Genomic DNA, 56,236 nt, shown 5'->3' on the forward strand with positions numbered 1-56,236 from the left:
CCTGACCGTCAGAGATCTCTTCGAAAACTGTTTTGTTGCCTTCCAGCTCACGTGACTGATTCACATAGGCCAGCTTGACCGTGCTGCCGATGACGATTTCACCGGAATCCGGCTGCTCTTCACCTGTAATCATGCGGAAGAGTGTGGATTTACCGGCACCGTTTGGACCAATAATACCGACAATGGCACCGGGCGGAATGGTCAGGCTGAGGTCTTCAAACAGCAGCTTGCCATCGTAGGACTTGGTCACATTATGCAGTTCGATGACCTTGTCACCCAGACGTGGCCCAGGTGGAATGTAGATTTCCTGGGTTTCGTTGCGCTGCTGAAACTCACGGGAATTCATCTCTTCAAACTGCTTCAGTCGTGCTTTGGATTTTGCCTGACGACCTTTGGCGCCCTGGCGAACCCACTCCAGCTCGGACTGAATGGCTTTACGATGTGATGCTTCCTGCTTGGCTTCCTGTTCCAGACGCTGTTCTTTCTGTTCCAGCCAGGAAGAGTAGTTGCCTTCGTAAGGAATGCCGCGACCACGGTCCAGTTCCAGAATCCAGCCTGCGGCATTGTCCAGGAAGTAACGGTCATGGGTAATCGCCACAACAGTACCAGGGTACTCTTGCAAAAAGCGTTCGATCCAGGCGATAGACTCGGCATCCAGATGGTTGGTCGGCTCATCCAGCAGCAGCATGTCCGGATTGTCGAGCAGCAGGCGGCAGAGGGCTACACGACGACGCTCACCGCCGGAGAGTACAGCAACAGAGGCATCCCAGGGTGGCAGGCGCAGCGCATCTGCAGCACGCTCCAGTGCATTGTCGAGGTTGTGGCCATCTTTGGCCTGGATCAGATTTTCCAGTTCAGCCTGCTTTTTGGCCAGTGCATCAAAATCTGCATCCGGATCAGCGTAAGCCGCATAGACGGCATCCAGTTCGGTCAGGGCGCCTTTGACATCGGCCACCGCTTCTTCGATGACTTCGCGAACCGTTTTGCTGTCATCCAGTTGAGGTTCCTGCGGCAGATAACCGACTTTGATACCCGGCATAGGACGGGCTTCACCGATATATTCCTGGTCCACGCCTGCCATGATTTTCAGCAGCGAGGATTTACCCGAACCATTCAGGCCGAGTACACCGATTTTGGCACCAGGGAAAAAGGAGAGGGAGATATCTTTCAGAATTTCACGCTTTGGCGGAACGATCTTGCCAACGCGGTTCATGCTGTAAACGTATTGAGCCATGCAATGCATCCGTTAAAAAATGACGGGAATGAATGTGCAAATTCTACCCGTCTGTGTCGTGGAATGCGAATCCTGCATGTGCACGCCGGGGTGGATTTCCCGGCGTGCGAAGTGATTACTCGCTCAGGCCGCCCATCTCTTCGATGATCGCCTGGTAGCTGGTCACTTTGTTGCGCAGGTCTTCGTGAACAGTTTCGCCATCCATAAACACGACCGGCATCAGAATGCGCTCTTCAGTGATTTCAATGAAGCGAGGATCCTGGGTTGCGGCTTCAAGCGCCTCTGCCAGTTTGGCAATGCGTTCTTCCGGGGTATTTTTTGGCACCATAACGACACGAATATCACCTGGGTCGATGTCATAACCCAGTTCACGCAGGGTTGGTGCATCCGGGAAGGCGACCAGGCGGTCGTCCGCCAGACTTGCCAGTACCGGCATTTCACCGGTTTCAGCATAACCTGAGTGTGTACCGCCGCTGTAAGCGAACTCGACATCACCAGACAGAATCAGCGGTGCCATACCTGCACCACCAGAGGTCGGTACAATACGCAGGTCGATGCCTTCCTGCTTGGCGATGTATTCAATCAGCATGCGGTCAAAGGCCAGCTGAGTCGCGTAGCTGGTGCCAGGGTTGGCCTTGGCATACTCGATCAGTTCCTGCCAGTTGCTGTAGGCGCGATTGGCACCTGTGACCAGGGCGGACTGTCCGAGTGTGACACCGGCAACGTATTTGAAGCTGTCAACATCATAGTTGGTGGGTGTTGCCAGTGGGCCAAAGGTAACGGACATGGAGGTGCCGAATACAAAGGTGTAGCCCTCATCGCGGTTGTTGGCCAGCTGTTGCAGAGCAACACCGCCACCTGCGCCCGGACGGTTGATGACATTCACGGGCTGACCCAGGTGCTCACTCATCACGTTGGCCAGTACGCGGCCTTGAATGTCGGTACTGCCGCCAGCACCCCAGCCGATGACCATGCTCAGTGGTTTGGATGGAAAGTTGTCCGCCATTGCGGATGTGCTGATCGCCAATGCGCCAGTCACCAATGCGGTTTTCAGAAAGCTCTGCAGTTTCATAGGTATCCCCCTAGTTATTGTATGTCAGACCAGGCCTTGGCTCAGTCAGCATTTGGAACGGTTTTCTTACGTTGTTTCAGGCCTGTCCAGGCGAAGCGCAACAGCAACAGCAGCGTAAGCACGACAAAAAAAGCGGCAATAGGCCGGTCGAGCAGAATGGCTGGGTCGCTACCAGACAGGATGATGGATTGACGCAGGTTCAACTCCAGCATGGGTGTGACAATAAATGCCACCAGGAAGGTGACAAATGAGTAGTCAAATTTTTTCAGGAAGTATCCCAGGATTGAAAATCCGAAGACCACCAGCAGACCGAAGGTGCCATAGCCTTGAACCTGAATACCGGCCAGGCAGAGGAAAATCACGATCGGAATGACAATGTGAGACGGGATATTCGTAATTCGGGCAAAAATACGCAGGCCATACCAGCCCACAGCCAGCATGATCAGACTGGCAACCAGCATGCCGGAAAAGATCGAAAACAGCATTTCCGGCTGTTCTCTCAGCATCAGCGGGCCGACGGTGATGCCGTGAATCATAAAGGCACCGACCAGCAGGGCGGCGGATACACTGCCGGGAATCCCCAGGCCAAACAGTGGAATATAGCTGGCGGGAATGACCGCATTATCAGCCGATTCCGAGGCCGCAATGCCGCGTGGGTCACCCTTGCCGAAGCGTTCGGGATCTTTCGCTGCGCGTTTGGCTGCACCGTATGACATGAATGAGCCGACCGACGGGCCGAGGCCCGGCAGTGCGCCAACAAAAGCACCGATCGCCGTCCCCCTGAAAATGGTCGGCAGGGTTTTGCGGAATTCAGGCCAGCTCAGGTCATCCTGCTGGTTATCACTCAGATTGATCGCTTTCTGTCCCCGGTTGCGGCGATATTCGTCCAACTGCACAAACATTTCAGACAGAGCCAGGGTGCCGATGACCAGAGGCAGAATCGGTACACCCTCCATCAATTCAATATAACCAAAGGTCAGGCGCATGGCGCCGGTTTCTGGGTCCATGCCGACGGTGCCGAGAATAATCCCCAGTCCGCCTGCAGCCATTCCCTTGAGGAAAGAGCCGCCCGCCATGCCGGCAATAAAGACCAGTGCAAAGACCAGAATGGCGGCCAGTTCATAAGGGCCAAATTTCAACGCGACCGCTGCAAACGGAATGGCCACGGCAATCAGTAACAGCGTTGCCAGCAGGTCACCGATCACTGAAGCCAGCAGTCCGATTTTTAACGCTGTGCGTGGGCGCCCATCCCGGGCCATGGGATAGCCATCCAGACAGGTGGCTGCCGATGAACTCTCACCCGGTGTGTTCAACAGGATGGCGGAAACAGCGCTGCCCGCAGCCGTGCCCTTTGACAGGCCAATCAGAAATGAAATCGCAGCATAGGGTGACATGTAAAATGTCAGAGGAATGGCAATGGCGATCGCAACGGCGCGATTCAGTCCGGGAATAACACCAACAACATATCCGAGCAGTACACCGCCCAGTATGACGGCAATCGATTCCCAGCCCAGAGCGGTGGAAAATGCATTGTACAAAGCACCAAATTCAGGCATTTACACCACTCCTATACGCATCAGATACACCGTCAAAATGTAGAGCCCTGCGGTAGGTGTCAGGGTGCATAACAGATAAACCAGCCAGCGGCGCTCGCCGAGAATGAATAACAGGCCGCCAATCAGTAGAGGTGCAATCCAGGTCAGGGGGAGGTATATAGCGAGGCAGATAAACAGAAGAACGTACAGGAAGGGCCAGGTTTGGTGCCAGATCCCGGAGAGATCGACACCTTGCAGGAGTGGCTCTCGTGATCGTACCTTCTGGGCAATCGAAACCATGACCAGTGTGACTGCACTGATTAACATAATCCAGGCGCCAATGGTGGCGACCAGCTGTGGTGGAAGGCCAAACGAAAAACCGCCGCCTCCGTGTGTGGGAATCACCCACACTAACAGTGCTGTGGCCAGGGCAGTCACTGCCAGCCCGGACCAGAAATTAATTCTCAGCATGAAAAAAACCTGTGTGATTATTATATGAAACAAGTGTATTGGTCTTTGGTCTTATGCATTAAATCAAAGTGACAAGGGGATGCCCATCCGGTTTATGCGACAATGTTACGCGCAATGCGCATCAGTTCTGATGCACTTTGTGCGTGAAGTCGTGAAGCTCCTGTCGGTTTTTGTCCTGGAAAGAGTTCGTATGAGGGGCTGTTTTGCAGATATTTTCACTTGGGCATGATCGCCTTTCATGTGCCTTCTGCCCGGGCTTTGTACTATAATGTGCTCCTTTTTTTCAGGTTATCCGGAAAACAGCGCCCGCTCCGGTCAACAAATAGAGGAAAGCCATGTTCAGCAAAACGATGACAATTGCCGGTTATGATCCGGAACTCTGGTCTGCGATGCAGTCTGAAGCCACGCGTCAGGAAGAGCATATTGAACTGATCGCATCTGAGAATTACACCAGCCCTCGCGTCATGCAGGCCCAGGGTTCTGAGCTGACCAACAAGTATGCTGAAGGCTATCCCGGCAAGCGCTACTACGGCGGTTGTGAGTATGTTGACGTTGTTGAAGATCTGGCGATAGAGCGTGCCAAGGCACTGTTTGGTGCTACCTATGCCAACGTACAGCCACACTCCGGTTCGCAGGCTAATGCCGCTGTCTTTATGGCGCTGTGCCAGCCGGGTGATACGGTTCTTGGTATGAGTCTGGCCCACGGTGGTCACCTGACGCATGGTTCGGCAGTTTCTTTCTCTGGCCGCATCTATAACGCTGTGCAGTATGGCTTGAACGAGCAGACTGGTGAAATTGATTACGACCAGGTTGAAACGCTGGCGCTGGAACACAAGCCGCGCATGATTATTGCCGGTTTCTCTGCCTATTCACGTATTGTTGACTGGCAGCGCTTCCGTGATATTGCAGACAAAGTGGGTGCTTACCTGTTTGTCGATATGGCTCATATCGCTGGCCTGGTTGCGGCTGGCGTTTATCCTTCACCCGTGCAGCTGGCGGATGTGGTCACCACGACAACCCATAAAACACTGGGTGGCCCGCGTGGCGGTCTGATCCTGTCTGCGCGCGCAGATGAAGAACTGCAGAAGAAACTGAACTTTGCCGTATTCCCTGAATCCCAGGGTGGGCCTTTGATGCACGTGATTGCCGCCAAGGCGGTCTGCTTCAAAGAAGCGATGGAGCCTGAATGGCAGGCTTACCAGGCGCAGGTTGTCAAGAATGCCCAGGCGATGGTGAAGGTGTTCCTGTCACGCGGTATTGATATCGTTTCCGGTGGAACCGAAGATCACCTGTTCCTTGTAGACCTGATCAAAAAGGATATCACCGGTAAGGATGCAGATGCGGCCTTGGGCCGTGCCAACATCACCGTGAACAAGAACTCTGTGCCGAATGATCCACGTTCGCCCTTTGTCACTTCCGGTCTGCGTATTGGTACGCCTGCGGTGACACGTCGCGGCTTCAAGGAAGCTGAAGTGGAGCAGCTGGCGGGCTGGATTTGTGATATTCTTGACGATATCCAGAATGAAGACACAATCCAGCAGGTCAAGGCTCAGGTGAAAGCCATCTGTGCACGTTTCCCTGTGTATAAGTCATAACTCACATGCGGCACCGATTCCGGTGCCGCGACAACGCTCTTTAGAACCGAGGCAGCCAATGCATTGTCCATTTTGTGGCGAACATGAAACCAAGGTTGTTGACTCCAGGCTCGTCGCTGAGGGTCAGCAGATACGTCGGCGTCGTGAATGTATTAGTTGCCATGAGCGTTTTACCACCTTCGAAGCCGCTGAGCTGTTAATGCCCAAAGTGGTGAAGAATGATGGTACCCGTCAACCTTTCGATGAAGACAAACTGCGTGCCGGTATCCAGCGAGCGCTGGAAAAGCGTCCGGTCAGCGTGGAAGAGTTTGAAGCCTGCCTGACCCGTATCAAACACCGCCTGCGTGCGACAGGTGAGCGCGAACTGCCATCCCGTGAAGTGGGTGAGGCGGTGATGCAGGAGCTGCATAAGCTGGATCAGGTTGCCTATGTCCGTTTTGCATCGGTGTATCGCAGTTTTCAGGATATTCACGAATTTCGTCAGGAAATTGACCGACTGGCTTCCCATAAGGTGCCGTCCGAGGCGTCTGAATGAGTTTCAGTGCTGACGACCATCGTTTTATGGCGCGTGCATTGCAATTGGCAGCACGAGGCCTGTACACCACTGACCCAAACCCGAGGGTCGGCTGTGTCCTGGTGCGTGATGGCGACATTGTGGGTGAAGCCTGGCATCAGCGTGCCGGTGAACCGCACGCCGAACCGCTGGCTTTGTGTCAGGCAGGTGCCCGCGCCCAGGGTGCCACAGCCTATGTGACACTGGAACCCTGCAGTCATTTCGGGCGCACGCCACCCTGTGCCGATGCGCTGATTGCAGCGGGTGTCAGCCGGGTAGTCGTTGCCATGCAGGATCCCAATCCACTGGTCGCAGGTCAGGGGCTGGAGCGTCTGCAGCAGGCAGGTATTGCTGTTGAGTGTGGTGTTCTGGAAGCCCAGGCAACTGCATTGAACCCTGGTTTTATCCAGCGTATGCGTGTTGGACGCCCCTTTGTGCGCCTCAAACTGGCGATGAGCCTGGATGGTCGCACAGCCATGCGCAGTGGTGAATCCCAATGGATTACCGGCAGTGCTGCGCGCGCAGATGTGCAGCGCTTACGGGCGCGCAGCTCCGCGATCATTACCGGAATCGATTCTGTGTGTCTGGATGATCCCCAGCTCACTGTACGTGATCCGGATCTGCTGTCTGAGGGTACAGCATTACAGCCTTTGCGGGTGGTGCTGGATTCACACCTGCGCCTTTCGCCTTCTGCGCGTGTGCTGCAGGTGCCTGGCAAGGTATTGCTGGTGACATCGGATCAGGTCGCACCTGCTCAGCTAGCCGAACTGGCATCAGGCAGTGTCGACTGGCTGGCATTGCCACTGGATGATCAGGGGCGCATACCGCTGGCGCCAGTACTGCAGCATCTGGCGCAGTCCTGCCAGTCTAATGAAGTCCTGGTGGAGACCGGTGCGACGCTGGCTGGCAGTTTTATGGCTCAGGGTCTGGTTGATGAGCTGGTTGTCTATATGGCCCCCACTCTGTTGGGCAGTGATGCACGTCCCTTGCTGGAGCTGCCGCTGACGCAGATGGCACAGCAGCAACGCCTGCAACTCACAGATGTGCGCCATTTTGGCGATGATTTGCGTTTGACATACAAGCCGCTAACGGAGTGTTGAGATGTTTACAGGTATTATTGAGGCGGTCGGAGAAGTCGCGGATATTCGCATGAAAGATGGCGATATGCAGCTGACTTTGCGTACCGGCAAGCTCGATCTGAGTGATGTAAAACTGGGCGACAGTATTGCGGTCAATGGCGTCTGTCTGACCGCTGTGGTATTGCCGGGTGACGGCTTTGTTGCGGATGTGTCACGCGAAACACTGGCGCATACCCGTTTTGAAAACCTCAAAGTGGGTGAACCGGTGAATCTGGAAAAAGCCCTGATGCCGACCAGTCGTCTGGGTGGACATCTGGTCAGCGGCCATGTCGATGGTCTGGGTGAAGTGGTTGAGCGTCATGATGATGCCCGGTCAATCCGTTTTACCCTCAAGGCGCCTGCCGAGCTGAGCCGCTATATTGCCCATAAGGGTTCGATTACAGTGGATGGTGTCAGCTTGACGGTGAATGCCGTCCAGGGCGATCATTTTGAATTGAATATAGTGCCTCACACAGCCCAGGAAACCATTATGGACCACTATCAAAGTGGTCGTCAGGTGCACCTGGAAGTGGATCTGATTGCCCGTTATCTGGAGCGATTGCTTCAGGGGGGCGCTGCCGGACATTCGAGTAGCGCTGAATCTACAGGTATCAGCCTGGAAAAACTGGCAGAATACGGCTTTACCCGCCGCCGATAAGTATCCGGAGAGTACACCATGGAGCTGAACAGCCCCGAAGAACTGATTGAAGATATACGCCAAGGTAAAATGGTCATCCTGATGGATGACGAGGATCGTGAAAACGAAGGTGACCTGGTGATTGCGGCAGAGAAGGTACGCCCTGAAGATATCAACTTCATGGCGACCCACGCTCGCGGACTCATCTGCCTGACGCTGACGCGGGAGCGCTGTGAGCAGCTTAATCTGCCGTTGATGGTGAGAAGCAATGGCGCGCAGTTCTCGACCAACTTTACCCTGTCGATAGAAGCGGCCACCGGCGTGACGACCGGTATTTCTGCTGCCGACCGTGCGCATACTGTTCAGATGGCGGTGAAGCCGGATGCACGGCCCGAAGATATCGTGCAGCCAGGACATATTTTCCCGCTGATGGCACAGCCGGGTGGCGTACTCAGCCGTGCCGGACACACTGAAGCGGGTTGTGATCTGCCACGACTGGCAGGGCTGACGCCTGCGTCGGTGATTGTCGAAGTGATGAACGATGATGGCAGCATGGCGCGTCGTCCGGATCTGGAAAAGTTTGCGGCTCGCCATGGCCTGAAGATCGGCACCATTGCCGACCTGATTCACTACCGTACCCTGAACGAGCACACAATTGTGCGTGAAAGTGAAGGGGAGCTGCCTACAGAATATGGCACTTTCCGCTATATTACCTATCGGGACGAGATTAAGAACTGTACCCATCTGGCGATGGTGAAAGGTGATATTCAGGCTGATATCGCCACGCTGGTGCGGGTACATATCCGTTCAGAGGTGTTGCGTGATGTTGTTGGCGCAGTCACCAGTGAAGAGAAAAAATGGACCATGCGACGCGCATTGCGCCGGGTGGCTGAAGAAGAAAACGGGGTGGTGCTGTTGCTCGACAGCGGTCACCGTATTGATCTGGGCGATGCCGTCGATCAGATGCTGAATGGCAGTCTGGCACGCTCCAAGGTCAACGTCAGTGCATCAGGTGCCTATTTGACCGTCGGTACAGGTTCGCAAATTCTGCGAGATCTGGGCGTAGGTAAAATGCGCCTGATGAGTGCACCGATGAAATTTAATGCGATTTCCGGATTTGATCTGGAGATTGAAGAATACATTCCCTACCAGGACGAATAACGGAAATCTTATCTATGTCAGTTAAAACCTATGAAGGCGACTTTGTCAGCGCCGATGGAAAGTATGCAATTGTGGTAGGCCGCTTCAACGCCTTTGTTGTGGAAAGTCTGCTGGAAGGTGCGCTGGACACGCTGAAACGTCACGGTGTCAGTGAAGAAAATATTCGTATCATCCGTGTTCCGGGTGCATTCGAGATTCCGCTGGCGGTGAAGAAAGTGGCTGGACAGAAGCAGGATGACGCCATCATTGCACTGGGTGCCGTGATTCGTGGCGGTACACCGCATTTTGAATATGTATCGGCTGAAAGCTCCAAGGGCATCGCACAGGTGATGATGGACTATGATCTGCCTGTAGCCAACGGCATTCTCACAGTCAACAGCATCGAGCAGGCTGTCGAGCGCTCCGGTACCAAAGCGGGCAACAAGGGTGCTGAAGCAGCCCTGTCAGCGTTGGAAATGGTCAGCCTGATGCGTCGCCTTGAGGCCTGATGGAATGAGTGAGTCATCCGGTTCCGATAAAAAACGTAAACTGTCCCGCACTGAAATGCGTCGCAACGCACGTAACTACACGTTACAGGCGTTGTATCAGTGGCAGATGGCCTCTCAGCCTGTGAATGAAATTGAAGCGCAGTTTCGCGTCAACAATGATATGTCCGATACCGATGTAGCCTTGTTTGGTGAGTTGCTGCGGGGTGTCACGGCACGTGCCAAAACGCTGGATCAGGCCTACTCGCTGTTTCTGGATCGCTCGGTAGACGATCTTGATCCGGTTGAGCTGGCGGTCCTGCGTATCGGCGCCTATGAGCTGATCGAACGGCTGGAAGTACCGTATCGCGTGGCGATCAATGAGAGTGTCGAACTGGCCAAAACCTTTGGTGCGACAGAAAGCCACCGTTATGTAAACGGCGTGCTGGACAAGCTGGCACAGAAAGTGCGCGCTGCGGAAGTGATGGCCCGACGTGAGCGCTGATGGGCGAGTTTGAACTGATCCGGCGTTACTTTGCGCGCAAGCAACCGACTTCCAGCAGTGTACTGCTGGGAATAGGGGATGATGCCGCACTGCTGCAACTGCCAGCTGATGAACAGCTGGTAGTATCAGTTGATACGCTGGTATCGGGCGTTCACTTCCTGCCGGATGCGCCCGCCGAACGCGTGGCGCAACGGGCACTGGGTGCTGCTGTCAGTGATCTGGCTGCGATGGGTGCCCGGCCACTCTGGTATACCCTGGCGCTGACCTTGCCGGAAGTGTCTGAGGGCTGGCTGGAGCGTTTTGCGTCTGCTCTGGCACAGCGTTCAGCTGAACTGGGTATTATTCTGGTGGGCGGTGATACCACCCGTGGGCCTTTGTCGCTGTCTTTGACTGTGCATGGGGCTGTCCGGCCAGGTCATGCACTGCGTCGCAGTGGTGCCCGTGCCGGTGACCTGATTCTGGTCAGCGGCACGCTGGGAGACAGCCGGGCCGGTCTGGAGAGTCTACTGCATCCGCAGACCGCTGAACGTGCCAGTCTGGACTGGCTGCGTGAGCGTTTTTACCGACCGGAACCGCGCTTGCAACTGGCAGAGCGTCTGGCATCACTGGCGCATAGTGCCGTAGATATTTCGGATGGCCTGCTGGCTGACCTTGGACATATTCTGCAAGCCAGTCAGTGCGGTGCCGAACTGGAAGTGACGGCCTTGCCACTGTCGCAGGCACTGTTGGACTTTACACCGGATGTCGAGACACGTGAACACTGGGCGCTGACCGGGGGAGAGGACTTTGAACTCTGTTTGACTCTTCCTGAGCAGCACTGGGAAGCCGCGCGTCAGATTGCGACCGCGCTGGATGTTCCCTTGACCCCGGTCGGACGCATTCTGAGCGCGCCCACACTCTGTCTGCTGCGTGAAGGGCAGCCCATCACCTTGCCTTCCATTGCTTCAGGTTATGATCATTTCAGGAGTCAGCATGGCCGATAAAACACCTGCATCAGTCTGGTATAACCCGGTTCACTTTGCCGCGTTTGGCTTTGGCAGTGGCGCCGCACCTGTTGCCCCGGGTACCTTCGGGACACTGGCCGCCTTGCCTCTGTGGCTGTTTATTTTTGCTCCTTTATCGACCGATGCCTATCTGTTGACGCTGCTGGTGAGCTTTATTATCGGCGTCTGGCTGTGTCATCAGACTTCGGAAGATATCGGCGTACATGATCATGGCGGGATCGTCTGGGATGAGTTTGTCGGACTCTGGATCGCGCTGTTTGCGGTGCCGATGCACTGGTTCTGGATACTGCTGGGTTTTGCCTTGTTCCGTCTGTTTGATATCTGGAAACCCTGGCCGATAGGCTGGGCCGACCGTCGTGTAAGTGGCGGGCTGGGCATTATGCTGGATGATGTGATTGCCGGTGTTTATGCATTGGTGGTACTCCAGTGTTTACTTTTTATCTTTAATTAACGGGTACTGATCTTGTCTGTTGAGTATGTTGCGCAATCCAGGCTGCCTACCCCTTGGGGTGTGTTTACCATGGTCGGTTTCGAAGATACCGTCACAGGTAAAGAGCATGTTGCATTGGTGTGTGGAGATGTCAGCGGTGATGCACCGGTGCTGGCGCGGATGCATTCTGAGTGTCTGACAGGCGACTCACTGTTCAGTCTGCGCTGTGATTGTGGCTTTCAGCTACAGGAAGCCTTGCGTCGTATTTCTGAAGAAGGACGCGGCGTGCTGCTGTATCTGCGTCAGGAAGGGCGTGGTATCGGTTTGCTGAACAAGATCAAGGCATACCATCTTCAGGACCAGGGTGCCGATACGGTTGAAGCCAATGAACAGCTCGGGTTTGCAGCCGATATGCGGGATTACAGCCTGTGTCTGCCGATGCTCAAGCATCTGGGTATCCAGTCGGTCAGACTGATGACCAATAACCCGCGCAAAGTCAAAGCACTGGAGGCGGCGGGCGTGACTGTCGCTGAGCGTGTGCCGCTTCAGGTCGGTAAAAACCGGCATAATGAAGGCTACCTGCAAACCAAAATGGGCAAGCTGGGCCACATGATGCAGGATGAGCATTTCCGCGATCAGGAGTGATCGCGGATCCAGCGATGTATTGAGGCTTCGATGCTCTGGCTGTCCAGACCGCAGCTTTGCAGTTGTTGTTCACGGCTGGCGTGATCTATCCACACATCGGGGATGCCCAGTGTCAGCAGAGGGTTGCTGAATCCCTCAGCATGTAGCCATTCACCGACAGCAGAGCCTGCGCCTCCCTGAATCGCATGATCTTCCAGTGTCACGATCAATCGATGCTGTTTTACCAGACCTGTGAGTAACCCTGTGTCCAGTGGCTTGACGCTGCGCATGTCCACCAGTGACAGGTTCAGGCGTTCGGCAACTTGCCAGGCCTGATCCAGTAATGGGCCGAAGTTCAGTAGCAGGTGCTCACCACCCTGGCGCAACAGATGTGCGGCAGGCAAGGCGGGTGGCTGATTCAAATCCGGTAAGTCCTTCGCCTCACTGCCTCGCGGATAGCGGACAGCCACAATACCGGGTGTCTGATGCGCATAATCGAGCATGCGGGTCAGCTCGGTATGGCTGGAGGGTGTCAGAATCTGTACATCGGGCAGGCAACGCAGAAAAGCGATATCAAAGCATCCGGCATGGGTCGCGCCATCTTCACCTACCAGACCCGCACGATCAATGGCCAGCACCAGATCCAGTTGCTGAATGGCCAAATCATGAATCAACTGATCATAGCCGCGTTGCAAAAAAGTGGAATAGATCGCAACGACCGGCTGCATGCCACCAGCTGCCAGGCCTGCGGCCAGGGTGAGTGCGTGTTGCTCGGCAATGGCAACATCAAAGTAGCGATCAGGATACTGCTCCGAGAAAGCGATCAGATCAGAGCCTTCGCGCATCGCTGGAGTGATCGCGCAGAGGCGCGGATCAGTGGCAGCACGTGATACCAGCCACTCACCAAATACATTACAGAATTTTTGCCGTTTCAGACTGGGCGTGTTTTGCTGCGGCTCCATCTTGGTGATGGCATGAAAGCCGACCGGATCGGCTTCTGCCGGTGCATAGCCCTTTCCCTTGCAGGTAATGACATGCAGAAATTGTGGCCCCGGCTGCTGTAACACCTGGGTCAGGGTTTGCAGCAGGTGTGGTAAATCATGGCCATCGACCGGACCGGTATAGTTAAATGCCAGGGATTCGAACAGGGCTGCCGTGGTGTCACCGCTGAGACGGTTGCGCAGCTTGTTGGCCAGATAGGTGGCCAGCCCGCCTTCATTGCGCGAAATGGACATGTCATTGTCGTTCAGGATCACCAGCAGATCAGCACCGGTATGTGCCGCATGGTTGAGTGCTTCAAAGGCCATACCGGCTGTCATGGCACCATCGCCAATCACGGCTACACTGCGACGCGATTCACCTTGCAGCCGTGCCGCCAGTGCCAGCCCCAGCGCGGCACTGATCGAGGTGCTGGAGTGTCCGGTACCAAAAACATCCCAGGGGCTTTCATCCCGTTTCGGGAAGGGCGCCAGGCCGTGTTGTTGGCGCATGGTCAGCATGCGGGCCTTGCGTCCGGTAAGAATCTTGTGTGGATAACACTGGTGGCCAACATCCCAGATCAAATGATCGGTGGGGGTGTCGAGGCAATAATGCAGGGCAAGAGTCAGTTCAACCACACCCAGCCCGGCACCAAAATGTCCTCCGGTTTGTCCGACAGTGTAGAGCAGCCAGTGACGCAGCTCTTCTGCCAGTACAGGCAGTTGCTCGGGAGACAGACGACGCAGATCGGCAGGCGATTCAATTCTGTCCAGCAGTGGCGTGATGGGCGGGTGTTGCGGCAGTGAGTCCAGCATCAGTATTGGCGTCGCACAATATATTCAGCCAGAGCCAGCAGGTCATCCGCTTCGGTGCCGAAGGGCTGTAGCTCTGCGCGGGCCTGTTGCAACAACTGATCCAGCAGTGTCTTGCAGGCTTCCAGTCCCAGCAATGAGGGGTAGGTGGGCTTATTGCGAGCCTGGTCAGAACCACTGGGTTTACCCAGCGTGCCAGTGTCGGCTTCAATATCCAGCAGATCATCCTTGACCTGGAAAGCCAGTCCGATCAGGTCACCGAAGCGTTGCAAGGCTGCCAGTCGTTCGCCTTGTAACTGTCCGGCTGCTTGCGCGCCCATCACCAGGGCGCAGGTGATCAGGGCACCGGTTTTCAGTGCATGCATCTGTTGTAACTCTTCCAGCGAGAGTGCCTGACCGACATGGCTCAGGTCAAAGGCTTGCCCCAGTACCATACCACGCTCACCGGCGGCCCGGCTCAGCGCATGTACCATGGCCAGCTGTTGTGGCGCTGCGTAGTGCTCACTGGGGCGGCTGAGCTGCTCGAATGCGGCGGTCAGCAGGGCATCGCCCGCCAGAATCGCGGTGGCTTCATCAAAGGCGATATGACAGGTGGGTTTGCCACGGCGCAGCTCATCATTATCCATCGCTGGCAGGTCATCATGAACCAGAGAGTAGCTGTGCAGCATTTCTATGGCGACAGCCGGAGCATCAGCCTGTGGCAGCGAACCGCCGCAAAAACGACAGGCAAGGTAAACCAGTAGCGGACGAATGCGTTTGCCACCGTTCAGTAGGCTGTAAAGCATGGCTTCCTGAAGCGCAGGGTAGAGGCTGTCCTGAGTGCTCAGGCTCTGCTGCAGTAACTGCTGGACCCGTTCGGAATACTGCTGGAGTTGCTGTTCGAGTTTCAAGCGTCTGCCTCGGGGTCATTGAAAGGAGTGGCCAGAATCTCACCCTTTTCTTCGGTAAGCAATTTCACTTTCTGCTCGGCCTGCTCCAGTATCTGTTGGCACTGCCGGGTCAGGCGTATGCCTTCTTCGAAGGCCTGCAAAGAGGCTTCTATGCTGAGTGATCCGCTTTCCATTTCGCTGACCAGAGTTTCCAGACGCGCCATCGACGCCTCAAAGCTGGGGGTATGTTCAGTGTCTGACATGCGACTCACCTTCATTGAAAATAACGCTGCAACTTACCCAACCTGCCGGACCGGGTCAATCCGGCGCAACAGGAAATGCTTAAATAGCAGGTGAACAGTTGTATAAATCTGGTATTATCTGCATTAAATGCAGTGGTATAAAGCCTTATCCTGTCTGTTTCAGAGGTCTGTTCGTGGATATAGCAACAATAGTCGGTATTATCGGTGCCTTTGCAATCATCATCATGGCAATGGTACTGGGTGGAGATCTCGGAATCTTCGTGAACCCTCCCTCCTTGTTGATTGTAATCGGCGGCAGTATTTTTGTCGTGTTAATCAAGTTTACCCTGGGCCAATTCCTGGCTGCCGGAAAAGTGGCAGCCAAGGCCTTCATGTACAAATCGGTCAACCCGGAAGACATCATTTCAGAAACAGTTGAAATGGCCGATGCGGCGCGTAAGGGCGGTTTGCTGTCGCTTGAAGACAAACAGGTCTCCAGCGACTTTATGCAACGCGGTATCCAGTTGTTGGTGGATGGCCATGACCCGGAAGTGGTCAGGCAGCTACTCAACAAAGAAGCACGTTTGACCTATGACCGTCATGATTTTGGTGCCCGTATTTTTGCCGCTCTGGGTGATGTGGGTCCGGCGATGGGGATGATTGGTACGCTGATCGGTCTGGTGGCGATGCTGTCCAATATGGATGATCCCAAGGCGATAGGCCCTGCCATGGCGGTAGCGCTGCTGACAACCCTCTATGGTGCGATGATGGCAAACATGTTTGCCATTCCTGTTGCCGATAAGCTTAACCTGCGTCGTGATGAAGAATCGCTGAATAATGCCCTGATCATTGATGGTCTGCTGGCCATTCAGGCAGGCCAGAACCCGCGTGTGATTGACCAGATGCTGCGTAACTATTTGCCGGAGAAAAAGCGCTTTGCCAAGGCCGCGGGGGCTGAAGGCTAGTTATTATGAGTGCCGAAGAAGAGTGCAACTGTAAACCCTGCAAAAAAGGGCTGCCCGCCTTGCTGGCGACCTTTGGTGACTTGATGTCACTGCTGATGTGTTTCTTTGTACTGCTGCTGTCTTTCTCCGAAATGGATGTGCTTCGCTTCAAGCAGCTCGCCGGTTCCATGCGTGAAGCCTTTGGTGTGCAGGCGCAGATCAAGGTCGAAGACATTCCCAAAGGTACCTCCATTATTGCTCAGGAGTTCAGTCCCGGACGCCCGGAGCCCACGCCGCTGAATGAAGTGCGGCAGATGACCACGACCGTTGAACTGCATACCCTCGATGTGCGCTCCCAGGAAGGTGAGGCGATCGTGCATGATCGTGAATCAGCCGTCGACCAGCATCAACAGCAGCAGCGTGAGGAGCAGGCACGTCAGGATGCGATCCAGTTTTCCATGGCGCTGTCCGCCGAGATAGGCGAGGGTGCTGTGGAAGTGGAAACGGAAGGTACCAAGGTAATTATCCGTCTGAGAGAACAGGGTTCTTTTGCACCGGGTTCCGCTTATGTTGAAGATGACTACATTCCGGTGCTGGCTAAAATTCGTGATCTGCTGATTACCATCCCGGGATCTGTTGCCATTGAAGGTCATACCGATTCTGTCCCTTATAGTGGTACCCGGTTTGCCTCCAATTGGGATCTCTCGGCAGCGCGTGCACTGGCGGTAGCCCATGAGCTGTTCGCGGATCGGCGTGTTAATGAAAACCGTTTTACCATCTCTGGTTTCGCGTCTTCACGTGCCCGTGTACCGAATGACTCCGAGGCCAATCGTGCCCGTAACCGTCGCGTAGAAATTATTCTGGAGCGTGGTCAGGATGAGCAGGCCATGCCGATACAGGCTCGCCCTGAAGGGGATACCGAAGGGCAGCGACTGACCCCGCGGGACATCTTCTGATCCACTGCGCTGACGGTGACCTGATCAAGCCAGTCTGACGTATCACGCTGAAAAGGAGATTCAAGTGAAGCACAATTCCTCGCGCCCGGTTCCTGCCGGGCGTTTTTCCCGTATGGCGCATTTAGGCGGTCTGGCGACACGCATTGCCTCCGGTATGGTCGCGGAAGGCGTACGTCAGGTGGCGAGTGGCAAACGTCCCGCTGCCCGTGAATTACTGATGACGCCCGGTAATGTCCGTCGTGTGGCTGAAAAGCTGGCACACCTGCGTGGTGCGGCGATGAAAATGGGACAGTTGCTCTCCATGGATGCCGGGGATCTGATGCCGCCTGAGCTGGCTGAATTGCTGGCGGTATTACGTGCCGGAGCCACGCCCATGCCGATACTGCAGTTGGCGGGGGTGCTGGAAGCGTCTTTGGGTGAGGATTGGCAGCAAAATTTTCAGCAGTTTGGTTTTACCCCGATTGCGGCGGCGTCAATTGGTCAGGTACATCGTGCCGTGGACCCGCAAGGGCGTGAGCTGGCGCTCAAGATCCAGTATCCGGGGGTTGCCCAGAGTATCGATGCCGATGTGGATAACGTGATAACACTGTTGAAGTTGTCACGCTTGCTACCGGAAGGTGTGATTGCCGATACGCTGGTGGAAGAAGCCAAACAGCAGTTGCATGCTGAAGCGGATTACCAGTTGGAAGCGGCACATCTGCAGATGTATCGGCAGGCCTTGGCAGACGATCCTGGTTTTCGGGTGCCGGAGTGCTATCCACAACTGAGCAGCCGTACCCTGCTGGCAATGAGCTATGAATCGGGTGTCCCGATTGATAGTTTGCAGCACCAGCCGCTACAGGAGCGTAATCGCTGTGCAGCATTGTTGCTGTCGCTGCTGTTTCGTGAGCTGTTTGAGTTTGGCTGGGTCCAGACAGATCCGAATTTTGCCAATTTTCTCTACGATCCGGAAACAGCCCAACTGGTGCTGCTGGATTTCGGTGCCACGCGAGCCTATCGTCCTGAGCTGGTGGAAGCTTACCGGGCATTGTTCCGGGCCGGCTTGCAGCAGGATCAGGACGGCCTGCTTCAGGCAGCAACCCGGATAGGTTATTTCCACCAGCAGATTACCCCTTCACAGCAAGCGGCGGTGTTGCACTTGTTCGAGCTGGCAATGGAGCCCTTGCGCTCCGATCACTATGACTTCGGGGCTACTGACCTGGCACGACGCTTACGTGATCAGGGGATGGCATTGAGTATGCAGGAAGGATACTGGCACTCACCACCGGTGGATGCGCTGTTTTTGCATCGTAAGCTGGCTGGTTTGTATTTGTTGTTTGCGCGCCTTAAAGTTTCTTTAGCATGTCGTGATATACTTGAGCCTTGGTTAAAAACAAGCTAATCAAGGAATTGCAGCATGTATACGCAACAGATATCACCGGCGTTTTACGATACAGACGGATTGGGTCACATTAATAACACCCGTGTTCCCCAGTGGTTTGAAGGCGCACGAAACGAGTTGTTCCGCATTTTCACGCCCGATCTGGATATGAAAAAGTGGCAGCTTATTCTGGCACGGATTGAGGTGGATTTTGTCGGTGAACTGTTTTACGGCAGTGACATCGAAATTCGTACAACGGTCAGCCGTATTGGTAACAGTTCATTCAGCGTGCATCAGGAGGCCTGGCAGAATGGCACCCTGGGTGCCAAGGGCGAGGCGACCATGGTGCGCTATGATTTTGCTGCGGCCAAAACTCTGCCCCTGACGGATGAGCAGCGTGCCCAACTACAGGCACATCATTCCTGAGCGGCCTTGATCCGCTCTTCAAGTCGATTGCGGATATACGCGACATGCAGCCTGAGGTTGTAGAACTCTTCCATGTACGACAGTGGAACGACTGTATCAGCAACCTCATTCTCGAACTTCCGCACCAGCTCCAGATCACTTTGCAACAGTGACAATGGCAAGTCCATTTTTGCCAGATCATCATCAATAACCCGCAAGCGTTTGTACCAGCGATAGATACGTCGGCGTATCCGCCAGCGGAAAGCCGGTGGTGCCATGCGTATTAGCGGAATCAGTATTGCCAGCAGCGGGATGATCAGAATTGCCATGCGGTCAATCAGTGAAGCCAGCCAGAAAGGCAGGTGGCGATGCAGAATATTGGGACCGCGTTCGTAGAAGTAACGGGCATCGGAAGCAATTGGCAGATCGGTATAGAGCAGGGATGGAAACTCTGTGCGTTCTGCGACCAGGCTGATGCGCTGCTGATCCACCTTGGCGGCTTCAATCAGTAACTGAACGATGGACTGATGTACGCCCTGGCGGATGGCGATATAGGTAGCCGGTGCAATCAGTTGAATATCACGAGCCGGAAGGTTCTGCTGCAGATCCACGACCCCCTCATAGAGCGTCACCTGGGTCAGGAACGGGAAGCGCCGTGATAGAGCGGATGCGCGGGAAAAGTTCATCACTTGCAGCTCTGGGTCAGCCAGCAAACGCATCATTAAGGGGGCATCCGGGGCCATGACAAATGCGGCCACATCCAACTCACCCGACAGAAGTGCCTCGGCTGCCTGCTGTCCGCCCATCGCGTGCAAGTAGCGCTCTTCAGCATCCGGCTCCAACAGACCGGCAGCTTCCAGCAGGGTAAGCACTAACTGACGTGTGCCGCTGCCTTCCTGGCCGATGGCAATGCGTAAGCCATCCAACTGATCCAGTCTGGAGATCTCCTGGGTATCCGTCAGATTGACCCGTTCCGGGCGATAAAAGACAAACAGAGGCTCCAGTGCGATACTTACCACTGCCTCCAGTGGCGGAGCCTCCCCTTCAGGAAGGGTGCCACTCTGGACCAGTGCCGCATCGACATCGCCATTCAGCAGACGTTGCCAGTTTTCCACAGAGCCGGCGGTATTCAGCAGCTCCAGTTCGAAGCCACTGGCGGCAAAGGATTCTGCATAACGCTCACCTGTTTCGGCATAAGCACCGCCACTGCCACCTGTTGCCATCGTAAAGCGACTGGGAGGTGCGGGTTCAACAAACTGCCAGGCGATATAAAAAAATACCGCGCCGAGCAGGATAAACGGGATCAATACGCGAATGGAGTCACTGATCAGGGTGAGGAACAGTCGTAGATTTCTGGGCATGCCTGTGCTTTCCTTGTGATGCTTAGATGCACTTTAGCATGCTCAGAATCCTGTGCAATTTTCAACGCAGTAACAAGACGGGTATCCGGCTGTGCTGCAGCAGCTTGGTAGTGGTACTGCCAACCAGGAACTGGCGAATACGGGAGTGCCCATAGGCGCCCATCACCAGCAGATCGATGCCGAGTTCTGCAACACATTGGTTGATAACCTTGTCGACATCACCGGCGCGCAATACCGGGGTGACGCTGAAACCGGCTTTCTCCAGTGTGCCGGCGGCTTCTTTCAACTGCTCATGCAGGTTGTTGGTGTCCGGGCCTACGGTCAGCAATGTGCAGGGAATACCTTGTAGCAGCGGGCTGCTGGCAACCATTTGGATCGCTTTTTTGGCGGTTTCACTGCCATCGTAGGCGATCATGAACCGCTCAGGAACCTTGAAGTCTCCAACCGTGATCAGCATCGGACGGTGCAGGGTGCGGATCACACTTTCAAGATGTGATCCGATTTGTGCGGTTGAATGCTCCTGGCTGCCCTCACGACCCATCACCAGCAGGCGAATGTCCTGCTCCAGCTCAGTGATATTTTCAATCAGGTCACCATGCAGCTGCAGCGTTTCCGCTTCGGCAATGCCATCTTCGGCAGCTCGCTTCCGGGCTTCCTTAAGCATCACCCGGCCCTGCTCCTTGAGCAGTTTGGCGCGTTGTTCATCCAGTTGCGACAGCTCATCCAGCAGATGCTCACGCGTACCCAGACCAATATTTCCGCTCAGGTTGGACTTGGCCGGTTGATCAGATTTCTCCAGTACATGCAGCAGCAGTAGCGGGGCTTGCAACTGCTGACTGCTCCAGGCCGCAAAGTCACAAACGGTCTCGGCGGTGTGGTTGAAGGTATCGATACAGGCGATCACTTTATTCATGTTCTGTTCCTTATCAGTGACCCATGAGTTTTTCGACCGCGTCCGGCTTGTCATGCACACCAAAACGGTCAACGATGGTCGCGCTGGCTTCATTGAGGCCGACGATTTCGACTTCGATGCCTTCGCGGCGGAACTTGATGACGACCTTATCCAGTGCAGCCACGCCGGTAATGTCCCAGAAGTGTGCACGGCTTAGATCGATGATCACCTTATCAAGATCTTCCTTGAAGTTAAAGGAGTCGATGAACTGATCAGATGAGCTGAAGAATACCTGGCCGACCACCTGATATTCACGGCAATTTTCGGCTTTCAGTTCGGAGCCGATGAACAGGAATTTACCCACCTTGTTGGCAAAGAACAGCGCAGCCAGCAAGACGCCGACAAAGACACCGTAGGCAAGGTTGTGGGTGGCAACCACCACGACTACCGTCGCGACCATAACGATATTGGTCGACAAGGGATGTTGCTTGAGATTGCGGATTGAGTCCCAACTGAAGGTACCGATGGACACCATGATCATGACGGCAACCAGCGCAGCCATGGGAATCATGCCTAACCAGTCGCTGAGAAAAACCACCATCAGAAGAAGAAAAACACCGGCAGCGAGAGAAGATAGACGACCACGTCCGCCGGATTTGATGTTGATGATAGACTGCCCGATCATCGCACAACCAGCCATACCACCCATCAGGCCCGCACCAATATTGGCAATGCCCTGGCCCTTGCACTCACGGTTTTTATCGCTTTTGGTGTCGGTCAGATCATCGACAATGGTGGCGGTCATCAGCGATTCCAGCAGACCCACTACGGCCAGTGCTGCTGAGTAGGGCAGAATAATCCACAGGGTTTCCAGGTTCAGCGGTACATCCGGCCAGAGGAATACTGGCAGCGTGTCGGGCAGATCACCCATATCACTGACCGTCCGGATATCCAGGTCCAGCCAGAGCGCGATGCCTGTCAGTACCAGAATGCAGACCAGCGGTGAAGGAATGGTTTTGTTGACATAGGGAAACAGGTAAATAATCGCCAGACCACCGGCTGTCATGGCATAGACGTGCCAGGTGACATCCGTTAATTCGGGCAGCTGAGCCATAAAAATCAGTATGGCTAGCGCGTTCACAAAGCCGGTGACTACCGAGCGTGAGACAAAGCGCATCAGGCTGCCGAGTTTGATATAACCGGCAATAATCTGGAACACCCCTGTCAGCAGGGTGGCGGCCAATAGATACTCCAGACCATGTTCACGCACCAGCGTGACCATCAGTAATGCCATGGCACCGGTGGCGGCCGAAATCATGCCGGGGCGACCACCGACAATCGCGATAATAACCGCAATACAGAAAGAAGCGTAGAGCCCGACGCGCGGGTCGACACCGGCAATAATGGAAAAGGCGATGGCTTCCGGTATCAGTGCCAGTGCCACGACCAGACCTGCCAGCAGGTCGCCACGTACGTTACCAAACCAGTCTTGGCGGGTAGAAGAGAGCAGCATAGAAAAATCCGTTATTAAAATCAGTTAAGTCAATATTGATTCGGGATCGAATCACGAACAAAAGAGAGTGATCAAGTGACAAGCAAATGCCATGCCGTTCATTTTACTACAGTCGAAAGAGCTGGCTGAACCAGTCAGTATCGGTGAGTAATTGTCGGTTGGCGGCTGTGCGCTAGGGTGGCGTCATGATCAAAAGAGGATTCCAAAAATTGGATGAATAATTGAAGGTCGGCAATGATACAGTGTGGCTGAAGATAAGTAAAATACGCCTGAACAGATCCAGATCACTGTAATTTGCCGCTGAACAGGCTAAAATGCGCGTTTTTTAACGACAGGTTGTTAAGCAGAACCATGAGCGAGCAGCATCTCAACGCCGATCCTTTTCAGTCGATTCGCCCCTACCGGGATAATGAGGTGGCCGAGGTTTTGAACCGCATGGTACGCGACAACGAGCTGGTGGACGCCATTGCCCACTATCAGTTTCCGCGTTTGCCGCGTTCTATCCTGCGCTGGTTGCGTCCGATTGTACGTATTGGTCTGGCGGCCAAGGTTGGTGAAATTGAGAATATCACCAGTTTTCAGAAACTGGTGGCCAATTACATGACCAAGATGATCAACCGTTCAACACGCAAGCTCAGTTGCAGCGGTATTGATCGTTTGGACCCACAGGAAGCCTACCTGTTTGTTTCCAACCACCGGGATATCGCCATGGACCCGGCCTTTGTTAACTGGGCTCTCTACCAGTACGGCATGAATACGGTTCGCATAGCTATTGGTGATAATCTGCTGCGCAAGCCCTATATTTCGGATCTGATGCGTCTGAACAAGAGCTTTATCGTGAAGCGCTCGATTAAGGCACCCCGCGAGATGATGGCCGCCATGACGCTGCTGTCCGAATATATCGATCACAGTATCAGCACCGGGCATTCAGTCTGGATTGCTCAGCGCGAAGGGCGCTCCAAGGACGGTAATGACCGTACCGATCCGACCCTGCTGAAAATGTTCTACATGTCCCACCGCAAGCAGCGTAGCTTTGCCGAAATGGTGGAGCGCCTGAATATCGTACCGGTATCCATCTCCTATGAACTGGACCCCTGTGATGTGATGAAAGCACGTGAGCTGGCCTCTGTGGCATCGCAGGGTAAATACCAGAAGGGTGAGTTTGAAGATATCGACAGTATTGTGCGTGGCATTACCGGTGAAAAGGGTCATGTACATGTCGATTTTGGCGAACCGATCCGTGGACAGTTTGATACACCGGAAGCCTTGGCGGCTGAAATCGACCGACAGATACTGGGTGGCTATTACCTGCATCCGACACATCTGGCTGCAGCGGGTCGAGCCGATTCTGCCGAAGCGCAGGCCCTGTTAGAGCCGCGTTTGGCGCAGCTGGAGCCGGATGCTCAAGCTTACCTGAAGAACATGTATGCCAACCCGGTATTCAATCGTGAACGTATCGAGCAGCAGGCACAGTCGTCACAGGAGGCGCGGGATGCTTAAACTGCGCGCCTTGTTATTTGCTGCCGGGTTTTACCCGGTCACCATGATCTATGCGATCCCCTGTCTGTTGCTGGGACCTTTGCTGCCGTTTCGGGCCCGCTTCCGCTTCCTGACGGCAATCAACTATTTTTACATCGGCTGGTTGCGGGTGACCTGTGGCGTTAAAACCCAGGTGGAAGGATTGCATCATCTGCCCAAGGATCAGCCCTATGTAGCGCTGGCCAATCATCAGAGCGAGTGGGAAACCCTCTATTTTCAACTGGTGTTCCGGCCGCAGTCGGTGGTGTTGAAGCGCGAATTGCTCAAAATTCCATTATTTGGCTGGGCATTGGCCTTGCTGAACCCGATTGCACTGGACCGTTCCCAGCGTCGCGAAGCGCTCAAGCAGTTGTTGCGTCAAGGCAGTGAGCGTCTGGAGCAGGGCATTCCGGTACTGATTTTTCCACAGGGTACACGTGTGGCCGTGGGCAAACCGGGGCGTTTCAACAAGGGCGGTGCCATGTTGGCCGTGAAGCAGGGTGTGCCGATTGTACCGGTGGTGCACAATGCCGGGCACTGCTGGCCAGGTAAGTCCTTCGTCAAATACCCGGGTACGGTGACACTGGTGATTGGCGAGCCGATTCAGACGGCCGGTCGCTCAGTCGATGAAGTGCATCAGGAAGTGGAAGCCTGGATGCTGGATCAGATGGCGCGTATTGGTGCCTGATCCTGGCGCTGAAAAAAGGACAGGAAGGCGCGTTCCTGTTGTTGTGCCTCAGCCAGGCTGAGGCGACGAAACTGAATCACTTCACCTGGGCGTCCTTGTGCCAGGCGATCCAGACTCCGCAGTGTGACAAAACCGGGCTGTGGATAACCACCAATGCTTTGGCGCTCATTCAGCAGAATGATCGGCTGGCCACTGGGGGGGAGTTGTACTGTTCCGGCGGCAACGCCTGAGGACACCAGCGGATAGCGTTCGACCTGCAAGGGCTGTCCGTCCAGCAGTGCGGCCATGCGGTTGGAGCGACTGGACAGTGTCCAGCGTTGAGCCAGCAGGGTTTCAATCAGTTGTTCCGGCAGCGGTGAGGCAGGGTTGTCACAAAAATCCAGTATCAGTGGTGCCTGATAGTCCGGCCGAAATGCGGCAGGTACGCTGCAGGGTCGCCCCTGATCCGTATCCCGGGTGCAGGCATAACTGAGTTGATCACCCGCTTTCAGTGGGCTGCCCAGACCATCCTGCCCACCCAGCTGTTCCCGGACGATTGCAGAACGGCTGTTACCCAGCCCCACAGGCGTTTTCCAGCCGCCCCGGACGCAGAGGTAACCACGCAGTCCCTGAGCGGCATAACCGGTTTCCAGCAGATCTCCAGCCTTGATTGTCAGGGTTTCCCAAGTGGCAACAGGTTGGCCATTTAAACGCGCATTGAGATCAGCGCCGGTCAATGCAATTTGCGTGGCCTGACTAAAGCACCCCTTGAAGCCTCCGATAGTGATTTCAATGGCGGCCTCGCCCCAGTGATTGCCCAGCAGACGATTGCCCCAGGCCCAGGCATGACGATCCATCACGCCGCCCTGAGTCAGGCCCAGATGGGCTACATGCTGGCGTCCGCCATCTTCGACCAGGCTGAGCATGCCGCCTTCCAGAACCTCGAGAACACGATGCAGAGAGTTCATAGCGTGCCACCGAGTGACAGATAGGTGTCACGGTCGACCGCGTGAAAACGTACCGCCTGACCTGGTTGCAACAGCGCTGGCGGGTCGGCGTCGACATTAAACAGCTTCATCGGGGTGCGGCCGAGCAAGTGCCAGCCTCCGGGGGACTCAATCGGGTAGATGGCGGTCTGGTTGTCGGCGATGGCGACGCTGCCTGCCGGCACCCGAGATCGTGGTGTTTCCCGGCGCGCGCTAATCAGCCGCGAATCCAGTTCACCCATATAGGCAAATCCGGGGGCAAATCCCAGTGCATAGACACGGTATTCCCGGCTGCTGTGCAGGTGTATCAACTGTTCCACTGAACACTGGCAGCGTTCCGCCAGTGCCGTGAGGTCTGGGCCGGTGGTGTGTGGATCATAAAAGACCGGAATATGAATCACTTCCGACCGGGTTTCCGGGGCGCTTTCCGGCTGATGGTTGAGCAATGGCGTTAAACGTGCCAGCAAGCTGTCGTAATCTTCCAGACGCAGATCATATTCCAGCAGCAGCGTGGTATAGGCGGGTGTAATGTTCAGCAGCGAATCGCCCAGGCAGGCGCGCAGGCGTTGACCTAGCTGGTGGATGCAGGCGCTGAGTGCCGGATCCATGCGCTCGCCGAATCGCAGTAGTATCGCATTGACGCCTGCAGGTTCGGCTGACCAGTGCATATCAGGACCTCAGTGCCTGATATATCGCTTGCAGGGTGAGCACCGATTCCGGGTTGTCGCCGTGCACGCAGAGGGTATCGGCTTGCAGCGAGAGCATGCCTTGCGGTGTCTGGACCTGCCGGGTGTGTGCCAGAGATCGGGCCTGTGCCAGAATCTGTTCAGGCTGGTGATACACTGCACCTGATTGCTGGCGAGACATCAGCTGGCCATCGGCGGTGTAGGCACGATCAGCAAAGGCTTCAAAGATCAGTGGCAGATCAAACTGTTGTGCCATCTGTTGCGCTGGCTGGTTATCCGGACGGCTTAGCAGCATCAGTGCCAGTGGTGTGTCGCTGTGTTGATTCAGAGCCGATACTGCGGCCATTACCTGCTCCAGCAGGGCAGGGTTTGCCATCATGTCATTGTACAGCGCACCATGGGGTTTAACGTAATCAACCTGTCCGCCTTCTGCGCGACAGATCGCCTGGAGCGCGCCCACCTGGTACTGGATCAATGCACGGCATTCAGCATCGGAAACACTCAGGCTGCGACGGCCAAAGCCAAGCAGATCAGGGTAGGCAGGGTGAGCACCGATACTGACATCAAATTGCAGAGCCAGCTGAACGGTTTTTTGCATGGTGAGGGGGTCTGAAGCGTGAAAGCCACAGGCGATGTTTGCCTGGTCAACCCAGGGCATAACCTCGGCGTCTCGTCCCATCGACCAGACGCCGAAGCTTTCACCTACGTCCGCATTCAGCAGCATAGGTGACAGCTGCTCAGCCGTTGTACTTCTGCAGCACCAGCGTGGCGTTGGTGCCACCAAAGCCGAAGCTGTTGGACATGACGCGCTGCAGGTCAACGTTGTCCTGACGCTCGATGGCAATCGGGAGGCCGACCGCTTCCGGGTCCAGCTCTTCGATATTGGCCGATGCGCAGATGAAGTTATTTTGTTGCATCAGCATGCAGTAAATGGCTTCCTGAACCCCGGTGGCACCCAGTGAGTGGCCTGCCAAAGATTTGGTGGAGCTCACGGTAGGCATTTTGTCACCGAAGAGTTCACGCATCGCCTTCAGCTCCTGAATGTCGCCAGCAGGAGTCGAGGTGCCGTGAGAGTTGATATAGTCCACTGGACCCTCAACTGTCGCCAGGGCTTGCTGCATGCAGCGAACCGCGCCTTCACCAGACGGTGCAACCATGTCATAGCCGTCTGATGTGGCACCATAGCCAACCAGTTCAGCATAGATTTTGGCGCCACGCGCTTTGGCATGTTCCAGCTCTTCCAGAACCAGCATACCGCCGCCACCGGAGATGACAAAGCCGTCGCGATTGGCGTCATAGGCACGTGAAGCTTTCTCGGGCGTGTCGTTGTATTTGCTCGACAGGGCGCCCATGGCATCAAACATGACGCTCAGCGACCAGTGCAGCTCTTCACCACCACCGGCAAAAATAACGTCCTGTTTGCCCAGTTGAATCAGCTCCATAGCGTTGCCGATACAGTGTGCGCTGGTGGCACAGGCAGAAGTAATGGAGTAGTTCACACCCTTGATCTTGAAGGGCGTGGCCAGACAGGCTGATACGGTAGAACCCATCGTGCGTGTAACACGGTAAGGTCCGACACGACGGACACCTTTATCACGCAGAATATCGGCACTTTCGACGATATCGGCAGAAGATGCGCCACCTGAACCGGCAATCAGACCGGTACGTACATTGGAAACCTGCTCTTCAGTCAGGCCGGAGTCTTCGATGGCCTGTTTCATGGACAGGTAGGCGTAAGCCGATGCGTTGCCCATGAAGCGACGCAGCTTGCGGTCGATCAGGCTGTCCAGATCAACATCTACTTGACCGGCAACCTGGCTGCGGAAGCCCATTTCCTGGTATTCCGGCTGAAAACGTATGCCAGAGCGGCCCTGCTTCAGGGAATCGAGAACTGTTTCTTTGTCATTTCCCAGGCAGGAAATGATGCCCATTCCGGTAACCACAACGCGTCGCATGTGCTGACTCTCTCTGCTTTGACGTAACTTAACTGGTTCTTATAATCGTCTGACCCTGACAGGGCTCAGAAGTTGTCTGTTGAAGTAAACAGACCTACCCGCAAATCCTTGGCAGTGTAGATTTCACGACCATCGACTGACATGCTGGCGTCGGCAATACCCATAACCAGCTTGCGCTCGATGACACGCTTCAGTTGTATATGATAGGTCACTTTCTTTGCAGTCGGCAGTACCTGACCAAAGAACTTCACTTCACCGGCACCCAGTGCGCGCCCACGGCCCTTGTTGCCTTTCCAGCCGAGGAAGAAACCAACCATCTGCCACATGGCATCCAGACCCAGACAGCCAGGCATGACCGGATCTGTCGGGAAGTGGCAATCAAAGAACCACAGCTCGGGATGGATATCCAGTTCTGCAATGATCTCGCCCTTGCCGAACTCACCACCATCTTCGGTGATGCTGATGATTCGGTCCATCATCAGCATGTTGCCAACGGGCAGGCGGGCATTACCGGGGCCGAACATTTCGCCGTAGCCGCATTTCAGGAGGTCTTCGCGTTCAAAAGAGGAGGGCTTAGTCATGAAGTTCTGTCTGTCCAAAAACGTTAAAATCAAATGAATGCTGGTGATTATACCGTCTGAGTGTAGCAGAGGCACGACCTGTTGCTGATTATTTGCACAGTCACTGCCTGGCTGCTGCTCATCCGGCCTCAGCGTTTGCGTGCTACGGCAAGCCCGGCCAGCTCCACCAGCGTGGTTTTAAAGGAGGTGTCAGGCAGAACTGCAATCGCCGCGATGGCCAGATCGACCTGCTGTTGTGCTGCCTGTTGGGCATACTCTATGGCGCCGGTGCGCTGTACGATATCCAGTACTGGCTGCAAGTCTTCCAGCCCGCCCTGACGAATGGCCTGACGGATGATCTGACGCTCTTCATCGGTACCGCATTGTATGGCACGAATCAGCGGCAGGGTTGCTTTACCTTCTGCCAGATCGTCACCCACATTCTTGCCCATCTCGTCAGCGGTAGACAGGTAGTCCATCACATCATCGATGATCTGAAAGGCAATACCGATGTGGCGGCCATAGCGGCGCAGCGCTTCACGATCCTCGGCAGAGGCATCAGCCAGAATGGCACCGCATTCAGTCGCTGCTTCGAACAGCATGGCGGTTTTACCCAGGATGACCTGCATATAGCTGTCTTCGGTGGTATCCGGGTTGCGCTGATTCAGTAGCTGCAGTACTTCACCTTCTGCAATGACCGTGGTGGCATTGGAGATCACCTGCATGATTTCCATGCGGCCAATTTCCACCATGATCTGGAACGAGCGTGAATAGAGAAAGTCGCCCACCAGTACACTGGGGGCATTGCCCCATTTGGCATTGGCGGTTGCATTACCACGGCGCAGTTCGGAGTTGTCGACGACATCGTCGTGGAGTAAGGTCGCGGTGTGAATAAATTCGATGACAGCAGCCAGACGAATGTGCAGCTCCCCTTCATAGCCGCAGGCATTGGCGCTGAGCAACGCCAGTAATGGCCGCAGGCGCTTGCCGCCGCTTTCGACAATATAGTGGCCCATTTTCTCAACCAGTGGCACATTGGAACCGAGGTTGTTGAGAATAAAATCGGTCACGGCGTCGAACTGAGGTTCGATGAGTGGGTTAAGCTGATGTGGCTGCATGTATTCGGATGGCTGGAAAATTAATGTTGGCTGAATGCTAGGGAGTGCGCTCCCCGATGTCAAGAAACACGATAGTTTGACGGGTTAAGGAGACTGTGTATGAAACGCTGTGGATGGTGTAGTGATGACCCGCTGTATATTGCCTACCATGATCAGGAGTGGGGTGTGCCGGTGTATGATGATCGGCATTTGTTCGAGATGCTGATCCTGGAAGGTGCGCAGGCAGGTTTGAGCTGGATCACCATCCTGCGTAAGCGTGAGGCCTATCGTGAGGCTTTTCATCAGTTTGATGTCGAGCGGGTGGCGGCTTATACGGATGCGGATGTCGAACGTTTGCTGGCAAATCCCGGTATTGTGCGTAACCGGCTGAAAATCGAAGCGGCAATACGTAATGCGCGAGGTGTGCTGGCTATTCAGGCTGAAGAAAGCTCGTTGAGTGATTATCTGTGGCAGTTTGTGGGTGGTCAGCCAATACACAATCATTGGCCAGATCTTAAATCCATACCTGCGCAGACGCCTGAATCGATCAATCTGAGTCGGGCATTGAAAAAGCGTGGCTTCAACTTTGTTGGTCCGACGATTTGCTATGCTTTCATGCAGGCGGTCGGAATGGTCAATGATCATGAGCAAAGCTGCTTTCGCTACAAGCAGTGAAATTGCACTATTGTCAGGTCGGGTCGGTGGTGTCGCTGCTGTGTGACCGTCTGCCGCCATGGAAGGCGGCAGTCGAGCGGTCATGGATGACGAAAAGCGTGTCACACAGCAGCGACACCACTGACCCTCTACAGTAAGTGCCAATTGGGTAGTGTGCTTTCTGAAGGGTGATTGTCCTTGATTTACCCGCGATAGTACTTGAATGCGCAGTGAGTGCTCTGTATAATTGCGCGCCCTGAGCTTGTCTAAATCACGCTCCCTGTTATAGGGTTTACTTGCGATCAAGTCTAACTTGAATGCAGCCCTTAGAAGCAGGTTTCGTTTCAGTAGCCGGACAAGCGTAACCTGGAGAAAATTATGTTCGCAGTAATTGTAAGTGGCGGTAAGCAATACCGTGTGCAGGAAGGTCAGACCCTGAAGCTGGAAAAACTGGCTGTTGAGCAGGGCGGCAAAGTGGAATTTGATCGTGTATTGCTGGTTAGCAATGGCGATAACGTCACTGTGGGTGCGCCGGTTGTTGAAGGTGCCAAAGTGTCTGCTGAAGTGGTTAGCCATGGTCGCGGAGACAAGGTTACTATCATCAAGTTCCGTCGTCGTAAGCACCACATGAAGCGTCAGGGCCACCGTCAGTGGTTCACTGAAGTCAAGATTACCGGTATCAGTGCGTAAGCACGCTGCCGAAAAACGCATAGGAGAGATATAATGGCTCATAAGAAGGCAGGCGGTTCAACGCGTAACGGCCGCGACTCACAGTCCAAGCGACTGGGTGTAAAGCGTTTCGGTGGTCAGGCTGTGATCGCTGGTAACATTCTGGTTCGTCAGCGCGGTACCAAGTTCCACGCAGGTGAGAACGTTGGTCTGGGTAAGGACCACACTCTGTTTGCAACAGCAGACGGCGTAGTCAAGTTTGTAGTGAAAGGCCCGCAAAAGCGTCAGTACGTTACAGTCGTACCAGCGTAAGCAGCTTCTCCACGCATTCGAAAAAGCTCCGCCTGGCGGGGCTTTTTTTATGTACAGGGATGTATTGGCAGAAAGCTGCTCCTGCACTTTCTGCATACGCGCCATCCTTGGCGCAATATGCCGCGAACGCATGGATGCACAGGGGCGGCGATGATTTGAAAATTTGAAAGGCGCTGCCTTTCGGGAGAGAAAAGATGAAATTTGTCGATGAAGCAACCATTACCGTAGAAGCGGGAAAAGGCGGAAACGGCTGTATGAGCTTTCGACGGGAAAAATTCATCCCGAAAGGTGGCCCTGATGGTGGTGATGGTGGTGATGGTGGTTCGGTCTGGGTTGAGGCAGATGAAAGTCTGAACACGCTGATCGACTACCGTTTCACCCGTCACTACAAAGCTCAGAATGGTGAAGGTGGACGTGGCGGTAACTGCACGGGTGCCAAAGGTGAAGAGTTGGTACTCAAGGTGCCGGTGGGTACCACGATTGTGGATATCGACACCGATGAGGTGCTGGCTGACCTGACAGAAATCGGACAACGCGAGAAGATCGCTCAGGGCGGTTTTCACGGTCTTGGAAATACGCGCTACAAAAGCAGTGTTAACCGTGCGCCGCGTCAGACCACTAAAGGTTCTCCGGGTGAGCTGCGTAACCTGCGTCTGGAGCTGAAAGTGCTCGCAGATGTGGGTCTGCTGGGCTTGCCGAATGCCGGAAAATCGACCTTTATCCGTTCCGTGTCTGCGGCAACGCCGAAGGTGGCGGATTATCCCTTTACGACACTGGTGCCGAATCTGGGTGTTGTGCGTACTGATGCGCACCGCAGCTTTGTTATCGCGGATATTCCCGGCATCATCGAAGGCGCTGCAGAAGGTGCAGGTCTGGGGATTCGCTTCCTCAAGCATCTGGCGCGCAACCGGGTGCTGCTGCATATCGTCGATATGGCGCCCTGGGATGACACCACGCCTGCCGAGGCTGCAGTGACGGCGGTGCGCGAGCTGACGCGTTTCAGTCAGACGCTGGCGCAACAGCCGCGCTGGCTGGTGCTGAACAAGCTGGATCTGTTGCCGGAAGACGAGCAGGACGCCGCCTGTCAGGCTGTGCTGGATGCGCTGGAGTGGCAGGGTCCGGTCTATCGTATTTCGGCGCTGAACAAATCCGGTCTGAAACCGCTGATTCATGAGCTGCAGAACTTCCTGGATGCGCGTGTCGAAGCGATTGCTGAAGATCCGTCATTGCTGGAGCAGGAGCAGCAGACCCGCATGGTCATTGATCATGAGGCTCGGGAAAATCTGGCGCGCTTGCGTGCTGAGCAGCGTGCCAAGCGTGACGATGATGATTGGGATGATGATTTCAATGACGACGACTATGATGTCGAAGTCGAGTATGTGCGCTGACGGAGAAACACAGGCATGACAGGGCGTGAACGGCTGGCTCGGCGAGGGCGTTGGGTTGTCAAGATTGGCAGCTCATTGCTGACCAATGATGGACGCGGGCTGGATCAGCAGGCAATTTCGCGTTGGGTGGAGCAGTTGGTCACCCTGCGTGAGGCGGGTATCGAGGTGGTATTGGTCTCCTCGGGTGCAGTTGCAGAAGGCATGAATCGTCTGGGCTGGAAAACACGACCGCATGAAGTGTTTCGCTTGCAGGCTGCTGCCGCTGTGGGTCAGATGGGTCTGGTACAAACCTGGGAAGCCTGTTTCTGGAAGCATGGTGTGCATACCGCTCAGGTGCTGCTCACGCATGATGACCTGTCCAACCGCAAGCGTTACCTGAATGCCCGTTCCACATTACGCACTCTGATTGAGCTGGGTGTGGTGGCTGTGGTGAATGAAAATGACACAGTGGTCACCAGTGAGATACGTTTTGGTGATAACGATACGCTGGGTGCGCTGGTAGCCAATGCGGTCGAAGCCGATGCGCTGATTCTGTTGACCGATCAGAAAGGTTTGTTTACGGCCGATCCGCGACAGGACCCTAATGCCCAACTGATTGCTGAGGCTCGCGCCGAAGATGAGCAGATCCAGGCGGTTGCCGGTGATGGTGGTGCGCTGGGGTGTGGTGGCATGATCACCAAGGTGCGTGCTGCGCGTCTGGCGGCCCGTTCCGGGGCGGTGACTGTTATTGCCAGTGGTCGGGAAGATGAAGTGCTGCGTCGTCTGTTTGCCGGTGAGGCGCTGGGTACGCTGCTGACGCCGGATCGTGAGCCGATGGCGGCACGCAAACAGTGGATAGCCGGTCATTTGCAGGCACGTGGTACTGTGATGGTTGATGCGGGCGCGGTGAGGGCGTTGACCACAGGCGGTCGAAGCCTGTTACCAGCCGGTGTGCTGAATGTGACGGGTGACTTTTCCCGTGGCGAGATGGTCATGGTGCTGGATGAAGCCGGACGGGTCATTGCCCGTGGTCTGGCAAACTATGGTGCTGAAGATGCGCGCAGTATTATGGGGCATCCTACACGTGCGATAGAGTCTATTCTTGGCTTTATGGGCGAAGAAGAGTTGGTGCACCGAGACAATATGGTACTGGCCTGATCCAGGATGCAAAAAAAACCGGCGATTAGCCGGTTTTTTTTCAGGTCATCAGGCAATTAAGCCAGCGCTTTGATCTTTGCAGACAGGCGGCTCTTGTGACGAGCAATCTTGTTAGCGTGGAAGATGCCTTTGTTGACAGAGCTGTCCAGAACAGGCTGAGCTGTTTTGAATGCAGTTTCTGCGGCAGCTTTGTCGCCACTTTCAATTGCTTTGATGACTTTTTTCAAATAGGTACGCGCCATGGAGCGCAGGCTAGCGTTTTGCTGACGACGCTTCTCCGCCTGGCGAGCACGTTTACGGGATCCTGCGGAATTAGCCACAGTCTGGCTCCTTTAAACTTAGGTTGATCAAATTACGGCGGTAGTAGTGCCGAAAAACAGACGCGAAATTATTCATGTTAGCGGACCAGAAGTCAACTGTTTCTGACGATTTCTCGCGCGCATACGCTATGAGCGGCACTCAAAGCGCGTTATCATCTGCGCGTTCTGCCGATCATGGCCAAGGATAACACAAACAAACGGAGTATAGCAGCGTTGCAAGCACCACAGACTCGAAAAGCCGGGCTGCTGAGATCCAGTGGCGTGGTTGGTATCATGACCCTGATTTCGCGTGTACTGGGCTTAGTGCGTGATGTCACCGTGGCCTCGATTTTTGGCGCGGGTGGGCATGCTGATGCATTTTTTGTTGCCTTCAAGATTCCCAACTTTTTGCGCCGTCTGTTTGCGGAAGGTGCATTCTCGCAAGCCTTTGTTCCCGTGTTGTCCGAATACCGTACCCAGCGTGATCTGCAATCGGTGCAGTTGCTGGTCAATCGGGTCGCCGGAACACTGGGGATGACGTTGATGCTGTTGACGGTGGTCGCGATGATGGCCGCTCCCTTGCTGGCGGCATTGTTTGCGCCGGGTTTCTACCTGGCGGATGATGAGCGCTTCCCGCTGGCCACAGAAATGCTGCGCATCACCTTTCCTTACCTGCTGCTGATTTCGCTGACCGCCTTCTGTGGAGCGATCCTCAACAGTTATGAGCGCTTTGCCATTCCGGCGTTTACCCCGGTGCTGCTGAACCTCTGTCTGATCGGCGCAGCGCTCTGGATCAGTCCGATGATGGACCCGCCTATCATGGGTCTTGCCTGGGGTGTGTTCCTGGCCGGTGTGATGCAGTTGCTGTTTCAGTTGCCATTTCTGGCGCGTCTGAGACTGCTGCCGCGTCCGACCCTCGGCTGGCGTGATGAAGGTGTGCGCCGGATCATGAAACTGATGGTGCCCGCTTTGTTCGGGGTTTCAGTTGCGCAGATCAACCTGCTGCTGGACACCGTGCTGGCGTCCTTCCTGCAGGATGGCAGTGTCTCCTGGTTGTACTATTCAGATCGTCTGGTTGAACTGCCGTTGGGTGTGTTCGGGATCGCCATCGCTACGGTGATTTTGCCAGCGCTGTCCCGCAATCATGCTGAAAAGAGCGTGCAGTCCTTCTCGGCAACGCTGGACTGGGCGCTGCGCATGATTCTGTTGATCGGATTGCCTGCCGCGCTGGCACTGGTGGTGCTGGCTGAGCCGATGATTGCCACGTTGTTCCATTATGGGCAGATGCAGGACCGGGATGTTTTGATGGCGGGCCTGAGTTTGAAAGCCTATGCGGTCGGGTTGCTGGCCTTCATGCTGATCAAGGTACTGGCGACCGGATATTTTTCCCGTCAGGATATGAAAACACCGGTACGTATCGCGGTTTGGGCGATGCTGGCCAATATGGTGTTTAACCTGATTCTGGTCTGGCCGCTGGATCATGTCGGCCTGGCGCTGGCGACCTCCCTGTCTGCATTTTTGAATGCCGGGCTGCTGTTGCATGGCCTGCGCAAAGCGGATGTGTTGCAGTGGCAGCCCGGCTGGTTGCGGGTCTGGCTGCGCAACGGCCTGGCCAATGTGGCGATGCTGGGCTTCCTGATCAGCTTCCGAGGTGCTACGGATGAGTGGTTGGCAGCGGGGCTGTGGCAGCGTGTCGAGTGGCTGTTGTGGCTGGTGATCGGCGGTATGCTGGTGTATTTGGCCGTTCAGGCAGTGCTGGGCTTGCGCCTGCGCCACCTGCGTGCCTGACAAATACGCGTGCAGGGCTGATAATGCCAGCGTTTTTCGACTATAATGCGCGGTTTAGATTTTGACCCAAGACAGCGGCATGGAACTGATCCGAGGCTTACACAATCTGCGTGACAAACATCGAGGCTGCGTGGCCACTATCGGTAATTTCGATGGTGTGCACCTGGGGCATCAGAAGGTGTTGGAGCAGGTTAAATGCAAGGCGCGTTTGATGGGGTTGCCCAGTGTGGTGATTATCTTCGAACCCCAGCCGCGCGAGTTTTTTGCCGGTAGCGATGCGCCACCACGCCTGACCCGCTTTGATGAGAAGGTGCGTTTGCTGCGTTATCAGGGCATTGATCGGGTGTTGTGTCTGACCTTCAATGCGCGGTTGCGCAGCATGTCGGCGCAAGCATTTGTCGATGAGCTGCTGCTGAACGGCCTGAATGTCCGTCATTTCGTGGTAGGCGATGACTTTCGTTTCGGCTGTGACCGCATGGGCGACTATGCCATGCTGGAAGCGGCCGGGCAGGCACATGGCTTTTCGGTTGAGCATACCCATACCTATCTGATCGATGATCAGCGCGTCAGCAGTACGCGTGTGCGGGAAACACTGATGCGTGGTGACTTTGAGCTGTCACGCAAATTGCTGGGGCGTCCTTACTGTGTCACCGGGCGTGTACAGCATGGCAACAAGATTGGCCGTCAGATCGGTGTGCCGACAGCCAACGTGCGAATGCATCGTTTTCGCTGTCCGTTGCAGGGGGTGTACACCGTGCGTGCACGCTTTGCCGATCAGCAGGTGTGCGGTGTCAGCAATGTCGGGGTCAGACCCACGGTCAACGGGCGCTTGCCAGTACTGGAAGTTCACCTGTTCGACTGGCACGAGGAGATTTACGGGAAGTTGATGCAGGTTGAATTTTTGCATTTTCTGCGCCCGGAAAAGCGCTTTGATGGACTCGATGCGCTGAAAACACAGCTTTTTACAGATATTGAAACCGCCCGTCGCTGGTTTACCGATGCGTCAGGGCTGCATTCACGAGCGGAAGTTAATTGACATGACCGATTACAAACACACTCTGAACCTGCCGGAAACCGAGTTTCCGATGCGCGGTAATCTGCCGCAGCGTGAACCTGAAAGACTGGCACGCTGGGCTGAAATTGATCTCTACGCGCGTCTGCGAGAGGAAGGTCAGGGGCGTCGCAAATTCATTTTGCATGACGGCCCTCCTTACGCCAATGGCAGCATTCATATCGGTCATGCGGTCAACAAAGTCATCAAGGACATGATCGTCAAATCGAAAACCCTGAGTGGCTACGACTCACCCTATATTCCGGGTTGGGACTGTCATGGTTTGCCGATTGAACACAAGGTTGAAACCACCATCGGCCGTGCCGGTGACAAGGTGCCTTACCGTGAATTCCGCCAGCACTGCCGTGACTATGCAACGCAGCAGATCGCCGGTCAGAAAGCTGACTTTATCCGTCTGGGCGTTATCGGTGACTGGGAACAGCCCTACCTGACCATGAATGCCGAGACCGAAGCCAACATCGTCCGTTCACTGGGACGTATCATCGAACGTGGTCATCTGGTCAAGGGATACAAGCCGGTCTACTGGAGCGTTGTCGGTCAATCTGCACTGGCTGAAGCCGAGGTGGAGTATCAGGAAAAAACCTCTACCGCCATCGACGTGCGTTTTACGCTGGTGAACCCGGAGCTGGCACTTGAGACATTCAAGGTGGCCGCCGGTGAAGGCCCGCTGTCCGTAGTGATCTGGACCACCACGCCCTGGACCATCCCGGCCAACCAGGCTGTTTCTCTGAACGCTGAGCTGGATTATGCGCTGGTGCAGACCGCCATCAACCATGGCAAGGAACAGCTGATTCTGGCCGCGGACATGGTGGATGACATCATGGCACGTTGGGGCATCCAGCAGTATCAGGTGCTCGGACGTTGCTCAGGTCAGGCGCTGGAAGGACTGCTGTTGCAGCATCCGCTCTATGATCGTCAGGTACCGGTCATTCTCGGTGATCATGTGACCACCGATGCCGGTACGGGTGCGGTACACACTGCACCGGATCACGGTATGGAAGACTTTGTTGTCGGTCAGGCATATGGTCTGGGAACCCTGAATCTGGTTCAGGCAGATGGCACCTACAGTGCAGCCGCTGGCGAGTTTGCCGGTGTGCATGTGTACAAGGCGGATCAGCCCGTTTGTGATGCGCTGGAACAGGCGCACAAGCTGGTGCATCTGAAAAAATTCCAGCACAGTTATCCACACTGCTGGCGTACCAAAACCCCGTTGATCTACCGTGCCACGCCGCAGTGGTTTATCTCTATGGATGATAAAAACCTGCGCGCCGATGCACTGGAAGCGATCAAGGGCGTACAGTGGTTCCCAGGCTGGGGTCAGGCTCGTATCGAAGCGATGTTTGAGCAGAGCCCGGACTGGTGTATCTCGCGTCAGCGTACCTGGGGCGTACCGATTACGCTGTTTACCCATAAGCAGACCGGTGAACTCCACCCGCGCACTCAAGAACTGATCGAAGCGGTTGCGCTGCGTATCGAAAAAGACGGGATTGATGCCTGGTTCGAGCTGGACCCGGCTGAACTGCTCGGTGCGGAAGCGGCTGAGTATGACAAGGTCACAGATACCCTGGATGTGTGGTTTGATTCCGGTACCACCCATCATTCCGTATTGCGTACCCGTGAAGAATTACACTTTCCGGCAGACATGTACCTGGAAGGCTCGGACCAGCATCGTGGCTGGTTCCAGTCTTCGCTGAAAACCTCTATTGCCATCAATGGTGTAGCGCCTTACAAGCAGGTGCTGACCCACGGTTTTGTGGTCGACGAAAAGGGCTACAAAATGTCCAAGTCGCTCGGCAACGTCATTGCGCCACAGGAAGTGACCGACAGCATGGGCGCCGATATTCTGCGCCTGTGGGTTGCCGCAACCGACTATTCCGGTGAAATGGCGGTTTCCAAGCAAATCCTGCAGCGTACGGCGGATGCCTATCGTCGTATCCGTAACACCTCGCGTTTCCTGCTGGCAAACTTGAATGGTTTCGATCCGGCGACTGATCTGGTCGATGCCGAACAGATGCTTGCACTGGACCGTTGGGCCGTGGATGCGACCTGGCGTCTGCAGCAGAAAATCATTGCCGCCTATGACGACTACCGCTTCCTGGATGTGTACCAGGCTGTGCATAACTTCTGTGTACAGGAACTGGGTGGTTTCTACCTGGATATCATCAAGGATCGTCAGTACACCACTCAGTCTGAGAGTCTGGCGCGCCGCTCCTGTCAGACTGCCCTGTACCATATCGCTGAAGCCCTGACGCGCTGGATCGCACCGATCCTGAGCTTCACTGCGGAAGAGATCTATGAAGTCCTGCCGGGCAGCCGTCGTGAAAGCGTGCTGTTGAGCACCTGGTATGAAGGCCTGTTCACCCTGTCCGCCGAGGATGATTTTGGTGATGCTTACTGGCGTCGCATCATGGACGTCAAGGATGCCGTCAACAAGTGCCTGGAAGATGCGCGAAACGAGAAACTGGTCAAGGCTTCACTGGCGGCTGATGTCGTGCTCTATGTGAATGAAGCCCTGCAGGCAGATCTGGAGCGTCTGGGCAACGAGCTGCGCTTTGTACTGATCACTTCATCGGTGACGCTCAAGTCACTGGCCGAGGCCGATACCGCGCGTGAAACAGCGGTCGAGGGCCTGAAAGTGGCGGTGGCGTCATCCGAGCATCCGAAATGTGGCCGTTGCTGGCACCATCGTGAAGATGTGGGCAGTCACGCCGAGCATCCGGAACTCTGCGGACGCTGCGTGGATAACGTTAGCGGTGAAGGTGAACAACGCTATTATGCTTGATGGCAAAGCCTGGGGACTGGGGGCACCGGTACACGCCGGTGCTCTGCGCTGGTTGTGGCTGACCCTGCTGGTCATTCTGCTGGATCTGGGCAGTAAGTGGCTGGCCAGTGAATGGCTGGTCTATGCCCAGCCAGTACCACTCCTGCCATTTTTTAACCTGACCCTGCTGCACAACCCTGGCGCAGCGTTCAGCTTCCTGGCGTCTGCCGGTGGCTGGCAGCGCTGGTTCTTTGCGCTGGTGGCCATCGGTGTCTGTGCACTGCTGTTGCAGTGGTTACGTACCACTCCAGCTCGTCACTGGTGGATGCGCATGGGGTTGGCATTGATCATGGGGGGTGCTCTGGGCAATCTCTATGACCGTATCATACATGGTCATGTAGTTGATTTTATCTCACTGCATTACGGTGGCTGGTATTTCCCGGCGTTCAATCTCGCGGATACGGCCATTACCATCGGGGCCGCTATTCTGATTGTGGATATGCTGTTTTTTTCGGGCCGAAACCAGGCGAACGGCTCATCTGAGGATCAATCATGAGTGAAGTTACAGTAGGCGAGGGAACGGAAGTTACCCTGCATTTTGCAATCAAACTGGAAAACGGTCAGGTGATCGACTCCAACTTTTCGGCACAGCCCGCCCGTTTCGTATTCGGCGATGGCAATATCCCGGAAGGCTTTGAACAGGCGCTGACCGGTCTGAAGGTGGGTGATCATCTGGATCTGACCATTGCTCCGGAACGGGGTTTTGGGATGCATAATCCCAGCAATATTCAGGTCATGCCGCGCAGTCAGTTCAAGGATATGGATCTGGAACCGGGGCTGGTGGTGTCGTTTCAGGAGCCGGGCGGTGAAGTGCCGGGTGTGATCACCGAATTCAGTGATGAGCGCGTGACGGTCGACTTTAATCATCCGCTGGCAGGCAAGACCCTGCTGTTCGAGGTGCAGATACTGGCGGTAGAACCCGCACAAGACAAGGCGCTTGACCTCAACTGAGGATCGTACTAGTCTGCAAAAATGCAACCGCCAAGGACTGGCGGCTTAACTCTTAACTGTTTCAAGGATGGAACATCTGATGCGTCGCATAGACTTACCACGGCCTCTGCAGCAGGGCGTTGGTCTCACCGAAGTGATGATCACCCTGCTACTTCTGTCAACGGCCAGCCTGGCCTTGACCCAGCTACAACTGCGTAACCTGCAAACTGCCCATCAAAGCCATACGCTGACGCGTGAATCACTGGTTCAGGGCGAAGCTATAGAGCGTCTGTGGCAACAGCGCTGTTATCTCGCCTGGCTCGATGCCGGTAGTCGCAGCGAATACCTGCTGGGACGCTATCCCAGCCTCTTCAGCCCCGATCCGGAACATCCGCTGTCACCCAGGCAGCTGTGGGATCAACATGCACCGGTCACCCTGGACTGCTGAGATGAAGCGTTTACAGGCCGGATTCAGCCTGACCGAGTTGCTGGTCTCCCTGACCCTGAGCAGCTTTCTGTTGCTGGCCATGTCGTCATTGCTGATTGCCGGTAAAACCAACTGGCAGCACCAACTGCGGCTGACCTCCGCACAGGAAATTGAACGCTACACAGTGGTGCAGCTGCGGCGGGCAATACGACAGGCCGAACAGGTCGATGAAGACAGTCATCCCGGCCTGCTGATACTGCAATACCGGGCGGTCGAAGGTAGCCGCAACTGTCTGGGACAGCTACAGGATGCCGGACAGCTGTATCAGGATCGCTTTCATGTCAGCGATGATCAGCTGCGCTGCAATGGGCAGGCATTAATCAACGGGGTCGCCCAGATTCATTTCAGCTACGCTGTGGATCTGAATGGCGATGGCCGTGTGCTGACAGAGGAATACTTCGACCAGCCACACTGCTGCTTCCCGGTTCGCAGCGTCGGTTTTGAACTGCAACTCTCCGGAGAGCCTGCCCCGGAAACACAACACTATAGTGCGGCACTGCGCCGCTATTGAGGTGATACAAGGAGGTATCCATGTGGATCAAGCATGCCAGAATGACAGGCAACGCCTTGATAATGACGCTGGTGTTTTTATCAGTCATCACGCTGCTGACCTTCAGTGCGGCGGTTAACTCACAACTTCAGCAGCGTATGAGTCATCAGCTGTGGCTGAAAATGCAAGCCGATCAGGCGGCTGATGCCGGTGTGGCGGCGTTCTACCACTGGTTGCATGATGACCCGGAGCACTGGCAGGCCGAGGGCTGGCCTGCATCGGGTCAGGTAAATGCTGAAATAGACAGCTATTATCAGATTCCCGAATCAGAACTCCAGTGGCAGAGTGATCGGGTCACTCTGACCGTTGAAGGGCTGATTCAACGCGAGAGCGAAACGCTCAGCCAAAGCCGTTTGCGGGTGACCTTCCTGCACTCCATCGACACTGGCCGAATTCATCTCGATCAATGGGTTGAGCTGCAATGAATCGCTATGCTTATCAGCAAGGACTCAGCCTGCTGGAACTGTTGGTCACACTGGCACTGATGACCTTTCTGCTCACCGTGGCTGTGCCCTCTCTGGCAGAATTGCTGGAAAAAACACGCCAGGACACGGTCGCCGAGCGCATCAAGCACCATCTTGCCCTGGCCCGTATCGAAGCCATCTCCCGGCAGCAATGGATCACCCTGTGCCGTACCCAGGATGGCGCCTCCTGTGTCGGCGATGCCCTGAATGGCGAGACTGAATGGCAAGGACTGCTGATGTTCGTCGACACACAGCGTCAGCGCGTGCCTGAACAGCCAGAACACCTGCTGCGGGTCGACCGCTTTACCGCACCGGTCCGCGTCACCTGGAATCGCGGCGATAGCCTCACCTATCAACCGGATGGCAGCGTCACCGGCTTTTCCAATGGCAGCTTCCGGGTACAGGCCGGATCATCCCCGCCGCAGCGACTGGTATTGGCTTTATCCGGACGTGTCAGGCATGAGTAGGTGAGCTGATTGATTTATGTCTTGCATTATATGATAATTATTATTATTTAGATTATTGAAAATGCAGTCAGATGATTAATGATAGTTTGTATTTCAAAACACTCTATGTAGAGCACAATAACTGGCTTAAGCGTTGGTTGCAGGGGCGTTTGGGCTGTCATGAATCTGCTGCAGACTTTGCCCAGGATACGTTCATACGCCTGATGACAACAACCCGGAAGGTACAGTTTGACTCAGGGAATGAAGCGCGTGCCTATTTGAAAAAAACTGCAAAAAATTTGTGCATTAATCGTTGGCGTCAGCAAGAAATTGAGCGTGCCTGGATTGAAACATTGCAGTGTACTTCTGAAGAGCTACACCCCTCTCCTGAGCATCAGGTTGCGGTTCTGGCGGCTCTGGAGCAACTCAGCCAGCTACTTGAGCGTTTGCCTGAAAAAACGGCACGTGCATTCATGCTGGCGATTGTGTGTGATCTGACAGATCAGCAGGTTGCAAATGAAATGGGTATTTCGGATCGTATGGTAAGAAAGCATGTTGCTAAAGCTATGTTGGCTTGTGCAAGGTTATCGATTCAAAATACCGTACACACTTTACTTGAATAACCTGTGTTATGACGCAACAATCTTCTGTTTGTGATTTAACTAAAGAAGTACCTGATAGCCTGTTGCTTGAAGCTGCTGAATGGTTTGCTGTGCTGCGTGATGGTCGTGCTTCATCAGTGGAACGTGAGGGTTGGCAGATCTGGTTGGCAACGAGCGATCAGCACTTTTTCGCTTGGCAGTATATTGAACAATTACATAGCAATTTTTCCTCTTTAAAGTCTTGCGCTCAACCGGACGATATTTTTCAGAAAATTACGGTGGTAAACCGTCGATTAATTTCGAGACGAAAATTTCTATCTTCTATTGGTTTGGTATCCTTAGGTGCTTTGATTGGCTCCTCGGTGTTAAATAATCAGTCTGGGTCATTACCATGGATAGTCTTTATGCCTGACATACGAACAGGAAAAGGTGAGATTCAAAATCATAGCTTGGCAGATGGCACGGCACTCTGGGTCAATACGCGTTCAAAGTTAAACCTGCATCAGGGAGTAGATAGTCGGATTCAACTTTTCAGTGGTGAAATACTGATTGATTCAATAAAAGCAGATCCAGTACCAATCTATATAGATACACGTTTGGCGATTATTAATTCAGCTACAAAAGTCTGTTTCAGTGTATATTGCGATCAGAACAAGGCCATCATTACCGTTTTTGAAGGTGATGTGCAGATGACCATAGCTTCAGACTCGACAGTTCAATCATTGCATACAGGGCAAATGCTTACGCTTCATTCCGATGGGCGCTCAGAAAAAGCCAGCACTGATGCAAACAGAAGAAATTGGATTCAGGGCTCTTTCACGGCTAATCGTATATCGCTTGGGACTTTGCTCCATGAGTTGGAGCGTTATTACTCAGGTTTTATTTCTGTTTCACCAGCAGTATCTGATTTGGAAGTGTATGGTAACTTTCCTATACAGGATATGAACACGGTCATTAAGATGCTGGAATCGACTTTGCCGGTGAAAGCATCCAGGCCCTTGCCCGGATGGATTAAGATAGAAGCCATCAAAACAGTTTGATTCTGCAGCGAATACAGGTCACTGCAGAAGTTGCAACGATATGATCAGCGTTCAGCTTGTGTCAGCTGCAGATTTTTTGCGTGAGCCAGTGAGCAGTATTCGAAGAGTTTAAAAACATCCAGGGCATTCGCATCGACAAAAGGATGTATCCCGTCTGGACGTGATTGTGTTAATAGCTTGATACGCTCCAGTGTGTTGTCCCGACTGGAATGGTTGCTTAAAAAGATATCCACATTATGCTTCTCAGCAAGCTCTCTGAAGCGTGATGCGGATGCAGAGTACTGTTCAAACCGTTGGATATTAGGTCCGAAGTTAAATCCAGTGCCACCCCACAAGGCAACATAGTGTGTTGTATTGCCATCTTTTACAGGAAATATCAAAGATAGTGTACCAGGGGTATGTCCGGGCGTTAAATACAAGTAAAGCTGTTGATCACCCAGATCAAGCACATGACCGTCCTGTACAGAAATATCCCGATGGGGTGGGGTGCCCCAGCGAGGGTTTCTTGTATTGACACCATCAAGTTCGAGCATGAGCCACTCTGTTTCGCTCATGACAACACGCGCACCGTACTCAGTAACGATATATTCCTGCCCCCCGTAATGGTCGCCGTGGCCATGTGTGATCACTAGGTACTTTATATCTGCGGGGTCTAATCCAAGCGTGACAAGCCCTTCTTCGATATAGCGCTGTGCTTCTTCGTTATTATTCAAAGCGTCGATAATAATGATCCCTTCATCTGTTGTCAGTGCCCAGCTTGAAACGCCTGCATGCCCAACAAAATATAAATTATCAAAAACCTGCGTAGGTATTGGTTCTGGCAGACTGCGCACGCGCTGCTGAGTCGAGCGCTCATTGACAAGGTTGGCGGGGCGGTTGCCTGCTGTACGTAAGGGTATTGTTAAATCGCATAAGTTCAGTAACCCTGGATAGTGCTGGCCAGCCTGTATACCTTGCTCTGCAAGTGCTTGAGGATCTAGAGGCTCTGCGTGTGCTGCTGTCAGACAAAGAGCAGCAAAAACAGAGTAGGTTAAAATATGTTTTTTCATGGCTATTCTCATATGCTTAGAAAGAGGCGGTTAAAGAGGCAAAATAGCTGCGGCCTGCCTCATTGTAAGTTGCTGCGCCTGCTCCGTTCTGATTGTGTTCGCGATACAGCTGTTTGTTCAGCAGATTGGAAACCCCAACTCTGCCGCGGATGTGTTCATTGAATCTGTATTCAGCGCTGGCTCCAAAAATATGGTAGGGCTTGCGCACTGAGAGAGCATCTCCAGTCGTGTCAGCACCATTAATATTGCGGGTTCTGGGTTCCTGCTCACCATAAAAGGTCGCGGTTAGGACAAGGTTAAGTTGTTCGTTCGCTTGCCAGTCCAGCGAGCTGTTGATGGTGTATTCAGGAATAACCGATAAGGGTTGATCTGTTGTTTTGTTATGGTTTTCGATCATATACGTGAAGTTATTACTGAGCTTCAAACGATGATCATGCCGGCCCAGGAGTGGTATTGTCAGATGACCCTCAATTCCTTGAACGATCGCCTTATCGGAATTGCTCCACTGGAACAGATAACGACCGCTGGGGAGTAGTTCAGGTGTTAAATCGGGCATGTCTGCAACCACTTTATTATCGTAATCGTTGCGGAAGTAGGTAATTCCGGCAGATACGTTTTGATCGTCGAAGAAGAGGCCAACCTCTTTATTGATGCTGATTTCAGGGTTCAGATCGGAGTTACCCTGGATTAAACAACCGGAGTTGTTGGGTCTGGGCCAATTAACGGGACAGCCATTACCGCGTGTTTCCCAAAAATAATTGGTATTGGATTGATACAGATTAGGTGCTTTAAAGGCACGTGCAATACCACCTTTGATGGACCAGTTCGGTGCGAAATCAAAAAAGAGGTTCAAGCTGGGGCTCAAGTTATAACCAAATTGGCTGTGGTGATCGATTCGCAGTCCGGGTGTGATAGCGAGTTGATCCGTAAGCTGCATGTTATTTTCGATAAAGACGGCAATGCTGGTCGCATCTGCTACAGAGTTTCGATTCTCATCCAAGCCAAGATCTGCACTGCTATTGCTCAGCGAGTAGGGGTCATCCAGTGAGTCATACCGGACTTCATAACCGAGTGTTAACATTTGATCGACGCTGTCATGATGTAAAGGTGTATTAAACTCACCATTCATGAACCAGTTTTTCAAAATTGAAGTCGACATCTCATTGGTTGCGGCAGCTGTGTTATCGGGATCACGCAGGAAAGCGCCTTCGGATCCACCTGAAAGTCCCTCTCTCAGGCGTCTGTTATTGGTTTCTTCATAGGCCAGGCTGACACGTGATGTGCGTCCACCTTCCCATATCCCTCGGTGTGAAAGAGATCCGGTGTAACGATAGATGCGATTGGTCTCTGTGCCCTCCTCCGCCAAATTATTAATGCCCTCATAGCCGGCATTCATGGCTCGGTCACCTGCATAAATGTTGCCCTGGCGACTCACTCCTGAATTAAATTCAACGATATTGGACGGATTTATATCCCAACGGAGTCGAAGGTTCGCATTTTCATTCACCACTCCTTCACGGCCTGCAGGTGGAGTAACGCCTGTGGCAAATGCTTCATTCAAATCCAGTGAGTCTGCATCTGTTTTGTTGTAGCTACCATAGAAACGATAGGATACCGATTCACTGACAGGTCCTGAGACGTTATAGCCAACACGGTTGGTTATTTGCTCATTATCATTTTCGGGCCTGTTTGTGTAATAGGTGATTTGGCTCTGGGTTGTTTGACTTGGAGCCGTTGTAATGATGTTGACCACACCGCCAGATGCACCAGAACCATACCTTGCAGCAGCCGGACCTCGGATGACTTCGATACGCTCTACCATTTCTGCAGGCACCCAGTTGCTGTCGCCTCGTGTGTTGCGTTCGCCACTACGTCCCATGCGAGTAGAGTTGCGCGACGACACAGGTACACCATCAATCAAAATCATGGTGTTTTCAGGTCCCATACCACGCAGATCGATTTGTCGGCTATTGCCAAATTGACCTGTTGATGAATTGCCAGTCAGGTTAACACCGGGCATCCGGCGAACAATTTCTGACAGGTCATTAGTAACCGGTGTTTTCTCCAGGTCTGTTCGTCTGATGATTGAAACCCCTGGTGACTGGCGCAGCATTTGCTCTGCTGTGGCTGTCACGAAGAGATCTGCAAGGCGTACTTGTTCGTCCATTTGAGTGGTCTGCACCGCTCGTAATCCGTAGCCCTTGTCTGTAAGCGGAACGATTTCAAGCCCTGTATTCGCAAGAAGTTGTTTGAACCCACTCTCCACTGTGTGATAACCACTCAGTCCATTACTGGATAAACCCTCGGCTAACTCTGTAGATCCAATCAAGTAGACATTTTGTTCAAGTGCAAACTTTGTCAAGGCGTCAATGAGCGTGCCTGCAGGAATGTTAATGGTTTGCGCTTGCTGCTGAGCTTCGGCTTTCGGAGCATGGCTTATAAAAAAAATGCTTCCAGACAATAATGCCAGGTGCATGGATAGTAACAGTGGTTTTGTATAGAGGGTGCGTTTGGCTTTCATGTTGAACTTCTTGGCTAGTATGTTGGATAAATATATTTATCTATAACCAATGGGAGCTGGAAATCCGGAACTTTTATTTGTATTTTTTACATTCTAACGTTCCAGGTCAGCAAAACTGGCTCTTGAACCCCAAACATTGCAAAATAGTGGGGCAGGGCCGTTCTGATGCAGAATGGCTCCATCTTCATTGAGCCCAGATGAGCACTTTCAGGTAATGACCAACACCCTTCGGGTCGCGATGGCCCAGTTGAACTTCATGGTGGGAGATATTCCCGGTAATCTGCAACGCATTCTGGCGGCTGCCGCTGAGGCGCGGGACCAGCATCAGGCGGATCTGCTGCTCTGTTCCGAACTGGCGCTGACCGGCTATCCACCTGAGGATCTGTTGTTGCGCCCCAGTCTCGAAACCCGGGTCGAGAAAGCCTTGCAGCAGCTGAAAGATGAATTACGTGGCATCACGCTGGTACTGGGCTATCCGCGCTATCAGGCCGGGCGGCTGTACAACATGGCGGGTGTGATTCATGAAGGTGAACTAATTTTCGAATATGCCAAACAGTGTTTACCTAACTTCCAGGTGTTTGATGAAAAACGCTACTTTGTCGCAGGCAGCCAGTCGGGCACCTTTAACCTGAAGGGCTGTCGCATTGGCCTGAGTATCTGTGAAGACATCTGGCATTCCGGGCCTGTCGGGCAGTTGAAAGATCAGGGAGTCGAGCTGATTCTGAACCTGAATGCATCCCCTTTCCATGCCGGCAAGACCGGTTTGCGGCAGCAGGTGCTGGCGCAGCGGGCACAGGAGTGTGGTGCACCGATTATCTATGTGAATCAGTTTGGTGGTCAGGATGAGCTGGTCTTTGATGGTGGCTCGATCGTCGTGAATGCACAGGGCACCCCGGTGTTCACCGCTCCACATTTCTGCGAATCGCTGGATTGTGTCGATCTGTGTCTCGAGAGTGGAACCCTGACAGCCTGTCAGCCTTCATCACCGGAACTGTCGCTGGAAGCAGCGGTGTATCAGGTGTTGGTCACGGGTGTTCGGGACTATGTTGAAAAGAACCGCTTTCCTGGTGTCGTACTGGGACTGTCCGGCGGGATCGACTCAGCCGTGACCGCTGCGGTTGCCGTAGATGCGCTGGGCCCTGAGCGTGTTGAAGTGGTGATGATGCCGTTTCGTTATACGGCATCGATGAGCATTGAAGATGCAGAAGCCCAGGCGCAATTGCTGGGTGTGCGTTATCAGGCGATCTCGATTGAGCCACTGTACGACAGCTTCATGCAGCAACTGGCACCATCGTTTGTGGGGCGACAGCCGGATACCACCGAAGAAAACCTTCAGGCGCGCTGTCGAGGCGTGTTGCTGATGGCGCTGTCCAATAAAACCGGTGCGCTGGTGCTGACCACTGGCAATAAAAGCGAAGTCGCCGTGGGCTACTCAACCCTCTATGGCGATATGGCCGGTGGGTTTGATGTGCTGAAAGATGTCCCCAAAACCCTGGTGTACCGCCTGGCGAACTATCGCAACAGTCTCTCGGCTGCCATTCCGCAGCGGGTCATCGACCGTCCGCCGTCGGCTGAGCTGGCACCGGATCAGAAAGATCAGGATTCACTGCCGGATTATGATGAGCTGGACCGCATTCTCGAGCTGTACGTGGAGCAGGATTACAGTGCCCACGCCATTATTGCCGAAGGCTTTGATGCCGATGTGGTACAGCGGGTGATTCGTCTGGTCGATCTGAATGAATACAAGCGACGCCAGGCACCGATAGGCCCGCGTATTACCCAGCGTGGATTCGGACGTGACCGGCGTTACCCGATTACGTCCGGCTGGCGGGCAGGCGAATAGCCTGACAGCGCGTTACCACTCACCTTCTTCGGCGGCATCCCAGTCGTAGGGGGTGATCTGAAAGGCCTCCAGGCGATAGCCGGAGGTACCCATCTCATGGCTGAAGGTCACCGTGTTCAGACGTCCGGTCACCCAGACAGCATCCCAGAGGTTTTCAACCTGAGTGCCAGGCTCAAAATGCACATCGATAATCTGGTTGGACGGTGGTGGCGGTACATGAATACAGGCACCGAAATAAGGCACCAGAAAAAAGCGGTGTACGCGGGTCTGTTCCGCTTCCAGAGGCACAACAAATCCGGGAATACTGATCATTTTGCCGTCCAGCTCACCGCGCACCGGTGCTGACGCCAGGACTGACATCATCTGATCGAGCATTTTTTCTGCTTCGGGACTGAAGTCATCCAGCATGTCAAAACTGTAGGGATCATAGTCGAAATCGCCGAGCAGATCGGCCAGTGACAGGGTGTAGTCTTCCGGCATCAGTTCATCCCAGGTGAACTCCACCGGGTCGTTGGCATGTGCGGGAGCGGCCAGTAGCAGGGCTACCAGCAGGGTCAGAATCAGCTTGGGCATACGCCTCCTGTCAGCAATCAGAGTCTGGGTGTCAGGCCGTCGGCCAGAGTATAGCGGTAAGCACGCCAGGCAGGAATCAATCCGGTGATCAAACCTGCGCATTGCACGGCACCCAGCAGCCACCATTGTGTGCCAGTGGGCCAGCCAGGATTACTGAGGAAAATACCATACTCTAACGCCAGCCAGTCCTGAATGCCCAGTGTCAGGAGGGTCAGCAGTAACATTCCCAGCAGAATGCCAAGGAAGGTCAGTAACATCGCCTCAAACAGCAGCAGCGCCACAATGCGCAGGGGGCTGGCACCTACAGCACGTAAGACCGCCAATTCGCGACGACGTTCATTCAGGCTGGTCAACAACATGCCCAGCATACCGGTGAAGCCAGCAAAGACGACACAGGCAGAGATAATCAGCAGGGTGCGTTCGGCAATCGACATCACCTGCCAGAGTTCCTGTAACGCGACGCCGGGCAGAATGGCTTGCAGCGGCTCCGCACGGAAGTTGTTGATGGCACGTTGCAGGTGGAAGGTACTGATACGTGACTCCAGGCCAAGCAGAAAGGCGGTAATCTGCTTGGGTGTCAGATCCATCTCGCGTGCCTCATCTTTGGAGACATTCAGACCGGGAATTCGTGTACCCGCGCGCCAATCCAGATGAATGGCTTCCCAGGCGGAGAGACTGATAAGCAGATTACGGTCAACCGGTGTGCCGGTGGGCTGCAGAATACCGGATACCTGGAAGGGTTTGTCATCATGATTGGCAAAACTGCCAGGTCCCAGGCCATGCGCAATCACCACCCGGTCACCCAGTTCATACTTCAGCGCGCGTGCGACCTCAGCACCAATGACGACATCGAACAGATCATCAAAGGCTTGACCCTGGCTGAACTGCAGGGGTTGCTGCTGGCCGAAACGATAGTGTTTGAAGTAATCCTCTGTGGTGCCGACCACACGAAAACCGCGATGCGAGTCACCCAGTGTAATCGGAATGCTCCAGGCCACCTGATCATGCTCGGCGATCTGCTGGTAACTGCTCCAGCGGATATTGTTGGTGGGTTGGCCAATGTTGAAGACAGAGTAGAGCAGCAGCGGCAAAGAACCACTGCGTGCGCCAACGATCAGGTCCGTGCCTGACACGGTATTGAAAAAACCCTGTCGGGCATCCTGACGTAGCTTGTCCACCCCGGTCAGCAGCAATACGCTGATGGCAATGGTTAACAGGGTCAGTGCCGCGGTACCGCGACGATTCCATAAACTGCGTAGTGCCAGCATCAACATCAGACAGCTCCCTTGTGGTTGATCTCGGACAGATCAATGACGCGGTCAAAGTGATGACTGAGGCTCAGGTCATGGCTGACAAATACCAGCGTGGTCTGATGCTGCTGGCACTGCTGTGACAGCAATGTCAGAAACTGATCCCGGCTGTCACTGTCGAGCGCTGAAGTGGGCTCATCTGCCAGCAGGATTTCCGGCTGCCCGATCAGAGCGCGTGCAGCCGCGACACGTTGTTGCTGACCGATCGACAGTTCTGCCGTTTTCACCGGGTGCTCGACAAACGACTGTAACCCCAGCGCCTGCAGCAGGCTTTCAGCTGCCGCCTCAGGGTTACCTGCACGCTGACGGCGCAGGCTGGAAAAACGACAGGGCAGGGTGACATTATCAATCAGATTCAGATAAGGCAGCAGATTAAACTGCTGGAACAGCACGCCAATATGGTCCGCACGAAAGCGGTCACGAAAGCGCTGTGAACGCGTGTTAAGGAGTTGATCGAGTAACTGAATCTGACCCTGCTGCGGTGACATCAAGCCACCGAGCAGGTTCAGCAGCGTACTTTTACCACTGCCGGAAGCACCGCGCAGAAACACCTGCTGACCTTTGGGGATATGCAGATGTTCAATTTGCAGAACCGGCTGGTCAGGTTTCCAGCCAAAACGGAGTTGTTGTACTTCAATCGCAGTGGTATCAGTCATTAGTTCATTCGGATCAGGTTTTGTGCAGCATTCAGTGTCTGGCCTTTTTGACCACCTTCAGTGATCAGCTGAACCTGAATGTCGTGCAGTGATGGAAACGCGTCGAACAGATTGACACGAACAGTATCCAGATGTTCCGGATGCGCGCACTCATAATGATAATCGACCAGTACATCGCTATGCGCATGATCATGATGGTCATGGTCATGGTCATGTTTGTGGTCGTGGTCATGTTTGTGGTCGTGGTCATGTTTGTGGTCGTGGTCATGTTTGTGGTCATGGCCGTGCTTGTGGTCATGATCATGTTTGTGATCGTGGTCATGTGCTGCTTCCAGCAGATCGTGTTCGACCTGGACGTCCTGACGCACACACTCGGCGGCAACCGGAAGTGACCAGAGTATTTCAGGCAGCTCCATTTTGCCAAGCATGTCATAGACCTGGCCGCGCTGTTCATCGGTTTTGGCCTGATGCTCGAAGCCAACCAAGTCTGCAGCAGGTGCTTTCAGACTGACCAGCAGCATGGAACCTTCCAGAACGACATCCAGGTTCGCCATACCGTGGACATGCGAATCCAGTGCATGCTGGTCGTGGCTATGATCATGGCTGTGTCCGTGGTCGTGGTTATGATCATGGTTGTGATTGTGATCATGCGATGAATGGGCGAAGGCCAGGCTGCTGGCAGCCAACAGGAAAGGAAGCGTCAGTTTAATCATGTTGTACTCCTGGAACAGGTTAATTTTGTTATAACATAACAGACCGGTTGCGTGACGCAAAGTTCCATCATGGCTAAAACGGCACAAGCCACCCGAAGGTGGCTTGTTGGACAGGGCGCAGATGCGTTTACTGAGCCTGTTCGATCAGCTCGCCGCTTTCCTGCTCATTGCCATCGCTGCCCAGTGTCCCGAAGCTGATACGGTGCAGCAGTGACCGGCGTCCGCTGCTGGTATTACGTTCGCCATCAGCTTCTGCCTGACGCAGGCGATCCGGGTTTACCGGACGGGCCGGAGTCGCCGGTTCAATCTGACCGAGCAGACCAAAGGTTGCGGTATACAGCAGGTCGAAGCGCTGTGGTGAGAAAGGACGAATTACATAATCCGGGAAGTTCACCCGCAAGACTTCCAGTGCATTCTCCGCCAGATCATGCATACCCAGCTTGGTATAGGATTCTGCCATGATCGCCAGTGCATCCGGTACAGCCGGGGTTTCCTGCAGATTCTCGACGACATAGCGACCACGGTTCGCGGCAGCCACCCAGGCTTCACGCTTCATGTAGTAGCTGGCAACATGAATCTCATAGGTGGCCAGACGGTTCTTCAGATACTGCATACGGCGCTGGGCATCCGGCGCAAACTCACTGTCCGGGTAGCGGTTCAGCAGAATCGAGAAGCTCTCAAAGGAATCCAGCGCTGCACCCGGATCGCGCTGGGTTTCGTCCAGCGGCAGGAAGCGGGCCAGGAAGTTGCGATCCTCCTCGAACGACGTCAGTCCCTTCAGGTAGTAGGCATAATCAATATGATCATGGTTCGGGTGCAGTCGCACGAAACGGTCAGCGGCTGCCCGGGCGGCTGCAGGCTCACTATTGCGGTAGTAGGCATAGATGAGTTCCAGCTGAGCCTGCTCGGAAAAGCGACCGAAAGGATAACGGGCTTCCAGCAGCTGAAGCTTTTCAATGGCCAGCGACCAGTTGCCTGCATCCAGCGCACTCATGGCGTCGTCATAGAGAATCTGTTCGGGAATATCCGGAATGGTTTTATCGCCACCAAACCAGGAACAGCCGGACAGGAGGATCAAAAGGGTCAGAGCGCCAATCACTTTGACAAGTTGCATATCGCTTTATCCTGAGATGTTGACTGAATCCGGCGTTTCAGATCGGATTCAGTTATACTGGAAGTACGTTTAATCGGGCCTATTAAAACACAACCCGATGCCAAGCTAAAACATCCCTGAGTAAAGATTGGAATCCGATGTCAGAACAGGTTGAATTACAAGCCAGCGTACCGGCCGATATGTACGGTTTACGACTGGACCAGGCGGTCTCGCAATTGTTCCCCGACTACTCCCGTTCCCGGCTGCAAAGCTGGATCAAAGACGGTGCATTGCGGGTCAATGGCGAGGCGCGCCGTCCGCGTGACAAGCTGAACGGTGGTGAAGAGATCACCGTGTCCGTCGAGATTCCGGCGATTGAGCGCCATGAAGCGCAATCCATCCCGCTGGATATCGTCTATGAAGATGAGGATATCCTGATTCTCAACAAACCGGCCGGGCTGGTGGTGCATCCTGCCGCCGGACATGCCGATGGCACCTTGCTGAATGCCCTGCTGCACCATTCACCGGCGATTGCCCATGTTCCGCGAGCGGGGATCGTACACCGTCTGGACCGTGATACCACCGGTCTGATGGTGGTGGCAAAAACCATCCAGGCGCAAACCGATCTGGTTGCACAACTGCAGGATCGCAGCATGGGGCGTGAGTATGAAGCCATCGTCCAGGGCGTGATGACCGGTGGTGGCTGTGTTGATGAGCCGATGGGGCGTCACTCCAAACATCGCCAGAAAATGGCTGTAGTCGGCGTTGGCAAGGAAGCGATCACTCACTACCGGGTGCTGGAAAAGTTTCGTGCCCACACCCATATCCGCCTGAAACTGGAAACCGGACGCACCCATCAGATCCGCGTACATATGGCGCATATCAACTATCCGCTGATAGGTGATCCGCTGTATGGTGGTCGTTTCCGCTTGCCCAAAGGCTGCTCTGAAGCCCTGCAGGAAAACCTGAAACAGCTGCGCCGTCAGGCACTGCATGCGAAAAAGCTGGAACTCTGGCACCCGCGTACAGGTCAGTTAATGAGTTGGGAAATCGATCTGCCCGACGACTTTGAATCCCTGCGTCAGTTGCTGAAGCAGGATGCGGAACAACACGACTACGAGCTGTAAATCATGAAACTGATCAGAGCCAGCTGGCCGGTAAAGCCGAGTATACATGCCCTGACCACCACCCGACTGGATGGTGTCAGTGAGGCACCTTTTGCCGGATTGAACTTTGCCTTCCACGTTGGCGATGATCCTGCTCATGTTGAACAGAACCGTCAGATACTGCAAAAAGCCCTGGGACTGAAAAAACCGGCCCAATGGCTGGAACAGGTACATGGCTGTGGTGTGGTTAAGGCTGCTGCCGATGACTGCCCCATGGCTGCCGATGCCTGCTGGAGTGATGAACCGGGCCTGGCCTGTGCGATCATGACAGCGGACTGCCTGCCGGTACTCTTCTGTGATCGTGCCGGTAGCCGGGTTGCGGCAGCACATGCTGGCTGGCGTGGGCTGGCAGGCGGTGTGCTGGAAAATACCCTGGCCGTATTCGACGACCCGGCTGAAGTACAGGTATGGCTCGGCCCGGCCATCGGTCCGCTGGCCTTTGAAGTCGG

At 54.4% G+C, this 56,236-nt stretch carries 59 protein-coding genes (2 of these 59 running past the window's edge); 35 read left to right on the forward strand and 24 right to left on the reverse strand.

All coding sequences use genetic code 11. From position 1 onward, the window contains the following. The 4 genes from ettA to ADINL_RS08760 form a co-directional block, all read right to left on the reverse strand. Positions 1 to 1,234: the 5' portion of an energy-dependent translational throttle protein EttA gene (gene ettA / locus ADINL_RS08745; RefSeq protein ID WP_036546599.1), read on the reverse strand. The gene continues 425 nt to the left of window position 1, outside the view; 1,234 of the gene's 1,659 nt are visible here — the first part of the coding sequence; its start codon is at positions 1,232 to 1,234; its stop codon lies beyond the left edge, outside the window. Between the two features lie 115 nt (positions 1,235 to 1,349). Continuing rightward, complete coding sequence (locus ADINL_RS08750) at positions 1,350 to 2,306, reverse strand: Bug family tripartite tricarboxylate transporter substrate binding protein (RefSeq protein WP_036546602.1); 957 nt, start codon at positions 2,304 to 2,306, stop codon at positions 1,350 to 1,352. 41 nt (positions 2,307 to 2,347) lie between these two features. Further along, a complete protein-coding gene (locus ADINL_RS08755) occupies positions 2,348 to 3,862 on the reverse strand; it encodes a tripartite tricarboxylate transporter permease (RefSeq protein ID WP_036546604.1) in 1,515 nt (504 codons plus the stop codon). After that, positions 3,863 to 4,312, reverse strand: a complete 450-nt coding sequence (locus ADINL_RS08760; RefSeq protein ID WP_036546607.1) for a hypothetical protein — start codon at positions 4,310 to 4,312, stop codon at positions 3,863 to 3,865. A 335-nt stretch (positions 4,313 to 4,647) separates the two neighbouring features. Here ADINL_RS08760 and glyA point away from each other — a divergent pair, with 335 nt between their 5' ends. The 10 genes from glyA to ribA are packed head-to-tail and all read left to right on the forward strand — an operon-like array spanning position 4,648 to position 12,424. Beyond that, the gene (glyA, locus tag ADINL_RS08765; RefSeq protein ID WP_036546609.1) at positions 4,648 to 5,907 is read left to right on the forward strand and encodes a serine hydroxymethyltransferase; all 1,260 of its coding nucleotides are present in this window, start codon (positions 4,648 to 4,650) and stop codon (positions 5,905 to 5,907) included. 58 nt (positions 5,908 to 5,965) lie between these two features. Continuing rightward, entirely contained in the window at positions 5,966 to 6,442 is a 477-nt protein-coding gene (nrdR, locus tag ADINL_RS08770; RefSeq protein ID WP_036546613.1) for a transcriptional regulator NrdR, read from the forward strand. Then, entirely contained in the window at positions 6,439 to 7,560 is a 1,122-nt protein-coding gene (gene ribD, locus ADINL_RS08775) for a bifunctional diaminohydroxyphosphoribosylaminopyrimidine deaminase/5-amino-6-(5-phosphoribosylamino)uracil reductase RibD (protein ID WP_036546616.1), read from the forward strand. Before nrdR ends, ribD begins: the two co-directional genes overlap by 4 nt. 1 nt (position 7,561) lies before the next feature. Continuing rightward, positions 7,562 to 8,236 carry a riboflavin synthase gene (locus ADINL_RS08780; protein WP_036546618.1) on the forward strand — a complete coding sequence of 225 codons (675 nt, stop codon included), beginning with the start codon at positions 7,562 to 7,564 and terminating at the stop codon, positions 8,234 to 8,236. Positions 8,237 to 8,254: 18 nt separating this feature from the next. Continuing rightward, a complete protein-coding gene (gene ribBA, locus ADINL_RS08785; protein ID WP_036546621.1) occupies positions 8,255 to 9,376 on the forward strand; it encodes a bifunctional 3,4-dihydroxy-2-butanone-4-phosphate synthase/GTP cyclohydrolase II in 1,122 nt (373 codons plus the stop codon). A gap of 14 nt (positions 9,377 to 9,390) precedes the next feature. Continuing rightward, positions 9,391 to 9,864 (forward strand): 6,7-dimethyl-8-ribityllumazine synthase, encoded by a 474-nt coding sequence (ribH, locus tag ADINL_RS08790; RefSeq protein ID WP_036546623.1) that lies wholly within the window; start codon positions 9,391 to 9,393, stop codon positions 9,862 to 9,864. A gap of 4 nt (positions 9,865 to 9,868) precedes the next feature. Continuing rightward, on the forward strand, positions 9,869 to 10,345 hold the full coding sequence (gene nusB / locus ADINL_RS08795; RefSeq protein ID WP_036546626.1) for a transcription antitermination factor NusB: 477 nt from the start codon (positions 9,869 to 9,871) through the stop codon (positions 10,343 to 10,345). Beyond that, complete coding sequence (gene thiL / locus ADINL_RS08800; protein WP_036546628.1) at positions 10,345 to 11,328, forward strand: thiamine-phosphate kinase; 984 nt, start codon at positions 10,345 to 10,347, stop codon at positions 11,326 to 11,328. The genes nusB and thiL overlap by 1 nt, the downstream gene beginning before the upstream one ends. Further along, the gene (locus ADINL_RS08805; protein ID WP_036546630.1) at positions 11,318 to 11,800 is read left to right on the forward strand and encodes a phosphatidylglycerophosphatase A family protein; all 483 of its coding nucleotides are present in this window, start codon (positions 11,318 to 11,320) and stop codon (positions 11,798 to 11,800) included. Before thiL ends, ADINL_RS08805 begins: the two co-directional genes overlap by 11 nt. Before the next feature lie 12 nt (positions 11,801 to 11,812). After that, entirely contained in the window at positions 11,813 to 12,424 is a 612-nt protein-coding gene (gene ribA / locus ADINL_RS08810) for a GTP cyclohydrolase II (RefSeq protein WP_036546633.1), read from the forward strand. On the opposite strand, the gene ADINL_RS08815 is transcribed toward ribA, so the two are convergent. The 3 genes from ADINL_RS08815 to ADINL_RS08825 are packed head-to-tail and all read right to left on the reverse strand — an operon-like array spanning position 12,415 to position 15,325. Then, complete coding sequence (locus tag ADINL_RS08815; protein WP_036546635.1) at positions 12,415 to 14,196, reverse strand: 1-deoxy-D-xylulose-5-phosphate synthase; 1,782 nt, start codon at positions 14,194 to 14,196, stop codon at positions 12,415 to 12,417. The genes ribA and ADINL_RS08815 overlap by 10 nt on opposite strands. Next, on the reverse strand, positions 14,196 to 15,083 hold the full coding sequence (locus ADINL_RS08820) for a polyprenyl synthetase family protein (RefSeq protein WP_036546638.1): 888 nt from the start codon (positions 15,081 to 15,083) through the stop codon (positions 14,196 to 14,198). The genes ADINL_RS08815 and ADINL_RS08820 overlap by 1 nt, the downstream gene beginning before the upstream one ends. Next, positions 15,080 to 15,325: an exodeoxyribonuclease VII small subunit gene (locus tag ADINL_RS08825; RefSeq protein WP_036546643.1), complete on the reverse strand. Its 246-nt coding sequence runs from the start codon at positions 15,323 to 15,325 to the stop codon at positions 15,080 to 15,082. The genes ADINL_RS08820 and ADINL_RS08825 overlap by 4 nt, the downstream gene beginning before the upstream one ends. 173 nt (positions 15,326 to 15,498) lie before the next feature. On the opposite strand from ADINL_RS08825, the gene pomA reads away from it, so the two are divergent. The 4 genes from pomA to ADINL_RS08845 all read left to right on the forward strand — a co-directional run bounded on the left by pomA (position 15,499) and on the right by ADINL_RS08845 (position 18,990). Further along, positions 15,499 to 16,269, forward strand: a complete 771-nt coding sequence (gene pomA / locus ADINL_RS08830; protein ID WP_036546811.1) for a flagellar motor protein PomA — start codon at positions 15,499 to 15,501, stop codon at positions 16,267 to 16,269. 5 nt (positions 16,270 to 16,274) lie between these two features. Further along, positions 16,275 to 17,204: a flagellar motor protein MotB gene (locus ADINL_RS08835; protein ID WP_036546645.1), complete on the forward strand. Its 930-nt coding sequence runs from the start codon at positions 16,275 to 16,277 to the stop codon at positions 17,202 to 17,204. A 64-nt stretch (positions 17,205 to 17,268) separates the two neighbouring features. Next, positions 17,269 to 18,585, forward strand: coding sequence for an ABC1 kinase family protein (locus ADINL_RS08840; protein WP_239644361.1), 1,317 nt, complete (start codon positions 17,269 to 17,271; stop codon positions 18,583 to 18,585). A gap of 15 nt (positions 18,586 to 18,600) precedes the next feature. After that, positions 18,601 to 18,990: an acyl-CoA thioesterase gene (locus ADINL_RS08845; RefSeq protein WP_036546651.1), complete on the forward strand. Its 390-nt coding sequence runs from the start codon at positions 18,601 to 18,603 to the stop codon at positions 18,988 to 18,990. Here the strand turns inward: ADINL_RS08845 and ADINL_RS08850 are convergent. The 3 genes from ADINL_RS08850 to ADINL_RS08860 form a co-directional block, all read right to left on the reverse strand. Beyond that, on the reverse strand, positions 18,981 to 20,330 hold the full coding sequence (locus ADINL_RS08850; protein WP_051632678.1) for a TAXI family TRAP transporter solute-binding subunit: 1,350 nt from the start codon (positions 20,328 to 20,330) through the stop codon (positions 18,981 to 18,983). The two genes, ADINL_RS08845 and ADINL_RS08850, sit on opposite strands and share 10 nt — an antisense overlap. Before the next feature lie 61 nt (positions 20,331 to 20,391). Continuing rightward, on the reverse strand, positions 20,392 to 21,243 hold the full coding sequence (locus tag ADINL_RS08855; protein ID WP_036546654.1) for a universal stress protein: 852 nt from the start codon (positions 21,241 to 21,243) through the stop codon (positions 20,392 to 20,394). 13 nt (positions 21,244 to 21,256) lie between these two features. Further along, entirely contained in the window at positions 21,257 to 22,735 is a 1,479-nt protein-coding gene (locus ADINL_RS08860; protein ID WP_420835595.1) for a SulP family inorganic anion transporter, read from the reverse strand. Between the two features lie 351 nt (positions 22,736 to 23,086). On the opposite strand from ADINL_RS08860, the gene ADINL_RS08865 reads away from it, so the two are divergent. Together ADINL_RS08865 and ADINL_RS08870 are read left to right on the forward strand one after the other, a co-directional pair. Further along, entirely contained in the window at positions 23,087 to 24,235 is a 1,149-nt protein-coding gene (locus tag ADINL_RS08865; protein WP_036546657.1) for a 1-acyl-sn-glycerol-3-phosphate acyltransferase, read from the forward strand. After that, positions 24,228 to 24,941, forward strand: a complete 714-nt coding sequence (locus ADINL_RS08870) for a lysophospholipid acyltransferase family protein (protein ID WP_036546659.1) — start codon at positions 24,228 to 24,230, stop codon at positions 24,939 to 24,941. The genes ADINL_RS08865 and ADINL_RS08870 overlap by 8 nt, the downstream gene beginning before the upstream one ends. On the opposite strand, the gene ADINL_RS08875 is transcribed toward ADINL_RS08870, so the two are convergent. The 6 genes from ADINL_RS08875 to ispB form a co-directional block, all read right to left on the reverse strand. Then, positions 24,917 to 25,888 carry a 5-oxoprolinase subunit C family protein gene (locus ADINL_RS08875; protein ID WP_036546662.1) on the reverse strand — a complete coding sequence of 324 codons (972 nt, stop codon included), beginning with the start codon at positions 25,886 to 25,888 and terminating at the stop codon, positions 24,917 to 24,919. The genes ADINL_RS08870 and ADINL_RS08875 overlap by 25 nt on opposite strands. Then, entirely contained in the window at positions 25,885 to 26,574 is a 690-nt protein-coding gene (gene pxpB, locus ADINL_RS08880) for a 5-oxoprolinase subunit PxpB (protein ID WP_036546665.1), read from the reverse strand. Before pxpB ends, ADINL_RS08875 begins: the two co-directional genes overlap by 4 nt. 1 nt (position 26,575) lies before the next feature. Beyond that, positions 26,576 to 27,316, reverse strand: coding sequence for a 5-oxoprolinase subunit PxpA (locus ADINL_RS08885; protein WP_420835596.1), 741 nt, complete (start codon positions 27,314 to 27,316; stop codon positions 26,576 to 26,578). Between the two features lie 13 nt (positions 27,317 to 27,329). Next, positions 27,330 to 28,547 carry a beta-ketoacyl-ACP synthase I gene (gene fabB, locus ADINL_RS08890; RefSeq protein ID WP_036546667.1) on the reverse strand — a complete coding sequence of 406 codons (1,218 nt, stop codon included), beginning with the start codon at positions 28,545 to 28,547 and terminating at the stop codon, positions 27,330 to 27,332. A 65-nt stretch (positions 28,548 to 28,612) separates the two neighbouring features. Beyond that, entirely contained in the window at positions 28,613 to 29,128 is a 516-nt protein-coding gene (fabA, locus tag ADINL_RS08895; RefSeq protein WP_036546822.1) for a bifunctional 3-hydroxydecanoyl-ACP dehydratase/trans-2-decenoyl-ACP isomerase, read from the reverse strand. A gap of 128 nt (positions 29,129 to 29,256) precedes the next feature. Beyond that, entirely contained in the window at positions 29,257 to 30,225 is a 969-nt protein-coding gene (ispB, locus tag ADINL_RS08900; RefSeq protein WP_036546670.1) for an octaprenyl diphosphate synthase, read from the reverse strand. Positions 30,226 to 30,324: 99 nt separating this feature from the next. Between ispB and ADINL_RS08905 the strand changes: the two genes are divergently transcribed. The 5 genes from ADINL_RS08905 (at position 30,325) to proB (ending at position 34,364) form a co-directional block, all read left to right on the forward strand. Beyond that, the gene (locus ADINL_RS08905; RefSeq protein ID WP_036546673.1) at positions 30,325 to 30,879 is read left to right on the forward strand and encodes a DNA-3-methyladenine glycosylase I; all 555 of its coding nucleotides are present in this window, start codon (positions 30,325 to 30,327) and stop codon (positions 30,877 to 30,879) included. 357 nt (positions 30,880 to 31,236) lie between these two features. Next, on the forward strand, positions 31,237 to 31,548 hold the full coding sequence (gene rplU, locus ADINL_RS08910; RefSeq protein WP_036546676.1) for a 50S ribosomal protein L21: 312 nt from the start codon (positions 31,237 to 31,239) through the stop codon (positions 31,546 to 31,548). A gap of 33 nt (positions 31,549 to 31,581) precedes the next feature. Then, a complete protein-coding gene (gene rpmA / locus ADINL_RS08915; RefSeq protein ID WP_036546679.1) occupies positions 31,582 to 31,839 on the forward strand; it encodes a 50S ribosomal protein L27 in 258 nt (85 codons plus the stop codon). A gap of 194 nt (positions 31,840 to 32,033) precedes the next feature. After that, positions 32,034 to 33,227, forward strand: coding sequence for an Obg family GTPase CgtA (gene cgtA, locus ADINL_RS08920; protein WP_036546681.1), 1,194 nt, complete (start codon positions 32,034 to 32,036; stop codon positions 33,225 to 33,227). Between the two features lie 15 nt (positions 33,228 to 33,242). After that, positions 33,243 to 34,364: a glutamate 5-kinase gene (gene proB / locus ADINL_RS08925; protein ID WP_036546685.1), complete on the forward strand. Its 1,122-nt coding sequence runs from the start codon at positions 33,243 to 33,245 to the stop codon at positions 34,362 to 34,364. Positions 34,365 to 34,420: 56 nt separating this feature from the next. Here the strand turns inward: proB and rpsT are convergent, their stop codons facing one another. Continuing rightward, on the reverse strand, positions 34,421 to 34,684 hold the full coding sequence (gene rpsT / locus ADINL_RS08930) for a 30S ribosomal protein S20 (RefSeq protein WP_036546687.1): 264 nt from the start codon (positions 34,682 to 34,684) through the stop codon (positions 34,421 to 34,423). Positions 34,685 to 34,858: 174 nt separating this feature from the next. Here rpsT and murJ point away from each other — a divergent pair, with 174 nt between their 5' ends. The 11 genes from murJ to ADINL_RS16245 all read left to right on the forward strand — a co-directional run bounded on the left by murJ (position 34,859) and on the right by ADINL_RS16245 (position 44,863). Then, entirely contained in the window at positions 34,859 to 36,451 is a 1,593-nt protein-coding gene (murJ, locus tag ADINL_RS08935) for a murein biosynthesis integral membrane protein MurJ (protein WP_051632679.1), read from the forward strand. A 79-nt stretch (positions 36,452 to 36,530) separates the two neighbouring features. Next, positions 36,531 to 37,487 carry a bifunctional riboflavin kinase/FAD synthetase gene (gene ribF, locus ADINL_RS08940; protein WP_036546690.1) on the forward strand — a complete coding sequence of 319 codons (957 nt, stop codon included), beginning with the start codon at positions 36,531 to 36,533 and terminating at the stop codon, positions 37,485 to 37,487. Between the two features lies 1 nt (position 37,488). Beyond that, on the forward strand, positions 37,489 to 40,305 hold the full coding sequence (gene ileS, locus ADINL_RS08945; RefSeq protein ID WP_036546692.1) for an isoleucine--tRNA ligase: 2,817 nt from the start codon (positions 37,489 to 37,491) through the stop codon (positions 40,303 to 40,305). Continuing rightward, a complete protein-coding gene (gene lspA / locus ADINL_RS08950; protein WP_051632680.1) occupies positions 40,298 to 40,840 on the forward strand; it encodes a signal peptidase II in 543 nt (180 codons plus the stop codon). The genes ileS and lspA overlap by 8 nt, the downstream gene beginning before the upstream one ends. Further along, positions 40,837 to 41,295 carry an FKBP-type peptidyl-prolyl cis-trans isomerase gene (locus ADINL_RS08955; RefSeq protein WP_036546695.1) on the forward strand — a complete coding sequence of 153 codons (459 nt, stop codon included), beginning with the start codon at positions 40,837 to 40,839 and terminating at the stop codon, positions 41,293 to 41,295. The genes lspA and ADINL_RS08955 overlap by 4 nt, the downstream gene beginning before the upstream one ends. Positions 41,296 to 41,374: 79 nt before the next feature. Beyond that, positions 41,375 to 41,722, forward strand: coding sequence for a hypothetical protein (locus tag ADINL_RS16445; RefSeq protein WP_161667744.1), 348 nt, complete (start codon positions 41,375 to 41,377; stop codon positions 41,720 to 41,722). A 1-nt stretch (position 41,723) separates the two neighbouring features. Further along, positions 41,724 to 42,272 (forward strand): prepilin-type N-terminal cleavage/methylation domain-containing protein, encoded by a 549-nt coding sequence (locus ADINL_RS08965; RefSeq protein ID WP_036546700.1) that lies wholly within the window; start codon positions 41,724 to 41,726, stop codon positions 42,270 to 42,272. A 20-nt stretch (positions 42,273 to 42,292) separates the two neighbouring features. Further along, a complete protein-coding gene (locus ADINL_RS08970) occupies positions 42,293 to 42,736 on the forward strand; it encodes a pilus assembly PilX family protein (RefSeq protein WP_036546702.1) in 444 nt (147 codons plus the stop codon). After that, the gene (locus ADINL_RS15960) at positions 42,733 to 43,242 is read left to right on the forward strand and encodes a GspH/FimT family pseudopilin (protein WP_051632681.1); all 510 of its coding nucleotides are present in this window, start codon (positions 42,733 to 42,735) and stop codon (positions 43,240 to 43,242) included. The genes ADINL_RS08970 and ADINL_RS15960 overlap by 4 nt, the downstream gene beginning before the upstream one ends. 71 nt (positions 43,243 to 43,313) lie before the next feature. Next, positions 43,314 to 43,844 (forward strand): sigma-70 family RNA polymerase sigma factor, encoded by a 531-nt coding sequence (locus ADINL_RS08980; protein WP_036546705.1) that lies wholly within the window; start codon positions 43,314 to 43,316, stop codon positions 43,842 to 43,844. Between the two features lie 8 nt (positions 43,845 to 43,852). After that, positions 43,853 to 44,863 (forward strand): DUF4880 domain-containing protein, encoded by a 1,011-nt coding sequence (locus ADINL_RS16245; protein ID WP_084154456.1) that lies wholly within the window; start codon positions 43,853 to 43,855, stop codon positions 44,861 to 44,863. A gap of 44 nt (positions 44,864 to 44,907) precedes the next feature. On the opposite strand, the gene ADINL_RS08990 is transcribed toward ADINL_RS16245, so the two are convergent. After that, a complete protein-coding gene (locus ADINL_RS08990) occupies positions 44,908 to 45,912 on the reverse strand; it encodes an MBL fold metallo-hydrolase (protein ID WP_204368222.1) in 1,005 nt (334 codons plus the stop codon). A 16-nt stretch (positions 45,913 to 45,928) separates the two neighbouring features. Next, positions 45,929 to 48,433 carry a FepA family TonB-dependent siderophore receptor gene (locus ADINL_RS08995; RefSeq protein WP_051632682.1) on the reverse strand — a complete coding sequence of 835 codons (2,505 nt, stop codon included), beginning with the start codon at positions 48,431 to 48,433 and terminating at the stop codon, positions 45,929 to 45,931. A gap of 172 nt (positions 48,434 to 48,605) precedes the next feature. On the opposite strand from ADINL_RS08995, the gene ADINL_RS09000 reads away from it, so the two are divergent. Further along, complete coding sequence (locus ADINL_RS09000) at positions 48,606 to 50,276, forward strand: NAD+ synthase (protein WP_036546715.1); 1,671 nt, start codon at positions 48,606 to 48,608, stop codon at positions 50,274 to 50,276. Between the two features lie 12 nt (positions 50,277 to 50,288). On the opposite strand, the gene ADINL_RS09005 is transcribed toward ADINL_RS09000, so the two are convergent. The 5 genes from ADINL_RS09005 to ADINL_RS09025 form a co-directional block, all read right to left on the reverse strand. Then, a complete protein-coding gene (locus ADINL_RS09005) occupies positions 50,289 to 50,849 on the reverse strand; it encodes a DUF3299 domain-containing protein (RefSeq protein WP_036546718.1) in 561 nt (186 codons plus the stop codon). A 17-nt stretch (positions 50,850 to 50,866) separates the two neighbouring features. Further along, positions 50,867 to 52,123 carry an ABC transporter permease gene (locus ADINL_RS09010; protein WP_036546720.1) on the reverse strand — a complete coding sequence of 419 codons (1,257 nt, stop codon included), beginning with the start codon at positions 52,121 to 52,123 and terminating at the stop codon, positions 50,867 to 50,869. Next, the gene (locus tag ADINL_RS09015; protein WP_036546723.1) at positions 52,123 to 52,815 is read right to left on the reverse strand and encodes an ABC transporter ATP-binding protein; all 693 of its coding nucleotides are present in this window, start codon (positions 52,813 to 52,815) and stop codon (positions 52,123 to 52,125) included. Before ADINL_RS09015 ends, ADINL_RS09010 begins: the two co-directional genes overlap by 1 nt. Beyond that, a complete protein-coding gene (locus tag ADINL_RS09020; RefSeq protein WP_051632683.1) occupies positions 52,815 to 53,528 on the reverse strand; it encodes a DUF2796 domain-containing protein in 714 nt (237 codons plus the stop codon). The genes ADINL_RS09015 and ADINL_RS09020 overlap by 1 nt, the downstream gene beginning before the upstream one ends. Positions 53,529 to 53,655: 127 nt before the next feature. Beyond that, positions 53,656 to 54,642 (reverse strand): outer membrane protein assembly factor BamD, encoded by a 987-nt coding sequence (locus ADINL_RS09025; RefSeq protein ID WP_036546725.1) that lies wholly within the window; start codon positions 54,640 to 54,642, stop codon positions 53,656 to 53,658. A gap of 137 nt (positions 54,643 to 54,779) precedes the next feature. Between ADINL_RS09025 and rluD the strand changes: the two genes are divergently transcribed. After that, the gene (rluD, locus tag ADINL_RS09030) at positions 54,780 to 55,748 is read left to right on the forward strand and encodes a 23S rRNA pseudouridine(1911/1915/1917) synthase RluD (protein ID WP_036546729.1); all 969 of its coding nucleotides are present in this window, start codon (positions 54,780 to 54,782) and stop codon (positions 55,746 to 55,748) included. A 3-nt stretch (positions 55,749 to 55,751) separates the two neighbouring features. Beyond that, positions 55,752 to 56,236: the 5' portion of a peptidoglycan editing factor PgeF gene (gene pgeF, locus ADINL_RS09035; RefSeq protein ID WP_036546731.1), read on the forward strand. The gene runs 250 nt beyond the window's last position; only the first 485 of its 735 coding nucleotides appear in the window; its start codon is at positions 55,752 to 55,754; its stop codon lies off the right edge, out of view.

This window comes from Nitrincola lacisaponensis, assembly GCF_000691225.1.
Lineage (GTDB): Bacteria > Pseudomonadota > Gammaproteobacteria > Pseudomonadales > Balneatricaceae > Nitrincola > Nitrincola lacisaponensis.

Coding starts and splice junctions, on each gene's coding strand:
- ADINL_RS08750 (WP_036546602.1), bottom strand. CDS start 2,306: ATGAAACTGCAGAGCTTTCTGAAAACCGCATTGGTGACTGGCGCATTG.
- ADINL_RS08755 (WP_036546604.1), bottom strand. CDS start 3,862: ATGCCTGAATTTGGTGCTTTGTACAATGCATTTTCCACCGCTCTGGGC.
- ADINL_RS08760 (WP_036546607.1), bottom strand. CDS start 4,312: ATGCTGAGAATTAATTTCTGGTCCGGGCTGGCAGTGACTGCCCTGGCC.
- glyA (WP_036546609.1), top strand. CDS start 4,648: ATGTTCAGCAAAACGATGACAATTGCCGGTTATGATCCGGAACTCTGG.
- nrdR (WP_036546613.1), top strand. CDS start 5,966: ATGCATTGTCCATTTTGTGGCGAACATGAAACCAAGGTTGTTGACTCC.
- ribD (WP_036546616.1), top strand. CDS start 6,439: ATGAGTTTCAGTGCTGACGACCATCGTTTTATGGCGCGTGCATTGCAA.
- ADINL_RS08780 (WP_036546618.1), top strand. CDS start 7,562: ATGTTTACAGGTATTATTGAGGCGGTCGGAGAAGTCGCGGATATTCGC.
- ribBA (WP_036546621.1), top strand. CDS start 8,255: ATGGAGCTGAACAGCCCCGAAGAACTGATTGAAGATATACGCCAAGGT.
- ribH (WP_036546623.1), top strand. CDS start 9,391: ATGTCAGTTAAAACCTATGAAGGCGACTTTGTCAGCGCCGATGGAAAG.
- nusB (WP_036546626.1), top strand. CDS start 9,869: ATGAGTGAGTCATCCGGTTCCGATAAAAAACGTAAACTGTCCCGCACT.
- thiL (WP_036546628.1), top strand. CDS start 10,345: ATGGGCGAGTTTGAACTGATCCGGCGTTACTTTGCGCGCAAGCAACCG.
- ADINL_RS08805 (WP_036546630.1), top strand. CDS start 11,318: ATGGCCGATAAAACACCTGCATCAGTCTGGTATAACCCGGTTCACTTT.
- ADINL_RS08815 (WP_036546635.1), bottom strand. CDS start 14,196: ATGCTGGACTCACTGCCGCAACACCCGCCCATCACGCCACTGCTGGAC.
- ADINL_RS08825 (WP_036546643.1), bottom strand. CDS start 15,325: ATGTCAGACACTGAACATACCCCCAGCTTTGAGGCGTCGATGGCGCGT.
- ADINL_RS08835 (WP_036546645.1), top strand. CDS start 16,275: ATGAGTGCCGAAGAAGAGTGCAACTGTAAACCCTGCAAAAAAGGGCTG.
- ADINL_RS08845 (WP_036546651.1), top strand. CDS start 18,601: ATGTATACGCAACAGATATCACCGGCGTTTTACGATACAGACGGATTG.
- ADINL_RS08850 (WP_051632678.1), bottom strand. CDS start 20,330: ATGCCCAGAAATCTACGACTGTTCCTCACCCTGATCAGTGACTCCATT.
- ADINL_RS08855 (WP_036546654.1), bottom strand. CDS start 21,243: ATGAATAAAGTGATCGCCTGTATCGATACCTTCAACCACACCGCCGAG.
- ADINL_RS08860 (WP_420835595.1), bottom strand. CDS start 22,735: ATGCTGCTCTCTTCTACCCGCCAAGACTGGTTTGGTAACGTACGTGGC.
- ADINL_RS08865 (WP_036546657.1), top strand. CDS start 23,087: ATGAGCGAGCAGCATCTCAACGCCGATCCTTTTCAGTCGATTCGCCCC.
- ADINL_RS08870 (WP_036546659.1), top strand. CDS start 24,228: ATGCTTAAACTGCGCGCCTTGTTATTTGCTGCCGGGTTTTACCCGGTC.
- ADINL_RS08875 (WP_036546662.1), bottom strand. CDS start 25,888: ATGAACTCTCTGCATCGTGTTCTCGAGGTTCTGGAAGGCGGCATGCTC.
- pxpB (WP_036546665.1), bottom strand. CDS start 26,574: ATGCACTGGTCAGCCGAACCTGCAGGCGTCAATGCGATACTACTGCGA.
- ADINL_RS08885 (WP_420835596.1), bottom strand. CDS start 27,316: ATGCTGCTGAATGCGGACGTAGGTGAAAGCTTCGGCGTCTGGTCGATG.
- fabB (WP_036546667.1), bottom strand. CDS start 28,547: ATGCGACGCGTTGTGGTTACCGGAATGGGCATCATTTCCTGCCTGGGA.
- fabA (WP_036546822.1), bottom strand. CDS start 29,128: ATGACTAAGCCCTCCTCTTTTGAACGCGAAGACCTCCTGAAATGCGGC.
- ispB (WP_036546670.1), bottom strand. CDS start 30,225: ATGCAGCCACATCAGCTTAACCCACTCATCGAACCTCAGTTCGACGCC.
- ADINL_RS08905 (WP_036546673.1), top strand. CDS start 30,325: ATGAAACGCTGTGGATGGTGTAGTGATGACCCGCTGTATATTGCCTAC.
- rplU (WP_036546676.1), top strand. CDS start 31,237: ATGTTCGCAGTAATTGTAAGTGGCGGTAAGCAATACCGTGTGCAGGAA.
- rpmA (WP_036546679.1), top strand. CDS start 31,582: ATGGCTCATAAGAAGGCAGGCGGTTCAACGCGTAACGGCCGCGACTCA.
- cgtA (WP_036546681.1), top strand. CDS start 32,034: ATGAAATTTGTCGATGAAGCAACCATTACCGTAGAAGCGGGAAAAGGC.
- proB (WP_036546685.1), top strand. CDS start 33,243: ATGACAGGGCGTGAACGGCTGGCTCGGCGAGGGCGTTGGGTTGTCAAG.
- murJ (WP_051632679.1), top strand. CDS start 34,859: ATGGCCAAGGATAACACAAACAAACGGAGTATAGCAGCGTTGCAAGCA.
- ribF (WP_036546690.1), top strand. CDS start 36,531: ATGGAACTGATCCGAGGCTTACACAATCTGCGTGACAAACATCGAGGC.
- ileS (WP_036546692.1), top strand. CDS start 37,489: ATGACCGATTACAAACACACTCTGAACCTGCCGGAAACCGAGTTTCCG.
- lspA (WP_051632680.1), top strand. CDS start 40,298: ATGCTTGATGGCAAAGCCTGGGGACTGGGGGCACCGGTACACGCCGGT.
- ADINL_RS08955 (WP_036546695.1), top strand. CDS start 40,837: ATGAGTGAAGTTACAGTAGGCGAGGGAACGGAAGTTACCCTGCATTTT.
- ADINL_RS16445 (WP_161667744.1), top strand. CDS start 41,375: ATGCGTCGCATAGACTTACCACGGCCTCTGCAGCAGGGCGTTGGTCTC.
- ADINL_RS08965 (WP_036546700.1), top strand. CDS start 41,724: ATGAAGCGTTTACAGGCCGGATTCAGCCTGACCGAGTTGCTGGTCTCC.
- ADINL_RS08970 (WP_036546702.1), top strand. CDS start 42,293: ATGTGGATCAAGCATGCCAGAATGACAGGCAACGCCTTGATAATGACG.
- ADINL_RS15960 (WP_051632681.1), top strand. CDS start 42,733: ATGAATCGCTATGCTTATCAGCAAGGACTCAGCCTGCTGGAACTGTTG.
- ADINL_RS08980 (WP_036546705.1), top strand. CDS start 43,314: ATGATTAATGATAGTTTGTATTTCAAAACACTCTATGTAGAGCACAAT.
- ADINL_RS16245 (WP_084154456.1), top strand. CDS start 43,853: ATGACGCAACAATCTTCTGTTTGTGATTTAACTAAAGAAGTACCTGAT.
- ADINL_RS08990 (WP_204368222.1), bottom strand. CDS start 45,912: ATGAAAAAACATATTTTAACCTACTCTGTTTTTGCTGCTCTTTGTCTG.
- ADINL_RS08995 (WP_051632682.1), bottom strand. CDS start 48,433: ATGAAAGCCAAACGCACCCTCTATACAAAACCACTGTTACTATCCATG.
- ADINL_RS09000 (WP_036546715.1), top strand. CDS start 48,606: ATGGCTCCATCTTCATTGAGCCCAGATGAGCACTTTCAGGTAATGACC.
- ADINL_RS09005 (WP_036546718.1), bottom strand. CDS start 50,849: ATGCCCAAGCTGATTCTGACCCTGCTGGTAGCCCTGCTACTGGCCGCT.
- ADINL_RS09010 (WP_036546720.1), bottom strand. CDS start 52,123: ATGTTGATGCTGGCACTACGCAGTTTATGGAATCGTCGCGGTACCGCG.
- ADINL_RS09015 (WP_036546723.1), bottom strand. CDS start 52,815: ATGACTGATACCACTGCGATTGAAGTACAACAACTCCGTTTTGGCTGG.
- ADINL_RS09020 (WP_051632683.1), bottom strand. CDS start 53,528: ATGATTAAACTGACGCTTCCTTTCCTGTTGGCTGCCAGCAGCCTGGCC.
- ADINL_RS09025 (WP_036546725.1), bottom strand. CDS start 54,642: ATGCAACTTGTCAAAGTGATTGGCGCTCTGACCCTTTTGATCCTCCTG.
- rluD (WP_036546729.1), top strand. CDS start 54,780: ATGTCAGAACAGGTTGAATTACAAGCCAGCGTACCGGCCGATATGTAC.